Origin of the sequence: Campylobacter concisus (assembly GCA_002092835.1) — a bacterium.
GTDB lineage: Bacteria > Campylobacterota > Campylobacteria > Campylobacterales > Campylobacteraceae > Campylobacter_A > Campylobacter_A concisus_K.
Map to the genome: position 1 here is coordinate 57672 of LVWL01000017.1, position 57671 is coordinate 115342.

Sequence of the window (57671 nt, forward strand, 5' to 3'; positions counted from 1 at the left end):
TTTGGCCTCATACTCACGCACGCCGTCCCAGAAAGCCCACTGCGTATCGGTGTCAATGTTCATCTTGATAACGCCGTAGCTCACAGCATTTTTGATATCTTTTAGCTCGCTACCACTACCGCCATGAAATACAAAATTTACTGGCTTGTCGCTTTTTGTATTAAATTTCTTAGCGACATAGGCTTGTGAGTTTTTAAGAATTTCTGGTCTTAGCACGACATTACCCGGTTTATAAACGCCGTGAACGTTGCCAAAACTAGCTGCGATGCTAAATTTATCGCTTATCTTACTTAGTCTTTCATAAGCAAGCGCGACATCTTCTGGCTGAGTGTAAAGAAGCGCGTTATCAACGCTTGTGTTATCTACGCCATCTTCTTCGCCGCCGGTTACGCCTAGCTCGATCTCTAGGCTGATGCCAAGCTCGCTAAGCTCTTTTAGATACTTCTCGCACGTGCTTAAATTTTCATTGAGACTCTCTTCGCTAAGATCAAGCATGTGAGAGCTAAAAAGTGGCACGCCGTGAGTTTTTTTATACTCATGACTTGCTTTTACTAGCTCATCTATCCAAGGCAAAAGCTTTCTAGCAGCATGGTCAGTGTGTAAAATGACTGGTACACCATAAGCCTTGGCTAGCAAATGAACATGCTTTGCTCCAGCGATCGCACCAAGAACGGCTGCGTTTTCGCAGGCTTTACCAGCGTAAAAACCTGCACCGCCATTACTAAACTGAACGATAACAGGCGAGTTAGCAACCTTTGCTGCTTCTAAAACGGCATTAACAGAGTCACTTCCCACGACATTTACAGCAGGTATCGCAAAGCCTTGCTCTTTGGCGTAAGCATAAAGTTTTGTTACATCATCTCCGCTTAAAACTCCAGCATTTACAATATCTAAAACGCCCATTTTATCCTCCAAATTTTATTTGTATTCTATCTTTGCTTTTTGGCGTAGAGCTTCACTTTTTTGTCTAACAGCAGCTTGGAATTTCTCCATTTTTACAGCTTGCTCGATCTCTGGTTTTGCTTGTTCAAAGCTTACAGTGCCAGCAGCTTTGCCATCTTCTTTTAAGATAACATGGTAGCCAAACTGAGTTTTGACTGGCTTAGTTGAAACTGTGCCATTAGCCATCGAAAATGCTGCGTCTGCAAAAGGTTTTACCATTTGGCTTTGACCAAACCAGCCAAGCGCACCACCATGTGCTGCTGAGCCTTTGTCGATTGATTTTTGACTTGCTAGCTCTGCAAATTTCTTAGTTAGCGCCTCACCTTTTAAATTTTTAAGTTGAGCGATGATGTCGTTTGCTGTTTTTTCATCTTCAACTAGGATATGCCTTGCTTTTGCTTGAGCTGGCTCGTTCATACTTGCTTTGTTTTTATTGTAAAAATCTTTTAGTTCGTTATCACTTACTTTTATGCCGTCAAAAAGCTTTCTCATATAAAGCTCAACCGCGATGCCTTCTTGCGCTGCTTTTACAGCTTTGATGTACTCTACATCTTTTTCGATACCGCTTGACTTAGCATCTTTTAAAAGAAGTTTTCTATTTATTAGATCGTCAATTATACGTTTTTTCTCATTTGGTTGAAGCTTGCTAGCGTCAAATCCTGGCATGGCTGCTGATAAAAGGCTTGAAATATCGCTATCGCTTATAGCATCACCATCAACTGTTGCAACTACTGCTGCATTTAGAGTGACAGCTGCAGCTAAACTTAAAACTGCTGGAAACAAAAATTTTTTCATATAAATCCTTTAAAAAATTGATTTTATGGGCAAGATTATATCAAATAAAGCGATAACTTTTCATTTAACTTAAGAAAATAAGGTAAAATACGAAAATGAGAACAAAAAAAGATATTTTAGAGATAAAAAGAAGACTACTAGAAGAGTTTAAAGACGCCAAAAGCGAGCTTAAATTTAGAAATTTATATGAGCTACTTGTCTGTGTCATGCTTTCAGCTCAGTGCACTGATAAAAGAGTAAATTTAATAACTCCAGCTTTATTTGAAGCATATAAAGATGTCTATGAGCTAGCTAGCGCAAATTTAGCGAGTCTAAAACTCATGATAAACTCGTGTAGCTTTTTTAATAACAAGGCGGTAAATTTAATCAAAATGGCAAACAGCGTGGTTGAGCTTTATAACGGAGAAATTCCACTTGATGAAGAGAAGCTAAAAGCTCTTGCTGGAGTTGGGCAAAAGACCGCTCATGTCGTGCTTTTAGAAGCTACAAACGCAAATGTAATGGCTGTTGATACGCATGTTTTTAGAGTATCTCATAGACTTGATCTTAGCCATGCAAAAACGCCAGAAGTCACTGAAGCTGATCTTAGCCATGCCTTTAAAACAGATCTTGGTAAGCTTCATCAAGCCATGGTGCTCTTTGGACGTTATACCTGTAAAGCCAAAAAGCCACTTTGCCATGAGTGTATCTTAAATGATCTTTGTAACAGCAAGGACAAGATTATTTAATTTTTTCAAGCTTTGCTAGAAAATTTTTAGCATCTATAAAGCCGATAGTTCTAAGAAATTTTAGCTCATCGCCACCATTAAATAGCAAGAGTGCAGGTGGATCAATAAGCCCAAAATTTCTTAGCATCTCATCATTTTGTGGTCCACCATTTGTTACATCGATACGAATAAGTGCAAAATTTGCCAAAGCATTCATAACATCACCATCTTTAAAAGTGATCTTTTCTATCTCTTTGCAGCTTACACACCAATCAGCATAAAAATCTACTAGAACGGGCTTGTTTGAGTTTTTTATTATCTCATTTAGTTCATCTAAATTTTTAACGGAATTAAATTTTAACGCACTATCACTTTTTGCCAAATTTAGTCCAGAAAGCGGAGAAAAAGCCTCCTTTGAGCCTAAAAATGAACCAACTATTAGCATAACTGAATATATAAAAACTAGGATAAAAAACGCTTTTTTAAACTTAGTCCAGCTTTGCTCTGCTACTTCAAATGCCCCAAAATAAACTGCCATAAAAACGCCTATAATGCCATATCCTAATAGCTCAAAAAATTCTCCGAGCACACGTGCAAGGATCCAAATCGCCATTATGAGCATCAAAAAACCAAAGAATTTTTTCACTTCATCCATCCAACTACCAGGTTTTGGCAAGAGCTTTCCAGAGCTTAGCCCGATAATAAGTAGCGGCACGCCCATGCCAAGCCCCATGGCAAAAAGCATAATGCCACCATAAAAGACATTTCCACTTTGGGCAATATAAAGAAGCGCACCAGCTAATGGTGCTGCTACGCAAGGTGATACGATGAGAGCTGAGGCAAAACCCATAATAAAAATTCCAACATAGCCTGAACTATTTTGCGATTTTTTACTTATTAAATTTTCAAATTTTGCTGGCAATTTTATATCATAAAATCCAAACATACTAAAGCTTAAAATGATAAAAATGGCTGCAAAAGCGCCAAGCACATAGATATTTTGCAAAGCTCCTGCGATGCCAAAGCCAAGTAGGCTAGCTGCAACTCCAGCTAGTGCGTAAGCCAGGCTCATCGCGACAACATAGATAAATGATAATAAAAAGCCTTTTTTTGCATTTAAATTAGCACCCTTTGAGACGATTATGCTTGAAAGTATCGGTATCATCGGAAAGACGCAAGGTGTTAGTGAAAGCAAGAGACCATAACCAAAAAAAGTAAGAAGTGAGATAAAGAAATTTTTATCTCCAAGCCCATTTGCAATATCTTGCTCGCTAGAAAATTCTTCAGCAAAGCTGTCGGCATCGTTTTTTTGCTCTTTTTTAAAAGTGGCTATGCTAAATTTTCCAGCTTGGTCAGTTATCTCATAAATTTTACTTTGTGGACGGTAGCAAATGCCGTTTTTAGCACAGCCTTGATAGTTAATGTCAAGTATTGCTTTGCCATTTGAAAGATTTTCTTTTACTAAATTTAATGGGATAAAAATCGAAAAATCTTTTGGATAAATTTCATATTCTCCCGTATTTTCACTACTTGGCAAATTTAATAGCTCATTTATCTTTTTGCCAGCTAGCTTAATCTCAAAACTCTCTTTATAAAGATAGATATTTTCACCAAAGTTAAACTTCACTTCAACATTTTGACTATCAACGCTTGGAGTTAAAACAAAGGCTTTGCTAACATCTAAAACCTCGGCAAAAAGCGAGCCTGCAAATAAAATAATCGAAAAAAGAAATTTTAAAAACATACTAATCCTTGCTAAATTAAAAAAGATGATTTTAGTCTAAATTCTTAAATTTATTCTATTTTATTGTAAAATCGTGAAAATATGTGAAATTTTAAAGGAGCAAAGATGTCAAAAGACAAAAAATACCAAAAAAGCGAGAAACTTGGCTACGAGGAAGAGCTTAGACTGCTTCAAATTGAACTTTTAAAATTTCAAAATTACGTAAAAGAAAAAGGCCTTAGAGTACTTATGTTAATGGAAGGGCGCGACGCAGCCGGTAAAGGCGGAACGATAAAACGCTTAACCGAGCATCTAAATCCAAGAGGTTGCCGTATAGTAGCGCTTGCTAAGCCAAGTGATGTCGAAAAAACGCAGTGGTATTTTCAAAGATATGTGACTCATCTACCAAGTGCTGGAGAGATCGTGATCTTTGATAGAAGTTGGTACAATAGAGCTGGCGTTGAGCCAGTGATGGGCTTTTGCACGCAAGAAGAGCATAAAGAATTTTTACGTGAAGTGCCAAAATTTGAAGAGATGATCATAAACTCCGGCATAATTTTCTTTAAAATTTATCTTTCAATCACAAAAGATGAGCAGAAAAAACGCTTCAAAGAGAGACAAAATGATCCGCTAAAGCAGTTTAAAATTTCACCCGTTGATCAAAAAGCGCAAGAACTTTGGGATCAATACTCTATCGCTAAATATTCTATGCTTCTTGCCTCTCACAATAGCATTTCACCATGGGTCATCGTCTCAAGCGATAACAAAAAAGAAGCTAGGCTAAATGTCTTTAAATTTATCCTAAGTCACGTTGAATATCCAAAAAAGATAAATGACTACTTGGAATTTGACAAAAACGTCGTGAGAGACGGAAGCGAAGAGATAAAACGCATAGAAGAAGGGCTAAATAAAGATAAGTTAAAGAGTATCGATTAGAGAATTTTTAACTTCTAGCTGGCGATTTGCTTAGATTTGCTAGCTAAATTTTTAAGCCCACCACATTACTTTTGTCAAAACGACCATTATTAGGCAAAGCACTAGAGCTATTAAATGTGAAAATTTACCAAATGGATCAGGCTTTTTTAAAAGAACGACATTAAAAACAGATACAAAAGTTACAAGGCACATTACGAGTAAAACAAAAATTTTTACAAGCAGTAGCTTTTGAAAGTTGCTTTGCCACCAGCCAAGCTCGCCTCCAAAATAGTCTTTTGCCATATAAGCGCCACTTATTAAAAGCAATAAAAATGCCGTGCCAAAAACCTTTGCACTACCTTTTGTATAGGCTTTTTTAACTATTTCAAGGGTTTTAGCATCAACCGTTTTTTTAGCAAATGGATATATGCAAACATCGAAAAATACGTATCCTATAAATACAATGGCACAGATTAAATGAGTAATCAAAAAAAATAAATACATTTTTCGCCTTTTTGCTTGGCATTATATAAATTTTAACTATTTAAACTGCTTATTTTGAATCAATTTTAAGAATTTATGAAGATAAATTTACAAAAGAGCAAGGCAAGTGCCCTGCTCTAGGAGTTTTACTCGACTTCAGCGTCTATAACGTCGTCGTCTTTTTTATTATTTCCGCCGTTTGCTCCAGCGTTTTCATCCTTTTTATACATAGCTTCTGCTAGTTTGTGGCTAGCTTTGCTTAGGGCTTCTACTTTAGCATCGATTTGCTCTTTTGAAGAATTTTCATCTTTTAAGACCTCTTTTAGATCGTTTAGTGCAGCTTCGATGTTACTTCTATCTTCAGCTGGGACTTTCTCGCCAAGCTCACTCATGCTCTTTTCGGTTTGATGAACTAGTGCGTCAGCTTGGTTTCTAGCTTCAACTGCGTCTTTGCGTTTTTTGTCCTCTTCTTTATGAAGCTCAGCATCTTTTACCATGTTGTTTATCTCTTCTTCGCTTAAGCCGCTTGATCCAGAGATGGTGATATTTTGGGCTTTACCAGTTGCTTTATCTTTTGCTGAAACGGTTAAAATTCCGTTTGCGTCAATGTCAAACTCAACTTCTATTTGAGGAACACCTCTTGGAGCTGCTGGAATGCCTTCGAGGTTGAAATTTCCAAGTGATTTATTATCCCTTGCAAACTCACGCTCGCCTTGTAAAACCATGATGGTAACGGCACTTTGATTATCTTCAGCAGTCGAGAAGACTTGACTTTTCTTAGTTGGTATAGTTGTACCTTTTTCGATGATCTTGGTCATCACACCACCAAGTGTTTCGATACCAAGGCTAAGTGGAGTAACGTCAAGAAGTAGTACATCCTTAACGTCACCTTTTATAACCGCACCTTGTATAGCAGCACCGATAGCTACGACCTCATCTGGATTAACACTCTTATTTAGCTCTTTGCCAAAAGCTTTTTTAACCTCTTCTTGAACAAGTGGCACACGAGTTGAACCACCAACCATTACGACCTCTTTGATGTCGCTTTTATTTAAACCAGCGTCTTTTGTTACCTCGTTTATCTTAGTGATAGTCTCGCCTACAAGTGAGTCGATCATACCTTCAAATTTAGCGCGAGTTAGCTTTTTGACAAGGTGTTTTGGACCAGTCGCGTCAGCTGTGATAAATGGTAAATTTATCTCAGTCTCTTGAGCTGAGCTTAGCTCTTTTTTAGCATTTTCGGCTGCTTCTTTTAAGCGTTGAAGCGCCATGATATCGCCTTTTAGATCGATACCATTTTCGTTTTTAAACTCGCTTACTAGCCAGTCGATTATCTTGTTATCAAAGTCATCGCCGCCCAAGAATGCGTTACCGCCGGTTGCCAAAACTTCGACGATATTATCACCAGTCTCTAGCACTGTAACGTCAAATGTACCACCACCTAGGTCGTAAACTAAAATTTTCTCAGCCTCTTTTTTATCAAGACCATAAGCAAGTGCTGCAGCTGTTGGCTCGTTGATGATGCGAAGTACGTTTAGTCCTGCGATCGTTCCAGCCTCTTTTGTAGCCTTTCTTTGGCTATCGTTAAAGTAAGCTGGCACAGTGATAACCGCGTCTGTCACGCTCTCACCAAGATATGCTTCAGCGTCTTCTTTTAGTTTGATAAGAATTTTTGCTGAAATTTCTTGCGGAGTATAGACCTTACCAGCGATCTCAACCGCGCAAGCGCCGTTTCTATCTACAACGTGATATGGCAAGCGAGCCTTTGCCTCTTCAGCATTTTTTTCATTGCTCATCAAACCCATGATACGTTTGATAGAATATATCGTTTTTTCAGGGTTTGTAACTGCTTGACGTTTTGCAACGTCACCTACTAGAATTTCACCCTTGTCTGTGAAAGCAACAACTGATGGAGTTGTATTTTTACCCTCTTTGTTTGGGATAACTTTGCTCTCGCCACGCTCAAAAACACTCACACAAGAGTTTGTTGTACCTAAGTCTATACCTATAACTTTTGACATATTTTTCCTTTTTATTAGATTTTATTTTTATAAATTTAGTTTGCCACGCTGACCATAGCTGGGCGCAAAACCCTACCATTTATCATATAGCCTTTTTGCAAAGCTTGCACGATTTGACCACTCTGCTTCTCTTCGCTATCGACCCTTAAAACAGCATTATGCACGCTTGGATCAAACTCAGTATCAGTTGGTATCTCACTTACGCCATGCTTTTCAAAGCATTTTTTAAACTGATTTATAGTTATCAAAATACCCTCTTTGATCTTTTTAGCAAATTCATCATCCTCTGGATCAAAATTTGCAGCGATCTCAAGAGCATCGATGGCTGGTAACAAATCCCTAGCAAATTTCTCATTTGCATAGTTTGCAACATCCGTTTTCTCTTTTTCATAACGCTTTTTGATATTTTCAAACTCAGCATTTGCTCTATAATATTTATCAGTTATCTCCCCGAGCTCTTTTTCAAGTTTTTCAACCTTTGAAATATCGCCAAGTGCGTCCAAATTTACACTATCATTAGCTAGTTCTTGCACAGGCTCAACCTCAGGTAGGTTTTGCTCTTTTACCTCTTCGCTCACGCAGCCTCCTTTATTAGATTTATAAATTTCACATAGTCAGTATAAATACTGCCAGCACAGATCATCTGTGCTTCGTTGCCAAGATAGTTTGTACTAAATTTAAGTCCCATAAAATTTTCATCAAACATAGGAGAAAATGTAAGTTTTTCATCCATTTGTAAGCTAAAACTTGGGTCAAAAACCATCTTAAAGCGTCTATCCTTAAACATATCAAAGGCTAAAATTTCATTTTCTTGGAAGTAAATTTTAGTCCTTTTAAGCTCTCTTATTTTGCTTTTTAGTTCGCTTAAACCAACTTGAGAGCAGATAAGCTCAAGCTTGTTTAAACTAACTCCAGCAAGATTACTTAAAAATTTATACATTCTAGCATCAAATTTAATAACGATCTCATCTTCACCAAAATTTAAGATCATATATCTATTATTTAAATTTAAAATTTCTAGCAATTCATTATCGATTGTGCCAAAAATCATACAATAAAGCTCAAATTCATCACATAACTTTTTCAATCCTTCGGCATCATTTATCTCTAAATTTATATCACTTATAGCAAAAATTTCACTCCAATATCTTCTCATCGCAGCGATTGTTGGTATCCGACCGCCACTAATGTGAAGCTTTGTGATCTCACCTTCATCTGAAAGTTTTTTAAAATAAACGCGTATCGTAGAAGCCGGAATAGCCGCGCTCATACGAGAGCCAAGCTCATTTGAACCAATAGGCATATTATCCTGCAAATAAGCCTCAATGATAGAATTTAGTATCAAATCACGTTTATTTGTTTTACTCATTTTTAGCACTCTTTCTTTTTAATTGCTAAGCGGATTATACAACTTTAGTTTGTCAATGTCAAGTATTTAAGTTAAAATAATTTATTTATGTATCTTTAGTCTGTATAACTAAGCTTATTTAATATTAATTGTATAAGCCTTTCCGAAAATAAAATTACAAAAAATAATTAAACAAACTTAAAAGTCTTTTATATTACCTCTATGTTCTAATATTTTTATACGTTTTTACGTATTAATATAATATTTTATAGTATAATATATAATATATTTTAATTTATTTATACGTATTACTATTATTTATATATTATTTTATGTATATTTAATAAAATAATCCGTATAATACTTTAATGATTGAAACAAGTGATATATTTAATTTGCTTCACAATGCAGTTGAGGCGAAAAATATCGGTAAGAAAATTTCACAAGCAAAAATGGCAGAAGAGCTTGGTGTACCAATGAGAACATACCAGGACTGGAGACTTGGAAACTCAAAGCCGCAAGCTGCTGCTGCAGTTTGCAAACTTCTTTGTGAGCTTGACGACGATGAAATATTATTTGTTATCAATAAGATGAGAAAGTTGTTAGGAAAATAGATGGAAAATTTGACACAAAAAGAGAGAATCGACCTTGAGAGCGTGTTCGCAGCTATCTGCACTAAAAAAGAGCCTAAATTTTTAGGTTTCTATAAAGACTTTTACTCGAGTACAATTTTAAAATTTTACGTAGTTAAAGACAGAATTAAAAAAATAAAAATCAAGAAAAATTAGTTTTATATTATTTGAGTAGAAAAATATTTTTTTGCTGCATTTAAAGATTAATAATTTAGATAAATTCTCCTTAAATATTGACTTTATTTAAAGAGAATTTGCCGACTTATTTCTTACCAAATTTAGCTAACGCTCTTTGGTAGTCCTCTTCACTATCGATGCCGATACTTTGGCTCTCAACCTCTAGCATTGCTATCTTTTTACCATTTTCTAGGGCGCGTAGCTGCTCAAGCTTTTCGGTATTTTCAAGGCTTGAAACAGCAAGAGTGCAAAACTCTTTTAGGCTCTTTACGCTGTATCCGTAAATGCCAAGGTGAGCCTTATAACTTTTACACTCGCTTCTGTTAAATGGTATCCTTGATCTTGAAAAGTAAAGCGCATAGCCTTCAAAATCAGTCACTACCTTGACTAAATTTTTATCATCCGCAAACTCATCGTCCATCTTTTTATAGCAAGAAAACATAAAGGCTTTCCCTTTGTTTTGCTCGCAAAATGCCCTAAATTTAGCGATATTTTCAGGCTCAATAAATGGCTCATCAGCCTGAACATTTATGATGATCTCGTTCTCATTTAACCCCAAAATTTGCGCTGCTTCGTTTATCCTGTCAGTGCCACTTTGATGATCTTTGCTAGTTAGTACAGCTTTTATGCCGTGAGCCTTGGCGATCTCTAACACTCTTGGCTCATCCACAGCAACCGCCACATTATCCACACCACTTACTCTAAGAGCCGTAGCCACAAACATCGGCACGCCGTTTATCTCTTTTAAAATTTTATTACTAAACCTTGTTGAAGCAAGGCGAGCTGGGATGATTATCATCGCTCGATCCATTCTAGGACGCACTTTTCGATCTCGTCCTCTTTTATGATGTTTTTGTGTAAAATTTTCGCGCTAAATAGCGAATTTATCGAGCTTGGCACGCTATCATTTAAGATTTTAGCGGTCTTTGCCAGCGCATCTTTTTCATCTTTTGTATCTTTGATCTGGCACGCTTTGATCATGCTTGGCGTAAATTTCACCCAGTGTGCGGTCGATGTGATGACGTTTATGCGGCTAGCATCTACCATTTTAAAGCAAGTAGCCGTATGCGGATCGATTGCGTAGCCACCCTTTGCGAGCTTTGCGATGCAGCTTTCGCACTCCATATCGTCGCACCAGCTAGCCTCAAAGTCCTCTTTTAACGCTTCAAACTCCTGCTTGCTAAGCTTATAAAATTTATTTTTTGCTAGGCTTTGCATGAGCTCATTTGTTCTAACGCTGCCAAATTTATCAAACAGCAAACGCTCAACGTTTGAGCTGATCAATATATCCATCGCCGGACTTATCGTCTTAACCAGCTTTTTATCCCTAAGGTCGTAAACGCCGGTGGTAAAAAACTGCGTCAAGATGTTATTTGCGTTTGAAACGATCTTGATCTTGCCGATCTTTGCGCCCATTTTTTTAGCGTAATATGCCCCAAGTGCGTTGCCAAAATTTCCACTTGGCACGATGATGTCAAAGCTCTCGTTTGCCTTAAGCGCCTTTTGCTTTAGTAAATTTGCGTAGGCGTAGGCGTGATAGATGATCTGAAAGAGAATTCTGCCAAAATTTACCGAGTTTGCCGCACTTAGCTTAAGGCGCTTTTTCTTAAGCTCGGCCTTAAATTTATCATTTGCAAGCAGCGTTTTTAGCGCTCTTTGGGCGTCGTCAAAGTCGCCTTTTATGCCAAAAACCTTTAAATTTTCACCCTGCATGGTCTGCATCTGAAGCTTTTGCACCTCGCTCGTGCCGCCGTCTGGATAGAGGCAGACGACCTTGATATTCTCATCATTTGCAAAGGTTTGAAGTGTCGCAGGACCCGTGTCGCCGCTAGTTGCGCACATGATAAGGTATCTTTCGCCTCTTTCCTTTGCTAGCTGGCTAAGTAGTGAGCCAAAAGGCTGAAGCGCCATATCCTTAAATGCCCTTGTTGGGCCGTGATAGAGCTCATTTACGTATAAATTTTTATCTATTTTTTTAAAAATGACTGGGTGCTTTGGATCATCAAAGCTTGCATATCTCTTGAGCGCTTTTTTGAAAAACGCCTCAGATACATCAAATTTAAATAGCGAAATGATGTGAAGTGCGAGCTTCTCGTAGCTTAATTTTGAGAGCTCTTGCCACTTTACCTTTGTGATCTTTGGTAGCTTCTTTGGCGCGTAAAGTCCGCCGTGAGCGGAGCTTGGGCTAAGCATGGCTGTGCTTAAATTTACATTTTTTACCTTTTCATCTTTTACGCTTCTAGTTGGTGTTAGTCTCATTTTTTGCCTTTTTTGGTTGATTTTTTTATCCATTTTTCATATTTTTTAAAAACCTCTTTTGGCTTAAGCGCCAAAATTTCTGGAGTTTCGTAGCTGTGGTGCTTTCTTATAAATTTAGCTACTTTTTTAAATTTCGCGTCCGTTTTTATGAGTAAAATTTGCTCTTTTTCATCACAAAGCTTCTCTTGCCAAAGATAAATGCTCTTTGCACTAAAGCTACTCACGCAAGCTACAAGTCCCTTTTTCACGAGCTTTTTGCTTAGATTTTTTGCCTCTTTTTTCTTTGCGACTGAGGTGATTAAAATTCTCATTTTGATCTAAATTTTCCTTTTAAAAAGTGGCTCATTATAACAAAATGGGCTTAAATTTGCTGCGCTAAAACCTTTTTAAACTCCTCACTTAGCATAACTTCAAGTGTGATAAGCGATACTCTCAGCCCAAAATCCTTTACCTTTACATAGTCCTTTTGTGTCATCAAAAGCGAGGTCGCGCCGTAGGTTTGTAAAATTTCACTTAGCTCTTCTTTTGAAAAGTCGTAGTGATCAGGGAAAAAGACCTGCCCCACGCACTTGCTAAAAAATGGCTCAAGGCGGGCTGGATTTGCTATGGCGGTAACTAGCACCATTTTTTCGCTTTTGTTTAAAATTTCGCTCTTTCTAAAGTGAGTTTGCCCTTCAATCGCTACAAAATCAGCAAATTTATAAAAGCTAAATGGATATCTATAAGCCCCGCTTGGTAAGCAAAATTTTAGTCTTGGCTCTGGGTTTGGACGCACCAAGATGTCAAATTTGGCTATGTCGAATTTAGAAAATCCGTCATCCAGTAAGATATACTTTGCGCCTTGCTCTTTGGCATATTTTATAGCTACTTTCCTATCTTCGCTTACTATTACATTTGCGTTTTTAAGGCTTGTAGCGTATATCATCGCTTCATCGCCACTTGCTGCTACGTCAAGTAAAATTTCGCCATTTCGAGCAACAACTTGCATGCCTTTGCTTTTTCTTTTATAGCCTCTAAGAACGATAAAAGCGCCCTCGTAATTTTTAGCAATTGCCACGCAAAGTGGAGTCTTTCCACTTCCTCCAAGTGTCAAATTTCCCACGCTTATTATCTTTATGCCAAAGTCTATTTTTCTAGCAGTAAATTTCTTAAGCACAACAATAAGAAAATAGATAAAACTTAGTGGCAAAAGTAAAAATGCTAGTAGAATTTGAAAGAAATTTGGGCGAAAGAAGTAGTCATTCGCCCAAGCATGCAAGAAAATATTTAATTTCTTAAACACGAGTTTTAGAAATTTCTTTTACTTTATTGCAGATGTATTGCACCTCTTCGTCACTCAGACTATGATAAATAGGCAATGACAACACTTGCTGATAATTTTTTAAAGCATTTGGAAAATCATTTACTTTAAGTGAGTATTTATTTTTGTAATAGCTTAGTAAATGTATCGGTATGTAGTGCAATGATGTGTGAATGCCGTGTTCCAAAAGCTCTCTAGCAAAGCCATCTCGATTTTTATTTATCTTAATAATATACTGAGTATAAATGTGCTCGCGTTTCTTAACAGGGATTGTTATATTATGGCACTCGCCAATCTCTTTATCATAAATTTTTGCGATCTCTTGTCTTCTTTGTATGAGCTTATCTGTTCTTTCTAGCTGCGCAATAGAAAATGCTGCATTTATCGAGTTTATATCATACTTTAAGCCAATATCAACGACATCATAAATATAACTCAAGCTACCAAATTTATCAATGCCATTTACAAGAGCATAGTTGCGAAGTAGTTTTGCTCTTTTATAAATTTCCTCATCATTTGTCGTAAAAAATCCAACCGTTGATATAGGATTTTGCACACGCGAATGTGTTTGAAAGCATGACAAAAAGGAGTCTGAACCAACTTTTTTGCCATTGTATGTTAAGCCCATACCGCGATTTGCATCATCTAAAATTTTTACGCCGTATTTCTCACAAACCGCCGTTATCTCGTCCATCCTAGCACTTTGACCTGCGATATGAGAGATAAAAGCACATTTTAATTTTTTATGATTTTGCTCTTTTAGCACTTTCTCAAGGGCGTCTGGGCAGATGTTAAAATCTTCTTCATCAACATCCACAAAAATAGGTTCAGCATCAAAATGTCTAACAGCTTGTGCAATGCTAGGAAAAGCATTTATGGAGCAAATGACCTTATCTCCGCGTTTAGTGTCAAGCGCGCTTAGTGCCAAGTGATGTGCAGCTGCGATATTATTTGTGGTAACTACAAATTTTGCACCAAAATACTCTTTTAACTTCTCTTCAAATCTAGCAACGATATTAGTAGTATTTTCAGAGTGCAAAGCCTCCTCAATAAGCTCACTTTCACGCTCAGTGATAGTTGGTCTATAAAACGGAATCTCTCTCATCTTTAATCCTTTAAATTTTCACTATCAACGGCATTTGTCGTTTAAACCTGTTTGAAACAACTCTATTTTCTATATCCGATACTGCTTTTAATCCAAACTTTTTGATGACTTGCTCCTTGTTATTTTCTAAATTTTCTAAAATCTCATCAATAACAGCATAACTGTAACCTATGTCACCTTCGTCACTTTGACCATCCCACAAATCAGCCGAAGGTGCTTTGTTGATAAAATTTTTATCAACCCCAAGATGTTTTGCAAATTCAAAAATTTCACTTTTGTAAAGCTCTCCGATAGGATTTATCGCACATGCCAAATCCCCAAATATCGTACCGTATCCAAGCATAAGCTCACTTTTGTTGCTTGTTCCGATAACTAGAGCGTTTATACTAGATGAATAATCATAAAGCAAGCTCATTCTAACTCTAGCTGCTAAATTCCCTTTTCTTAAATTGCTTAAATTTACATCTATCGTTTCGTAAAAGGCATTTAAAATACCCTCTATGGATAAAACCTTATATTTTATGTTTAATTTTTCGCATAAATTTAAGGCATCGTCCATATTTTGTCTGCTTGATGATGCTGTTGGCATAATGAGCGCATGAGTTTCATTTGGTTTTGCTCTTGCACACAAAGTCGCTACTACAGCAGAATCAATACCTCCACTAACACCCAACAACAAATTTTTATCTTTAGTTTTATCTTTTAAGCTAAAAACTAAAGTTTCTTCGATCTTTTGATACTCCTTCATTCTTCCTTTGCCTAGATTTGCTTCCTTTTGCAAAAATTATACTAAGTGAATTTAAAATTTTTCTTTAAGTTTAAGTAAAAAGATGTAAAATTTTAAGAAATAATAAATTTAAGGTAAAAAATGAGAGTAATGCATAAAAGCTTTGGAGATTTTGGCACTAATTGTTACATCGTTACAAAAAATGATTCATCTTTAGTGATAGATCCAGGAGACGGGGCAAAAGAATGGGTTTTGCAAAATGCTAAAAATTTAAAAGCCATCCTTTGTACTCATGGGCATTTTGATCATATTTTTGATGCTGGTAAGTTAAAAGATGAGCTAGAAATTCCAGTTTATATTAATAAATTTGATGCTTTCATGTGTGAGAGTGATATTTTTGGTTATATGAAAAGTACTTTTACTCCAGATGTTTTGGTTGAAGATGATGAAAATTTTAACATTGATGATTTTTGCATTAAATTTCACCACTTTCCAGGACATACACCAGGCTGCTCGATGATAGAGATAGAAGATGTGATGTTTAGTGGAGATTTTTTATTTAAAGGAAGCATAGGACGCTGGGATTTTCCTTTTTCAGATAAAAATGAAATGTTAAAAAGTCTAGGAAAATGTAAAAATTTAAAAGGTAACTTCACGCTTTATCCAGGGCACGGAGAAAGTAGTACACTAAAGGTCGAGCAAAATAATATTGATTATTGGATAGATATAGTAAAAAATAGCTAAAAATTTCGGTGGTATTAATTTCAAATTTCAAGCTTCTAGAATACACTTAATCACTATTAAAAATTTATATTTTTTATAAAACTAAGAGTCAATCAAAAAAGATAGATAAATTTTGTATGGGGTCTATTTAAATTTTAAAAAATCCGAGCGAAAGCTCGCTCGGATAAAGGTTTTAGAAGCTATATTTTGCTTCAAATCTTATACGATTTTGTTTAAAGCTTTCGCTATCTTTTTTATCTTTAGCAGCTGCATACCAAGTTAGGAAATTAAGTTTTTTGCTATATTTGTAGCTAGCTTGTGTATACCACTCATTTCTTTTTGCTCTCTCTTTATCAAGAGCATAGCTTGTGCCTTTACCTTGAGTATAACCAGCACCAAAACCAAATTTATCTATATCATATCCAGCATTAACAAACCAGTAATCGTTGTCACCTTTGATATTATTGTAGTATTGTGATCCACCAGACATTACACCATTTAATATTTTAGCTGGGTTGATTAGCTGACCATTTGCATCGATTGATGTAAATGCGATTTTACCACTATTTCTAGCATCATTATCTTTATTTTTAGCGTCAAATTCTAAGTAGCCAGCATTAAATTTGGCACCAAATAGTTTTGTTCCAGCTTGAACAGCCCAGAAATTTGCATCGGCTACTTTTTTGTGATCTGAATCGCTATAAACATATTGACCTTTTAGGTTTAGGTTTATATCGTCGGTTACATTAAAACTAAATGCTGCCTCAGCACCATAAAGTGTAGCAATTTCTTGTAGGTTAGCAATTGCAGCCTTAAATGATACTGGGTCGTAGCTACCAACTGCACCTAAATAATAAAGATTAGCAGGAGCGTCATGGAATTTTGTACCATCCGTTAGTTCTTTTAGGAAAGGTCCATCTACTTCGTTACTATTGTTTTCTATGGCATCATAAGCAGCAGCTGTTAAAGTAAGACCAGACACATCTGTACTTACCGCTTTTAGACCAGTAGCTGCTATATCACCATCATCATAGAAAGTTTTGATAAGTTGTTTACCAGCTGTAATAGTAGTGTTAGATACTTTGTATCCTAGATACATCTCATATACACCAAAAGAATTTGTTGTATTTGTTTTATCTGTACCATCAATTATTCCTCCATTGGCGTCTCTTTTTTCATTGTTGTCACCAGAACCATCTGTAGCAGCATATCTTAGTGTTAAAACGCCAAAGAAGTTATCATCAATTGCAGCTTTAAATGATGTTTGCATTCTAAATGCATGACTAGCTGTATCGTTTGTAGCAGCTTTTGTATCAGCTTTTCTATCACGGTTATCATTTGTATAACGATATCTTGCGAATCCTGAAAGATCTACATTTTTTATAGCTTCTTCAAGTGGAGTTGCACTTGCAACGCTTGAAAATGCACCTAAAGCAACCAAAGCAGCTAAGCTAACTTTTGTAAGTTTCATCTAAATCTCCTTTTGATAAAAAGTTTTGAAAGGATATTATCATAGAAAATTAATTTTATTGCTTAATTTTCCTTAAAAATTTAAAAAATGTTACCAATTATTTACCAAAATAGGATAATGAGATAAAGATTGTCTTTTTAAAATTTCGCTTTATTTGGGAGTAATTGCAAGAAAATCAAAAATTTTTACTTACTTTTAGCTATTATCTTTAGCTTCTTCTCGTTCTTTTTTCTGCCTTATAGCAGCTTCTTTTTGGATATTTTTTTGTTGAGCCAAGAAGATATGCTCTTCAAGTGTGACAAGTTGAAATATTCCTTCAAAAATTTTTATATCTTTAACATATCCAAGTACTTTTACTTCTCTTTTTCTGCTCTCTTCAAATCTTGCTTGAGCGTCAAATTCCACCACGTCGCCAAGCTTTAGCGGTCCAAAGAAATTTATCCTAGCCCCGATACTAACGCAAAATTCTTCATTAATGGCTAAAAGGGCAGCATGATTTGCGCCCATAAAAATAAATCCACTATGAATAAGCCCCTCAGTATCGCATACCATATCATCCGTAGTAAAAAATCTAGTCTTTGCGTGATTTTTTTCAAGTAAAAATGCCGTTCCACTAAAATTTAGCTTTGTAAGTGGAGCAGTTTTGATCTCGTTTCTTAATGGGTTTTCATCTTCTGGTAAGATTATTTGCGATTCATCTTTTGTATCATAGATATTTTCTTCTGCCATTTTTATCCTTAAATTTTAACTCTAACATATGCTCTTTTTGGCGCTGGGTAGCCCTCGACTGTTTTTGTACTGTCATTTGGGTCTAAGAAATTTCCAAGACTCTCGCCATCTATCCACTGCGTTTTTCGCTGCTCATTTAGATCAGTTGCCTTTGTCTCAAGCAGGGTAAAATCCCTAAATTTAGCTCTCTCGCACCAATTTTGAAGTACTGAGAGTGTTGGCACAAAGTAGATATTTGGAATTTTCGAATACCTATCTTTTGGGCTAAGCGCAAAATCGCCATCCATATCAATATACATAGTATCTAAAAATAGCTCGCCGCCTAGATTTAGCGCAGTTTTTAGCTCTTTTAACATCTTAACAGGATCGCTTCTGTGATATATCACGCCAAGGCAAAAAATGGTGTCAAATTTCGCTCCAAACTCTGGCAAGCTCTCTACGCCAAGAAGCTCATAAGCGATATTTGAGCGAATAAATTTATTTAAAAAGCAAACTGCAAATATGTATGCACGCTAGGATCAAAGCCAGTTATGCTTTTTGGACCGTACTCAAGCATCTTAAACATATAATATCCATTGTTACAGCCCACATCAGCCACGCACTTGCCAGCTAAATTTATATGTGGGGCTAGGATGTTAAATTTAATAAAACTTTGCCACTCGCTATCTATATATATATCATCAAGTAAAAATGGCCCTTTTCGCCAAGGCTTTAGGCTAAGGGCTAGATCAAAAATTTCGTCTTTTTTTGCTTGGTCTAAATTTTTAAATTTCACATTTACGCTATCTTTTAGCTCGAGCTCGCAGTCAAAATTTGCTAAATTTTCTATCCTATTAAAAATTTGCTTTTGTTGCTCGTTAAATTTACTAAGATTCACACTATTTCCAGTCTACGATGTTATGCGGACACTCTTTTTGGTAGGTGCCAGTCGCGTCATAATACTCTTTACAGTCATTATAATATTGAGTCGAAACTCCACGCTCATTCATGTAAAGGCAACCGTTGCAAAATAACGCTATAAAGCCTAAAAATATAATCTTTTTCATGTGGCGGATTTTATCATAAATAAAATTTTTATGCTAGAATAGCAGGCAGTTTTAGAGCCAAGTTTGGCTAATATTAAACAAAAGGCATCTCATGCAAAGAAGAGATTTTTTTAAATTCGGCGGTCTTTTAGGTGCAGCTAGTCTGCTTCCAAATGTTAGTTTAGCTAGTGACGAGCAAGCCAACCCAGTGGTTAGGAATTTCGATGTAAATTTCAAACACCAACTGCTCGAAAAAGGCAAAAGCTCAAAAATTTGGTTACCACTCCCACTAAGCACCACTTATCAGCAACTAACCCAAGACTACGTCATAAACACAACCGCTAAAAACGTCTATATTTCAGATACGCTAATACCTACAATGTATGCTGATTTTGAAGAAAATGAGCCAAGACCTATCTTAAATGTGCAGTTTAAAATTCAAACAACAGAGCGTAACACTGACTTTAGCAAGGTAAATTACGATCCAAATGAGAAGGTTGATCCTGCGGTTTTAGAGTTTTTAAAACCAACTTCACACATCCCAACTGACGGCGTAGTAAGAGCAAAAGCGCTAGAGATTATCGGCGATACTAAAGGCGATTTGGAGCGTGCAAAGGCTATTTATACTTGGGTTGCAAACACTATGCAGCGCGATAACAGTATCCTTGGATGTGGTACGGGCGATGTTAGAGCGATCCTGGAAAGTGGCAAACTTGTTGGCAAATGCACCGACATAAACTCAGTTTTTGTGGGACTTTGCAGATCAGTTGGCATCCCAGCTAGAGAAATTTTTGGTATCAGAGTTGGTCAGTCTAGATTTTCAGATCAGATGGGCAGCGCAAAAGATGGCGTAGCTAAAATTTCAGGCGGACAGCACTGCAGGGCTGAGTTTTACTTAAAAGGCTATGGTTGGATACCAGTTGATCCAGCTGACGTTACGAAGGTGAGACTAGGCGAGAAATTAACAAATGATGACGCTAAGATCGTAGCTGTTAGGGATTATTGCTTTGGTAACTGGGAGATGTGCTGGATAGGCTTTAACTACGGACGCGACTTTATCTTAAAGCCAACTCCAGAGCAAACTCCGCTAAATAACTTTGGCTATCCATACGCTGAAGTTGATGGCAACACACAAAATTATTATTCGCCAAAAGAATTTAGCTACGACTATGTCTCAACAGAGCTAAAATGAGAGCCTTTTGGCTGATACTAACATCCATAGGTAGCGCCATAGGTGCTACCTTGTGCTGCTTGCCAGCGCTTCTTTTTTTGCTTTTTGGCACATCATTTTCATTTCTTTCTTGGACGCAAAATTTATACGAGTACCGCGTCCCTTTAAGCGTTATAGCCGTCATTTGCTTTGTGATTTCAGGGATTAGTCTATTTTACAAGCCAAAAAGCTGCAACTTAAGCTATAAAAAGAAAAAATGGATACTTATATATATACTTTTTGGAGTAATTTTGCTTTTACTCCTTACATATCCAGAGCTTTTAGGAGAAATTTATGCATAAAATTTTAGTTTTAGCCTTTCTTGCACTTAGCTGCTACGCTGATAAAAAGATAGAAATTTCAGTGCCTAGCATGCACTGTCCGCTTTGCACAGCAATTGTTAGAAAGGCTGCTCTTAGCGTTGAGGGCGTGAAAAAGGCAGATGTATCGCTAAAAGAGCGAAAAGCTGTCGTTATAGCAGATGATAAGGTCGATGAAAAAGAACTTCTAAAAGCAGTCGATGCGACTGGCTATAAGGGCGAGATAAAATAAATTTACGGAGACAAATATGTCAAATAGTGAAATTTTAAAGAAATTTGAGACACTTGCTGCGATACCACACTGCAGTTATGAGACCGATAAGATGCGTGATTTTCTAGCTAGCTATGCAAAAGATAAGGGCTGTGAGGTTACAGTCGATAGCTTTGGCAACATTCATGCGTTTAAGGGTAAACCAAAAATTTGCTTGCAAAGCCACTACGATATGGTCTGCATGGGCGATGCTCCAAAGATCGAGATAGTTTACAGCGATGATGGCTACATGAGAGCCAAAAACTCATCTCTTGGCGCAGATAATGGTATCGGCGTGGCTATCATGATGCAGATGATAAGCGAATTTGATGACATTGAGTGCCTCTTTACAAACAACGAAGAAGTCGGCATGATCGGAGCCACTGGCTTTAGTGGCAATCTCAAAGCCGATAAGCTTTTAAATTTAGATAGTGAAGAGGACGACCGCGTCACTATCGGCTGTGCTGGCGGTGTAAATTTATTTGCCACTATCTCGCTTAATAGCAAAAAAACAAAAGAGAGCACGCTTTATGAAGTAAAAGTAAGTGGGCTTCCTGGCGGACACTCTGGCAACGAGATACATAAAAATATCCCAAATGCGATCAAGGTTTTGGCAGCATTTGTGACTAAAAATGGCTGCAGGCTTGTTAAATTTGAAGGTGGCGAGCGAAGCAACTCTATCCCAAGCGGCGCAACTGCACTGGTTCTAAGCGATAAGGAGCTAAAGAGCGAGTGTGAAAATTTAAGCGTGAAAAAGCTTGGTATGGGAGATGAAATTTTAGAAAATGGCGAGAAAATTTTAGCTTTAATCAACTCATTTTCACAAGGCGTAAGGGCCTATAACTGCGAGCTAGGCATACCGCAAGATAGCGTCAATCTCTCACTTGCAAAGATCAAAGACGACGGCACGCTTGAGGTGGAATTTTTCGCAAGATCAATGAGTAAAGATGGGCTAAATAGAATGGAATTTGAAATTTCAGAGCTTGCAAAGGCGGTCGGTTTTAACGTCATTTCAAAAGATAGAAACCCAGCTTGGAAGCCAGTTAATGATAAATTTGCAAACGACATCTTAGAAGAGCTTAAAATTTATAAACCAGAAGCTAGGATAACAGCCGTGCATGCTGGACTTGAGTGTGGAGTGCTTTTGGAGAAAAAGGCAGGTCTTAGTGCATGTTCTATTGGGCCAAATATCTACTCACCTCACTCTACAAGAGAGCACTGCGAAGTGGCTTCTGCACTTTTTATCGAAAAAGTTGTTCGCAGTATCGTTAAAAAATATAACTCTTAAAAACAAAATTTGCTAGAAATTTCTAGCAAATTTTATATCTCAAAGCAACTAAAGCAAATTTGCCCGCAAGCACGAGCAAATTTATCATTTTCCAAACTCATAAACGATCTTGCCACTTTTTATAGTAGTAGTCGCTGCGCCTTTTAGCTTTTTGCCAAAGAGTGGAGAATTTATCGATTTTGAGCGGTTTATCTTCTCATCATAAATGTACTCGATCTCAGGATCAATCACCGCAATATCAGCTAGCATGCCCTCTGCAAGTCTGCCTTTATCTTTTAAATTTAGCATTTTAGCCGCATTTGTCGATGTTAGCTCCACCATGCGCTCTAAGCTTATAACACCCTCATTTACGAGCTTTAAAGTAAGCGGCACAAGAGTTTGAAGTCCGATAATACCAAATGGCGCCTTGTCAAATTCCACTATCTTTTCATCTGTGTGGTGTGGGGCATGATCGGTGGCGATAACGTCTATAAGACCGCTTTTTAGCGCCTCTCTTACCGCTTTTACATCGCTTATCTCACGAAGTGGCGGTGACATTTTGAAATTTGTATCGTATGCATTTTTCAAAATTTCATCGTCGCTAAAGCTAAAGTGGTGAGGTGTCGCCTCGCAAGTGATGTTTATACCCTCTTTTTTGCCCATTTCGATGATCTTTAGCGAGTACTCCGAGCTTACGTGAGCGATATGGATGTGTGCTTTAGTGAGCTTTGCAAGCAGCATATCGCGGCTAACTGCGATCTCCTCTTTCTCTCTTGCCATGCCGCGAAGTCCAAGTATGGCTGAGACCTTACCCTCGTGCATGACGCCCTGCCTGCAAAGCGAGCAGTCCTCTGAGTGGCTTATGCAAAAGCTATTAAACATGCTTGAATACTCAAGTGCCGCCCTCATCACGCTTGAGCTAGTCACTGGTAGGCCATCGTCACTAAATGCAACTGCGCCAGCATCTATAAGATCACCCATTTCAACGATCTCATTGCCGCCAAGTCCTTTGCTGATAGCTGCGATTGGCAAAAGATCGATTAGTCCACAGTTTTTAGCCTTTTCTATCATCGCTCTTGTGATCGAGGCGTTGTCATTTACTGGGTTTGTATTTGCCATGCAAAGGCAGGTTGTCACTCCTCCAGCCACCGCTGCCTGCGAGCCTGAGATGATGTCGTCTTTGTACTCTTGACCAGGATCGCGAAAGTGCACGTGCATGTCGATAAGTCCTGGCATGACGAGCTTATTTGTGGCGTCGATGACCTTATCGGCGTCAAATTTCTCACTTCCTATTTTGGCTATTTTGCCGTTTTCTATTAGGATATTTGCCTTAAATTTCTCGTCGCTATTTACGATAGTTCCGTTAATTATTGCTATTCTCATTTTTAGCCCCTATTTTTCGCAAGCGTATTTAGTATCGCCATTCTTATAGCAACGCCGTTTTCTACTTGATTTAGTATGACTGAATGTGTGCCATCAGCCACGTCTGAGTTTAGCTCTACACCCCTATTTATCGGTCCTGGATGCAGTACGATAGCATCAGGTTTGGCTAGCTTTATCCTATTTTTATTTAGTCCAAAAAATTTCGAGTACTCTCTCGAGCTTGGAAAAGCCACGTCCGCACCACCACGCTCTAGCTGGATACGAAGCATGATGATGACGTCGCTGCCCTCACAAGCTTCTTCCATATTTTTACAAATTTGAGATTCAAAGACCTCAGCATCTTTTGGCATCATCATCTTTGGTGCAAAAAGCTTTAAATTTATACCAAATTTCTTCATCGCCCAGATGTCTGACCTTGCCACGCGGCTTCTGGCGATGTCGCCGATGATCGCCACGTTTAGATTTTTATCCAAAATTTTGCCATACTCTCTTAACGTAAAAAGATCAAGCAAAGCTTGACTTGGATGCTCATTTGTACCATCTCCTGCATTTACGACGCTAGCTTCTGTCCTATCAGCTGCAAATTTCGCCGCTCCAGAGCTTGGGTGACGAAGCACAATGATGTCAGTTCTCATAGCAGCCATGTTATTCATCGTGTCATTTAGCTCTCGCCCTTTGTCACGCTCGAGCTTGATGAGCTGAAATTTATCGTATCAGCTCCAAGCCTCTTTGCTGCGATCTCAAAGGATGTTCTAGTTCTTGTCGAGTTTTCATAAAATGCGTTGATCGTGGTCTTTCCACGAAGATAGTCATTTTTTTTCACTTGGCTTAAATTTAGCTCCTTAAACTCTTTCGCCGCCTCTAAAAAATATAAAATTTCTTCCTTGCTAAGCTCTCTAGTTCCTATCAAATCTTTATGTTTGTAGCCCATTTTAAGCCTCTTAAATTTATTTTGTCACAAAGTCGCAAGCTGGTTGGTAGCCGTTATCACAAGCTTTTTTAAATAAAGCCTTTGCTTTTTCTTCGTTCTTTGCTTCGTTTGCGTTTTTATCTTTTACAAGGCCATAAGCGATCATTTCGCCTAGTTTTTCGCAAGCCATGCCCTCATTTTCATCACACATTTTTGTAAAAATTTTCTCAGCCTGAACTCTATCTTTTGCCACGCCGTCGCCGTTAAATAGCATGATCGCATTCATCGTGCAAGCTTTTTTCTCACCCTCTCCACAAGCCTTATTAAAATAAAGATAAGCTTCATTAAAATTTTTCTTTGTATAAAGCTCATTTGCCTTGTCTAAATTTTCATTTGCCATAGCATTTAACGCAAAAACCGCTGCCACTAAAACTAAAATTTTCTTCATTTTCTTTCCTTATTTAAATAATTTTGAATGATGTTTTTTCATATATTCAACTATCTCTATAACCTCGTCGCTACCGCTAGCGTCAGAATTTTCTAACGCATCATCGATGCACTCAACATAAAGATTTGCCGCCTCTTCAAGTTTGTCTTTTTTTACTCCAGCATAGTAGAACATCGCTTCAAGCACCATACTAAGCTCGTAGCTAAGCTCCTCTACGCTTACCTCTTCTTCTTTCATATCTCCTCCTGTGTTTTTTTGGTTATTAGATCGATTATCTGGGCTTTAATCGGCTCATAGCTAAAGCCGTCTTTAAAATTTGCAAAGAGCCCGCCGCTAGCGTTCACGTGTCCGCCTCCGCCAATTAGGTGCTTTGCCATGGTACTAACGTCAAGCTTGCCATTTGCACGAAACTTAACGTTTTTTTATTTGTCACATCGATAAAGAAGTCAAATTCAGGATTTGCCACTAAAAAGTCGTTACCTATAACCGAAACGTTGCCGATATTGTAGGTTAAAATTCCTTTATGATCTTTATAGTTTATGCTAAATTTCTCTTTATTTTCACTAAGTTTTTTTACTACGTAGCTTGAGATAAGATTACTTAGCGTATCGTCTTTATCCTCTTTGAAAAATGACTTTTTAATAGCATGCACCTGCATATCAAGGCCGATATAGTCGTTTTTCTCGTTAAAAAATTTGCTAGCTTCTTTTAAGAGATGATCCATATAGAGGTTATTTTCAGCTTCAAACATCACCTTGTTTATCTCTTTAGCGTTTGCAACAAGCCCCAAACAGACCTTGCCCATCTCAAAATTTTTATCATCTTTTAGCCAGATATCCACGGCATTTACGACGTCACTAAAAATTTCAAGCTCTTTATTTTTGCCAAAAATTCCTGCAAAAAAGTCGTAAGTGATCTTTGTAGCGCACCTTGAACTATCCAAAAAATACCATGGGTAGGCACTCGCACACTCAGCACCGCTTTGGTGATGATCAAGCAAAAATAGCTTTATATTTTTACCCTCTATCATCTCAGTAAAGCTCTCGCACTGGGCTAGAGTTAAATTTAGATCAGTAATCAAAATGATGTTTTTATCATCGTTTGAGGCATCTATCTCAGCTAAAATTTGAGCAAATTTATCATCTATCTCTCTGCCGTAGTTTGAGTTTAGAAATTTCACATTTTTGAAGTAAAAATTTGTTATGTATTGTGCGCCATATCCGTCAAGATCAGTGTGCGAGAGGTGATAAATTTTCATCGTTTTCCTTTATAAATTTTCTATTTCTATGACGCCAACCGTTTCAAATGGCGTATTTGCAGAGATCTCAGCAAAGCTTAGCACCACGATGTCGATGGCAAAATTTGCGCAAATATTTGCTATAAATTTTCTTAGGCTTGGCTCCACGCAAAGCACCATTTCGCCGTGCTGACTCATCGGCCGTTTCTCTTTTTCATGCCTTAGAGCCTGAACAATCGATGAAGTTTGAGCCACATTTATCATCAGGTGATACGCGCCGTCTTTATACTGCACCGCGTCCATAAGCTTTTGCTGTGCGGCACTATCTAAAATGTAAAAATTTAGCTGACCTTTCTCATCGATATAAAGCGAAGTGATGACACGTGAGAGTGCTGCACGCACGTGCTCGATGATCATGTCTAAATTTTTACTAACCTCGGCGATATCACTAATGGCCTCAAGTATGCTAAGCAGATCTTTGATCGGGATATTGTCTTTAAGCAGCGCTTTTAAAACCTTTTGGATCAAATTTATAGGTGCGATCCTTAGCGTATCCTCGACCACAACTGGGTAGTCGATCTTTAGTTTGTCTAATAAATTTTGCGTCTCTTGGCGAGTGAGAAGCTCAGCTGCATTTTGCTTGATAAGCTCGCTCATATGCGTTGAGATGACGCTTGCAGGATCAACTATCGTATATCCGCTAAGTATGGCGTCCTCTTTGACGCTAGCATCGATCCAGAGTGCATCCAGCCCAAAAGCTGGCTCTTTTGTCGGAATCCCCTCGATATCTTCGCTAACTAGGCCACTATCCATCGCTAGAAATTTATCCGCGTAAATTTCACCCTGACCGATCACGATGCCTTTTAGCTTAAAGCGGTACTCGTTTGGCGGTAGTTGAAGGTTATCGCGGATCCTTATCTTTGGCATCAAAAAGCCAAGACTTGAAGCGATATTTCGCCTCATAGCACGAATCCTCTCAATGAGATCCACATCAGCTAGCTTTAGCAGACCATATCCTAGGTCAAGCTCTAAAATTTCAAGCTTTAAGATGTCGTTTATCTTCGTCTCTTCTTCTCTTGCGATCTCTTCGTCGCTCTTCTTTGGCGCCTTAGTGGTGGCACCACTAGCAGCTGCACCTGCTCCGCTTTGCGTAGCGGCTCCAGCTTTTTTAGAAGCTGTTTTGTCTTTTGACGCAAGGCTTAAATTTAGCCCGCCATCTTTGGTCTGCTTGATGATGTAGCCAAGCCCCAAAAATAGCACTGCTATAAAGCCAAGAGAAAGAGTCGGAAGCCCTGGGACAAGAGCAAACATAAATAGTATGAAGCCCACTATCAGCAAGGTTTTATAATCCCCTAATAGCTGATTTAGCGTGCCCTCTGCAAAGTCCTCATCGTCCTTGCTAGCCCTTGTGATGATAATAGCAGTCGCTGTTGATGTGATAAGTCCTGGGATCTGGCTCACAAGGCCATCACCGATAGTTAGGATCGTATAATACTGAGCCGATGTCGCCATATCAAGGCCATGCTGAAACGAGCCGATAGCAAAGCCACCGATGATATTAATGATAGTGATGATGATGCCAGCGACGGCGTCACCTTTTATAAATTTAGACGAACCGTCCATGGCACCGTAAAAATTTGCCTCGCCGATGATAGCCTGGCGTCTTTCGCGCGCTGTTTTTTCATCGATCAAACCTGCATTTAGGTCCGCGTCTATTGCCATTTGCTTACCTGGCATCGCATCAAGTGTAAAACGTGCTTGCACTTCACTTACACGAGTTGAACCTTTGGTTACAACCATGAAATTTATGAGCACCAGGATACAAAAGACGATGGTGCCGATGACAAAGTTGCCACCAACGACAAAATTTCCAAAGCTTGAGATGATCTCACTAACCGCTTCTGGGCCATTATGACCTTCGCTTAGGATCATACGTGTAGTTGCGATATTTAGCGACAAGCGAAATAATGTAACAATGAGAATAAGTGTCGGAAACGTACTAAGATCAGTTGGCTTTGGCACATAAATAGAAATCAAAATAATAAGCACTGAAATCGAGATCGAAAGCGCCAAAAAAAAGTCAAGAACAGCACTTGGAAGTGGGACAATGATAATAGCAAGGATGGCGACTATAATACCAACAATGCTAAGACTTTTAAACCTTAAAACCGGCGCAAGAAACGGTGCAACAAGCGTTAAAATGCTATTTTTTTGCTTTGCCAAGTCTACTTCTTAACGATGTCACTTAGTTTTATCGCATCAAGCATCTCATCTATCTTGTTTTGAAGACCACTAAACATGGACCAAATTTGACAGCTTGAGGCTTTATTTGATGGGCAGCCAAGTGCTGAAGACGAGCACTCAAAAACGCTTAGCTCACGCTTTTCGGCACACTCAATTATCTTTTTTATCGTTAAATTTTCAGGTTCATCATTTAGTGCAAAGCCGCCATTTGCTCCTTTAAATGACTTTAAAATTCCATCCTTTGCGAGATTTTGTAAAATTTTAGCCAAAAAACTTTTTGAAATTTTAAGCTCATTTGAAATCGTATCGACATCAACTGGTGATGATTTTTGGGATATTAAAATAAGTGAAAGTAGAGCGTATTCGCTTGCCTTTGTAAAAAGCATTTATCTTCCTTAAATTCTTTAAATAGCCATTATTCTATAAAATTTTTACTGCATTTTTCATTAATTTTTAAAAAGCGCCGTTTTATCTAATTTTATGTTTTAAATGCTATAATCGCTCTTCCAAAATTCACCAATCAGGAGGTCATTATGGCTTTGGATTCGGCTAAAAAAGCTCAAATAGTTGCGAAATTCGCTAGAAAAGAGGGAGATACAGGCTCTCCAGAAGTTCAAATAGCTCTTTTAACAGCTAGAATAACTGAACTTACAGAACACCTTAAAATTTTCAAAAAAGACTTTTCATCACGATTAGGTCTTTTGAAACTAGTTGGTCAAAGAAAAAGACTTTTAAAGTATCTTAAAAATAAAGACTATGCTACATATTCAAAACTAATCTCTGAGCTTGGCTTAAGAGATAAATAATCCAATGGGAGAGTCTAGTGACTCTCCATTTAAATTCGTTTCCTTATATTTTATTAATTCTGTTTCTTTAACTTTCTATTTCATGACTAAATTTTTTATTTTAAGTATTAATTTATACCTCTTCAATACTACTAATCTTTTTTAATAAGGTTAAATTAAAATTAATTTTCTTATTTTAGTTTAAATATCAATTTTAAGTATTTTATTATTTATTTACTAAAGATATTAAATTTATACAAAATTTATATTTACTATAAAACCCTAAAATAAGCGATTTTTATAAATTTATTTAATTTTAACTTAAAATATAAATTTATTTTTAATAATAAAGAATTTTTATTAAAGATTAAGAATTCGGCTAGTAATATTACCCATATAGAAATATGCAAATATTGCATAGTAAAGGAGAAAATGATGAAAGAAGGCAAAGTCATCTGTCCTTATTGTGGGACGGGCTGTCAGGTTACCTTGCATGTGGAAAATAACGTCGTTCGTGCCGCAACTGGCGTCGAAGACAATCCAGTCAATCAAGGAAATTTATGTTTAAAGGGCTTTTATGGCTGGGACTACGTTGCAAGTCCAGACAGACTTACAAAGCCGCTTATTAGAAAGAAAAACGGGGTCTTTTCAAAGGACGGTGAATTTGAAGAGGCCAGCTGGGACGAGGCGCTTGATCTTGTCGTAGAAAAGATGAAAGAGGCAAAAGAGAAATACGGCCCTGACTCACTAGCAGGTAACTTCTCAGCACGCTGTACATTAGAGGACAACTACGTCGCTCAAAAGCTAATGCGCGCTGTAATTGGCACAAACAACGTCGATCACTGTGCTAGAATTTGACACGCTCCGACAGTAGCAGGACTTGCTAAAACAATCGGAAACGGAGCTGCCACAAATAGCTTTACAGAGATTGGCACTTATAGTAACTGTATATTAATGATAGGCTCAAACCCAGAAAATGGTCACCCAATCGCAGCTATGCACATCCAAAGAGCGCTAAACCGCGGTGCAAAACTGATCGTTATCGACCCCATTAAGACTGAGTTTGCAAGTAGAGCCGATATCCACTTGCAGCTAGAGCCTGAGCACAACATCCCAGTTATTAACGCACTTCTTTACACTATCATCGAAGAAGGCCTTGTAAATGAGGAGTTTGTAAGAGATCACACAATAGGCATCGAGTACGTTAAAGAAGCTGTAAAAGACTATGCCCCAGAGGTTGTAGCAAAATACACAAGGCTAAATCCAGAGGATATCAGAGCAGCTGCTAGAATGTATGCCACCACAAAACCAGCCGTCATCACTCACGGCATGGGCGTAACTCACTTCAACCACGGCGTTGGCGGAGTTTGCGATGTATCAAATTTATTCTTGATCACTGGAAACATCTGTGAGCTTGGCACAGGCGACTTGCCGCTTAGAGGTCAAGAGAACGTTCAAGGCTGCTGCGATATGGGCGTTTTACCAAATATCTTCCCAAATCTTGGTTCAGTAACTGACCCAGAGCAAAGAGCTTGGTTTGAGAAAATATGGCACCTAGAACCTGGATTTTTAAACTCAAAAATAGGCATCCATAAAACTGAAGTGCCTGATGCGATACTTGATGGCAGAGTGCATTTCTTCTGGACTATCGGTGAAAACCCGGTCATCTCTGAGCCAAATACAAACCACTTCTTAAAAGGCATTGCAAATGTCGATTTCTACGTGGTTCAAGATCTATTTTTAACTGAGACTTCACTAAAAGCTGACGTCGTTCTCCCTGGCGTTGCAAGTAGTGAAAAAGAGGGTCTTTACACAAACGCAGAGCGCCGTGTCCAGCACAACGAAGCAGTCATAACACCTCCAGGTGATGCTAGACAAGACTGGTGGATCGTTTGCGAGATCGCACGTCGTTTGGGCGCAACAGAGGGCTTTAACTTCAATTCACCAGAAGAGATTTGGGAAGAAGTTAGAAAATGTGACCCTAGACGCTACGGCGGCATGAGCTACTATAGACTTAAAAAATATCACGGACTTCACTGGCCATGCCCAACTGAAGATGATATGGGCGGTCAAAGCTTGTATCTTGATAAGAAATTCTTTACACCTGATGGTAAAGGCCGCTTCGTGCCTTGTCTATTTGTGGATAAGGCTGATGAGATCGAGAGCGCAAAACTTGAGTTTGCTAAGAAGATGAATATGTCACCAGAGTATCCTATCATGGCTGGTTCAGTCGATGAGAAGACTGACGCTGAGTATCCGATACAGCTTTTAACTACAAGAAAAGTTTATCAATACACAGTTGGTACCATGACAAGACGCTCACGTGCCATCGAAGAGGGCGGAGATAGCATCGGACCTATCGCTGAGATGAGCCCAGCGCTTGCAGAGAGATACGGACTAAAACAAGGCGACTTCATCAAAGCTTGGAGTAGATACGGCTACATCGTCGTAAAAGCTGAAGTGACTGACATCGTGCCTGATGGCATCATCCAGATGACCTTCCACTACTGGGAGAGCTCTTGCAACGAGCTAACAAGCAGCGGTTGGGACTATATCAGCAAGACTCCGACATTTAAAGCAGCTATCCAGATCAAAAAGATCGATGAAGAGGAATTTTTACGAGTTCGCGAGCTAAAACGCGAGAAATTCCAAACTTCAAAGATCATCTACGATGACTTCCACCACCACGGAAACGTAGCGATAAATGAGTAAATTTAGTGAGGCTTCGCGCCTCACTTTTCTATAAATAATAGTAGATATAAATTTAAAAGAGCGTTTTACTTAAACGCCAAAAAGCTCATAAAATTTCCCCATTTAAACGTGCTCGCAACATGCTTAAAGCCAGCATTTAGGGCTAAGCTTCTATTTTCCTCTTCAGTATATGGCACCAGCACATTTTCAAGTGCCTCCCTTTTTTGGGCGATCTCGTAGCGTGAGTAGCCTTGCGCCTGTTTGTAGTCCTCGTAAATTTCTATGACGCTTTTAGTAAGCTTCTTATCTTCAAAGATGATCTTTTCACTAAACAAAAAAACTCCATTTTCATTTAGTCCGTTATAAATTTTTTGCACTAGATCAGCCCTTTTTGGCGGTCTGATAAACTGCAAAGTATAGTTTGCCAAAACTGCGTCAAAGCCCACTAGCTCACACTTTAAAATATCATCAAGTAAAAATTTTATCTTTGCTCCATATGCCTTTGCCTTATTTTTGGCATTTGCTAGCATAGCTTCAGAGTTATCCACGCCACTTAGCACGAGGTCGTTTCTAAGGTTGTTTAGTAAAAGTAAGCTATTTGCCGTCGAGCAGCCAAGGTCGCATACACTTGCATCTTTTGGCAAAATTTTAGCAAGCAGCTTTGCGTTTAGATTTGAACTAACGTCGTAAAATGGCACTGAGCGCGAGATCATATCATCAAAAACGCTCGCCACAAAGTCATCAAATTCAAACTGCTTGCTTATAGGCTCTTTAAAAATTTCATCTCTCATATACCAGCTCCGTATCCATCAAAGTATCTCATTGTCTCGTTACCAAAAAGATCGCACACTCCAACACAAGCTCTAGCTCCGTTTATATCGCATTTGATCTGTTCTTTTAGCTCTTCAAGTGTGTCAAATTTTTTATTATCTCTTAGGCGCTTTATAAAACAAACCGCGACATGCTTCGCTACTTTTGGCGCGACCTCGTCTAATATGTGTGTCTCGACGCTAAAATTTCCATCCGTGCTAAGCCTATTGCCTATAAATGTGACCGAGCCGTAGGTATATGAGCCTATCCTTGTTCTTGTGGCGTATACGCCGTCTTTAGGCAAAAGATAATTTTTTACATCCAAATTTAGCGTTGCAACTAGCTCCTTTGCACCGATGCCCTGTCCTTTTATCACATTGCCCTCGATTGAGTACTCCCTGCCTATTAGCCTGTTTGCCTCTTCGATGTTGCCCTGACGTATCAGCTCTCTAATGGCTGAGCTATGCACGCCCATACCATCGTAGCAAACCTCGTCAACGACAACTACTTCTCCATCAAAAATTCTTTTCAGATCGTGCTTGTCCCATGCTCTATTTCTACCAAATCTAAAATCAAAGCCAACAACGATCTTTTTTAAATTTTTAAAATCCCTCTTCAAAAGTGCGATAAATTCCTCGCCGCTAAGCCCTTTTATGCTCTCAAAATCATACAAGAAGCAAGGATAGTTTGAGTACTCCGCTCGCTTTAGCTTTGGCGTAATGTTGGCTTTGTTTTTATCAATCACGACAAGTCCGCCAAACTCGCCTAGCTGCTTTAAAAGCTGCTTGTGCCCTCTGTGCACGCCGTCAAAGTGCCCTATCGCAACGGCAGTGATATTATCTTTTGTTAAAAGCGTAGAAAAATTCGGCATTTCCCTCTTTCCCTTTTACTTCACACTCTTTGCAAGTTATCATTTTAAATCCTAAGCCATTAGCCATCACTTCAAACCTCTTCATCGCTAAATTTATAGCTTTCATATCAGTGACGACTCCTTTTTTATTTCGTTTTACGCCAACACCCACTTCAAATTGTGGCTTAAAAAGCGTGATAATGAGCGAATTTACGCTTGCTAGCTCACAAATGGCAGGCAAAATTTCAGCTAAAGAGATAAAGCTAACATCGCAGGTTATTAGATCAAATTTACCTTGCTCTTGCTTAGCAAACTCTCTGACGTCAGTTTTTTCATAAATTTTCACTCGCTCATCGCTTCTTAGGCTGGCATCTAACTGATCAGTACCCACATCCACACCAGTCACGCTTTTTACGCCTTTGCTTAACAAAATTTGCATAAAGCCACCAGTCGAGCTACCTATATCAAGTGCGTTTTTGCCAGTTAGATCAAATTTCATCGTCTCCAAAAAACTCTTTAGCTTAAGCGCCCCTCGCCCAACGTAAATTTCATCAAGCAGCGAAATTTTAGCCTCGCTAACCTCGCTTGAAACCTTGGTGCAAATTTCGCCATTTGTTAGCACCTTGCCGCCCTTTATCAGCTCGCTCGCCTTGTTTCTACTTATGTTTAAAACGCTTGCGACGTAGTTATCAAACCTCAAGTTTTAGCCTCTCATATTCGCTCTCGTCGATCACCAGCACACCTAGCTCATTTGCTTTGTCAAGCTTGCTGCCAGCCTCCTCGCCAGCTAAGACGAAGTCCGTTTTTTTAGAAACTGAGCCAGAAACCTTTGCGCCAAAACTCTCAAGCTCGGCCTTTATCTCATCTCTTGGGCGACTTAGCGTGCCAGTTATAACGACCGTCTTGCCACTTAGTGCATTTGAGATGCTTTGTGCCTGCGCCACGCTTGGCTGCACGATCTGGCTTAGGGCTAAAATTTCTGCTCTATTTACCTCGCAAAGTCTATCAAGCTGTTTGCCATCTCCACGCCAAAGCCCTCAAGCGAGACAAGCTCTTCAAAGCTAGCATCAAGCCAGCCCAGCCCAAAACTACTTGCTAGCTTTTTAGCTGCCACTTCGCCAATGTGCTCGCAGCCAAGGCCCGTGATAAAGCGCGCTAGCTCCGCACCTTTACTGGCTTCAATGGCATTTAAAAGGTTATTTACCTTTTTCTCTTTAAAGCCCTCAAGCGCGATTAGATCATCAAATTTAAGGCCGTAAATGTCTTTTATGCAAGAGATCAGCCCCTTGTCAAATAGCAAATTTACGATCGCATCGCCAAGGCCGTCTATATTTAGGCATTTTTTCGATGCGTAGTGGATTATTGAGCCCACCACTCTTGCCCTGCAGCTTAAATTTTGGCACTTCACAAAGACCCCTTCATCAAGCAGGTGCGAGCCACAAACTGGGCAAAATTTAGGCCTCTCTATCGCTTGCTCGCTACCATCTCGTCTATCTTTAAAAACCTTTGTGATCTTTGGTATCACATCTCCTGAGCGGATAATGCCGATGTAATCGTTTTTCATAACACCAAGGCGCTCGATCTCGTCGAAGTTATGAAGGGTGGCGGATTTTACATTAGCACCGTCTATATTTACCTCATCAAGCACGCCAACAGGCGTTACTACGCCGCTTCTACCGACCTGAAGTGCCACGTCTCTTAGCCTTGTGACCTTTTCAATGGCTGGAAATTTAAACGCCACCATAAATTTTGGAAATTTGACCGTGTAGCCCAGCTGCTCGCAGCGTGCAAGATCATTTACACGTATCACCATGCCATCCATCATCACGCTTTTTGAGTCGCGATTTGCCAAGAGCTCGTTATATGCGGCCTCAAGCTCATCTTTTTTTAAAATTTTGAAAAATCATCCCTCTCAAAGCCAAGATCACGCACAAATTTCATCACCTCGCTGTGATCTTTTAGCCCAAGGCTCTGCTCGCCCACGCCCCAAGGTATAAAAAGTAGCTTTCTTTTTGCAGTGACTGCGCTATCAAGCTGTCTAAGACTGCCTGCGGCTGCGTTTCTAGGGTTTGAAAGTGGCGCCTCGCCATTTTTTGCGCGCTCTATATTTAGTAGCTCAAAGTCATCTTTTCTTATGACGACTTCGCCCCTGATTTCAATGAGCCCTTTGTAGCTAATGCTCTTTGGCACCGAGCTAATGGTCCTTGCATTTTGCGTCACGTCCTCGCCTGTAACGCCGTCGCCTCTGGTTATCGCCCTAACTAAAACGCCATTTTCATAGAGTAAATTTAGGCTCGCTCCGTCAAATTTTGGCTCAGCAACAAAGGTCAAATTCTCTTTATCACCGCGCTTTAGCCACGCATCAAGCTCGCCAAGACTAAAGATATCCTCCATGCTCCACATGCGCTTTATGTGGCTTGCCTTGCTAAAACCCTCTTTTACGCCTCCGCCCACTCGCTTAGTCGGCGAAAATAGCGAAATTTCACTGGGATTTGCCTGTTCATAATCAAGCACCGCATGATATAGCGCGTCATACTCCTCGTCGCTTGCAAGTGGCTCGTCCTCGTCGTAGTAGGCCTTTGCCCACGCATTTAGCGTATCTACTGCTTTTTCATACTCTTGTTTTGTCATTTTTGCTCCAAATTTACACCGCATTTTATCTTAAACATACTTTATAAATGATCCAAATTTAGCTCTCTCGCGTCACATAAATGGGCATTTTTATAGACCTTTGCTATCTCTCTCTAGCTCTCATCAGCGCAAAGCCAAGCAAATTTTGCCCTCGCCACTTCATAGGATTTTGCGCATTTTCATCGCTTGCGCCCAAACCTATGCCCCAAATTTTATCAACTGGGCTTGCCTCGACTAAAATTTTGCTCCCAGTTTGAAGTAAAAAGTCACGCAAAGGGGCATTTTGGCTAAATTTTAGATAGCTCGCATTTAGCACGACACTAAATTTGACCTCGTCCCAGACCTTAGCGTCAAAGCCACACACCTGCCTGCCAAGCGCCTTCATCTGCGCCGGATCTTTAGCAGCCAAAATTTGCTCCAAAGTCTCCTCGTCGCCAAAACACTCGGCCTTTTTCGCCATCATGTACTGCTCGGCGCAAACGTATCTCACCTCATCTTGCCAAAAGCTAGCAGCGTACCACTGGCTTAGGCAACTGGTACTTATACTTGCGCTCTTTTGATGACCCCAAAATAACAAAAACTTGCCAGCCGTACCTGCGTTGTAACGCTTTTTTAGCCACGCTAGATCATATCTTGGCTCGCAATCCCAAAGGGGGATAGCAAATTCATCGTTGATAAAAAGCGCACTTTCGTCGCTTCCAAGCCTCTCATCCCAGTACCCACGCCAGATCGCAGGCTCAGCAAAAAGGCGCCTGTACTCGGTACGCTCATCTTGACTGAGTGTTTTTAGCCAGTCATTAAATTTAAACTTATAATCCTCGCTAGCGCCCATCCTCCAGCCGATGGAAAATGGATCCATACTTGGAAATTTAATCCAAGGTGGCGGAAGTAAATTTCTCATCTAGTCTCTTTTATCAAACTTTGGCCTCGTCCTACCAAAGCGTGGCTTGACTCATCGCCTCATGCATATCAAAAAGCTGCTTATGCTCGGCCACATCGTGCGTCCTAATGATATGTGCGCCGTTTTCGAAGGCCTTTAAGTGTAGGTAAAGCGAGCCTGGCAGACGATCTTTGACCTCGCTTGGGTAGTAGTGGTTTATGACTGATTTGCGGCTGGCACCAACAAGTAGCGGGCAGTCAAATTTTAAAAAATGCTCTAAATGCTTGATAAGCAATAAATTTTGTTCAGCCGTCTTACCAAAGCCAATACCCACATCAAGCACTAGTTTTTTGGCGCCAAGCTCCTTTGCTAGTGCTATCTTTTGCTCAAAAAAGTCTGCTATCTCGCCGATTAAGTCGTTATATTTTGGTGCGACCTGCATAGTCGCAGGATCGCCTTGCATATGCATCATGCAAAACTCAGCGTCATATTGTGCCGCAAGCGTGGCAAGTGAGGCATTTGCCGTGATGTCATTTATCATTTTAAAGCCGTGGTTTAGCGCAAATTCTAAGCAATACTCATCAAAGCTGTCAAGGCTAAATTTCGCCTTTTCGTGTAAATTTAGCTTGTAAATTTCCTCCACGATATCTTTTATGCGCCTAAATTCCTCTTCACGGCCGCAATACTCGCTCCCTGGCCTTGAGCTAACGCCACCAAGGTCGATGTAGTCTGCACCTACTTCTATCATATATTCTATTTTTGAAATACCATTTTGCGTATTTATGCGGCTTTGTTCGTTAAAGCTATCTGTGTTTATATTTACAACGCCCATTATAAGAGGCTTTGTTGGCTTTATAAATTTTGTCTCTAAAAAGGCTGCTAAATTTTTAAGCCCAAAGTCTTGTAGCTTCTCTTTTTTAGCTAACTGTCTAAGCTGTGCATTTGTCGCCATTAGCAATGCTTTATTTAGACTCTGCTTACCCAAAATCGTATCTTTGTGTGTTACCAGCTCAGCACCAACACTTAATGCATCTTGCTTTAATATATTTGCCGCTGGGGTTTTTATCTCATCTATGTAAATAAAATTTATCTCGCTCTTTTCATGCATGAGCTTCGCGCCACCCGGACTTGGCGAGACGGCCTTGCAAATTTCATCAAAGTCGCTTTTATTATTTATCTTATAAAATTTCAACGTCGTCCTTTTTGAAATATAGTAAGCAGTAGCGGCGTTAGCACGGCGTGAGACTTGGCGTTTAGATCGGCAAGCTTGATGAGCGAGAAAAAATAATCCATCTCATCACCATTAAATTTATACCCGCTATCAACCGCCTTTGTCACGATAACGCCAACAAGCTCTTTTAACTCGTTTTTGCCAAATTTCTGAGCTTGCTCCTCTGCTATCTTTTGATCGATAAAGCCTGTTAGCTCTTTTAGGCTAAGCGATTTTAAATTTAGATCAAGGGTTATTTTTGGCTTTTTGGTTAGATTATTTTCTATGAGCATTCTTGATCTAATCGTTGGTAGAAGTAAATTTTTACTCTGTGTTGCTATTATAAATTTGATATTTCTTGGGGGCTCTTCAATGATCTTTAAAAGTGCATTTTGAGCCTCTGTCCTAAAAGAATTAGCATGTATTACTAAAATTTTTTCATCTTTTTCAGCAATGTAAGCTTCTGAGATGACCTCCTTTGCATTTTCTAGCAAAAAATCATCACTTACATAAAATCTTAAATTATTAATGCCAAACTCATCTTCAAGTTTGGCTTTTAAATTTTCAAAATCGCTTGTAACTACGATTTTATTAAGCATTTAGAGTATCACCTTTGCAAAGAGTGCCGCATCAATGCTTTTATCAAAAATTTTACAAAGGCTTATTAGTTTAACGTCTAAATTTTCGTCACTCGAGCTAAGAGTAAAGCTATTTTGTGCCTGCTCGTCAAATAGCCACATATAACTATCCTCATCGCTTTTGGCTAAATTCGCATATTTATCAAGGCTCTTTCCGATATAAAAAAACAAATATCCGTTTGGGAAAGCAAGACTTAGCATATCTTTTAGAAGCTGTTTTTGCTCATTTGTCTCTATCTCATCAAGTGATGGATAAAGCGATCTTAGACTAAAAAAAGGCAAAAATGGCCTAATGCTTTTTGAATGGTTCATCTTTTTTAAAAGATAAGTTTCAAACCATCTTCGCTCTTCATCACTGATAGTTATAAAAGCCCTTCCTTCAAGTAAAAATTTAAGCCTAGATGCTAGTAAAGGCGTCCATTCAACACGCCTTTCCTCCATCCAGCTCATCAAAGGACCTTCGTCCCTAATAGCCTTTAACGTCCACTGTATAAAGTCTTGCATTACTGATCTAACTTATACGCATCATGAAGTACGCGAACTGCTAGCTCGCCATATTTTTGATCAACGATCATTGAAATTTTTATCTCGCTTGTTGAGATCATTTGGATATTTATACCCTCTTTTGCAAGCGTTTCAAATGCTAGACATGCTACGCCGCTATGGCTCTTCATGCCTACGCCTATAACTGAAACTTTCACGATCGCATCATCAAATTCTATATGTTTTGCAGCTGAGAGCTTTTGCATAGTCTCTTTTGCTAGTTCAAGCTCATTTTGTGGCACTGTAAAGCCTAAATTTGTAGTACCGTCATGTCCTACGTTTTGGATTATCATATCTACGTTTATATTTTCATGAGCTAAAGCTGTAAAAATTTCTGCTGCGATGCCAGGCTTATCAACTACGCCTCTTAGAGTTACTCTTGCTTGATTTTTATCTAGTGCTATTCCGCTTACTAAAACTGCTTCCATATTGTCATCTTCCTTTGCTATTAATGTACCTTCGTTGTGATTAAAGCTACTTCTTGTAATGAGTTTTACATTTAGTTTTTTTGCTAGCTCGACTGAGCGATTTTGTAGCACCTTTGCACCAGCAGAAGCGAGCTCTAGCATCTCATCATAGCTTATCTTCTCAAGTTTTTTTGCCTTTTTTTCTATCCTTGGATCAGTCGTATAAACGCCATCAACATCGGTAAAAATTTCGCATAGATCAGCATCAAGCGCCCCTGCTAATGCAACTGCACTAAGATCACTGCCGCCTCTACCAAGGGTTGTGATATTACCTTTTTCATCTATACCTTGAAAGCCAGCCACAACTACGATTTTGCCAGCTTTTAGCTCGGCTTTAGCCTATCAGTCTCTATCCTTTCGATCCTTGCTTTTGTATGAATATCATCAGTAATTATGCCTGCCATCGCACCTGTCATACCCACACATGCATAGCCTTTTGCATTAAGTGCGATCGTTAAAAGCGCGGTCGTTACTTGCTCTCCAGAGCTTAAAAGCATATCAGTGGCGACGCCATCTGGATGTTTTGAAAAATACTCACTATATTCAACCAATTGATTTGTAACTCCGCTCATCGCAGAAACTACCACAACTACGTCTGCACCGCTATTTTTTGTCTCAATGACTCTATTTGCCACAGCTTCGATGCGTTCAAGTGTTCCTACGCTAGTTCCGCCAAATTTTTGAACGATCAACATCAAAAATATCCTTTCTCTTTAAAATAACTCAAAACCTTTTCATAAATAGGCTTTTTAAAGTGATTTATATTCTCTAAACTTCTACCAAAATCTACAAATTTATACTCGCTAAACTCAGGATGCTCTGTCTTTAAATTTACGCTGGCACCATTTTTAAGTCTAACCAAAAAATATTTTTGCGTCTGTCCGTCAAATGGATAAAATTTCTTTGCCGCGTTTGCTGGAAAGTCGTAGCTTAGCCACTGCGGATACTCATCTAAGATATCGATTTTATCAGTTCCGATCTCTTCTTTAAGCTCCCTTTTTAAGGCCTGCTTTGGACTCTCACCTTCATCTATTCCGCCTTGAGGAAACTGCCAAATATCATCCATATCCACCCTTTTTGCGACTAAAATTTCACATTTAAATGGATACAAGCTAGACAAAATAACAGCTGCCACATTTGGTCTGTATTTTTTTTGCATGATTTTTCCAAAAATTTTATTTGGGATAATAACTAAAAAGAGTTAAGAGATAGATAAATAAAACTACTTTTTACGCCGTTTGTAGTAAATCACACAGCCACTAAAAAGTAGCACGCCAACTCCACAAGAAGCCATAAAAAAGATAAATTTTCCGGCCTCTCCTAATGTATATCCAGCGTGCAGATCAAGCATAAATTTATAAATTTCAAAAGATTTTGGCATGGTATTTTTTAAAATTTCTCCGCTTGCAGTATCGACTACAAGTCTAACGCCATCACTCTCACTAGCGCCTTTTGGCAAGTAAAAGATCATAAATTTTACACCGTCTTTATTGAGAATAAAATTTAAAGTATCAAACTCATTTCCAAATTTTAAAGTAAAAATTTCATAAGCTTTTTGAAGATTTTCTACCTTTTGCTCATCATTTAGGCTAAAACCATTTTTGCTAGTAAAATTTGGCTTTTTAAAGACCTTCTCTTCGCCACAAATTTGATTTATAACCTTAGCAAATTTCTCATAAGAAAAGTATAGACCGCTAAAACAGATAATAAGCAAAATAGCCCCCAAATAAAGCCCCAAAAATCCGTGTAGCGAATATAAAAATGCAAATTTCTTTGCCTTTAGATTTAGCTCAAAGGCGCTAATAAATTTGCTTCTAAATCTCCAAAATTGTATAAACGCTCCAGTTAATAAAATCACAAGTAGTGCAAGCGTTGAAATCGCCACTATATCGCTTGCAAATTTAGATAAATTTTCATTTTTAAATAGAGCTAGTCCTAGATTTTTATGTAAATTTAAAGCTAGCCCTATAAATTTTTCCACACTATTTTCAGAGACTATCTCGCCCGTATATGGATCTACAAAGAACGACTTAAACTCGCCACTCTCGCTTGTGCCGCTTACCACATAAGCCCTATTTATCTCACCTTTTATCTTTATATAACTAAGGTTAAAATTTGGCCAAGTCTTACTAAAGACCTTTAAAATTTCATCTATTTTTAAAGCACTTTTATTAGTTGCTATGTCTATCTCATCTTTGCTAAAAGCTTCAATTATCTCATCGTGATACGAAATAATTGCTCCACTAATTGAAATTATCAAAAGCGGCAAAGCAAAGATAAGAGCTAAAATTAAGTGAAATTTCCGCCAAATTTTAAACATTTTAAAACTTTAGATTAAAGCCAAGCTCGATCTTTTGCCCATCGGCTATTAAGATATCATATCTGTTTGATCTTGTCGTAAAAAACTCGTTAAAGAGATTATAAACGCTTAGGTTTAGGCTGAAATTTTTAGTTACATTGTAGTTTATGCCAAGATCTGCGATAACGTAAGCTCTCATATCATTAGCATAGTTAAAAGAGTTTTTAGTTCTACCATAGTAATTTATCTGTGACCAGAAATTTAGCCATCTATTTAGCTCGTAGTTCGCTCCAAATTTAAATGTATGAAGCGGATAGTTGTTTAAGGTTTTACCAGCTTCTGGTCCATCTTTTTGTTTTGATTTTGTATAAACATAGCTTTGATTTAGTCTAAGAGCATTTGTCACCTGCCACTCATTTGTTAGCTCAACTCCGTAAATTTCAGCCTTGCCGATATTTATACTCTCCCAAATACCATTTGGATAAATTTTACCTTTATGCATACAAACGCTGCCTCTTGAGCAGATAGGGTTATAGCTTAACATATCTTTAAAACTTGTGTAAAAGCCAGTTAAAGACGTTTCAAAACCTTCATTATTATTATAAACGCCACCAAATTCATAACTTACGCTTGTCTCTGGCTTAAGGCTGCTTCTACCAAGCTGTGCTCCAAGTCCTCCAGCAAATGGCAACGCAAGATCTTGTGTGCGTTGCTTGATATCGGGTGTTGCATAACCTGTGCTAACTCCACCCTTTAAGGCGAAAAAGTCGTTTAAGCTATAGATGCTATAAATTCTTGGTGAAACGTGCGATCCATAGTTTTCATCGTAGTTATAACGAATACCAGTACTTAAGATAAAGTCTTTTGTAAGATGATAATCATCTTCGCCGTAAAGCGAAACATCATACCTTTTTACATTTGCCGCATCTGCTGTGGTAGCCTTTTCGTCAAGTTTTTCTTTTTTAGCGTTTAGTCCTAATGTAAAGGCATTATTATCGGTAAAATATGAGCCTTTTGTATCAAAATTTAGAGTCTTTAACGTCAAATTTTGTTGAGCTGTCTCTTTTAGCTTGCCATAAGATAAATAGCTTTGAAGCAAGATATTATCAAGCCTTGCTTCGTGGCTTAAATTTATCATATCTCCCTCTATTCTCTCGCTAGCAACCGAGTTAGTACCAGTTGATAGTGTTTTGCCTTTAGTTCTTTTATATTTCACATCGCTTCTTGCAAGCTCAAGTATAAGATCATTATTTTCATTTGGCTTAAAAAATAGTTTTGCACCAAAATTTCTATCCTTTTGCTCTCTGATTCCATAAGAAATTTTATCTTCTGATTTATTTAAATTTTTACCATAAACAGAAACACTTAAAACATCATCAATTAGTCCAGAGTGCAAATAAAGGCTATTGTAAAACTCGCCACTTATATTTTTATTTCTTGCAAATTTATAGCTTGAGCCAAGATTTGCACCAAATTCATTACTAAACTCATCTGTAATGATATTTATAACTCCACCAAGTGCATCGCTTCCATAAAGCGAGCTCATAGGTCCACGTATCACTTCAATACGGCTTATCGCACTTGCTGGTGGGACGAAACTATATGAGCCTCCAACACTTCTAAGTCCTTTATAGGCGTTATCGCCTGGTACTGGCATGCCATTTACTAGAATTTTAGTAAATCTTGGAGAGAATCCACGTATAGAAATTCCTCGTCTATTTGCCGCTGCGGGACTTGTCCCAAAAAGACTTGGGATATCTTTGGTCATACTCTCGATATCTTTGTGATTTTTCTTTTCTAATGCCTCTTTGGTTATAACACTAAGCGTTGCTGGTGCGTCTTTGATATTTTGCTCAAATCCTGTTGCACTCACTACTTTAACCTCTGGTAGAACCTTATCTTCATTTGCAAAAAGCGGTAAATTTATAAAAATTGCCGCACAAATAGAAATTTTTAATGCCCTTTTCACAAAAACTCCTTATAAAAATTTAATGTGCATTTTACTAAAATTAAATAATCGTTATCAATATCATACGTAACGCTAAAGGGATTAAATTTAACGCTTGAGGGATAAAATGATAAATTTAGACAAAAAATATGGAACAAGAGAGATATCTCAAAAGGAAAAACAAATAAGCGTAGAGTTTTTCAAACAAAGTAGCGGTATTAGCTATCTAAAAAGTGAAATTTTATGTAACGGCAGGATAAAAAGAGATCGTCACAAGTCTAAAAAATACCTATTTTTAATGTTTAATGAGGCTAAAAACGATCTTTGCTTTAAACTTGATAGAAAAGAGTATATTTTAAACAAAGATGAATTTTGCATTGGGCTTGTTAATGACGATTTTAAAGGTATCTTTGAGTATCAAAATAAATTTTATAAGACAAAAACACTACTTTTTGACGAAAGTTACGCAAATAAGCTTGAGATATTTGCTGGACTTAGATTTGATGATAAATTTGAGCTTTTAAAATACAAAAAAGATTTAGCTCAAATTTGCGTTTTAAATGAACTTGAGACGACAAATTTATATGAAGGCGCGATGAGGGAAATTTTTACCGAGTCAAAAATTTTAGAGCTTATTTACAAAAGTAAAATACGAAAAGAGAGCGAATTTTCACTTGGCAGTGATGAAGAAAAGACTCTTTTAAAGGCTAAAACGATCTTGTTAAGCCGTATGCAAAATCCTCCAAGCATCAAGGAGCTAGCTCATCTTTGTGGCACAAATGACTTTTGGCTAAAGAAAAATTTTAAGCTATTTTTCAAAGACACGATCTATCAGCTCTTAGCAAAAGAGCGCCTAAAGCTAGCTTTTACTCTTTTAGAGCAAAACGATATCAGCATAAAAGAAGCTGCAAATATCGTAGGTTACGCAAATACTGCACATTTTGCAAAAATTTTTAAGATAAATTTTGGCTTTTTGCCAAGCAAACTCTTAAAGACAAAAAGCTACTTTTAAACTGCTATAAATGCCAAATTTCTTATAATCGCCAAAATTTTAAAGAGAGAAATTTGCAAGTTTATATCCACGTACCATTTTGCGAAAGCAAATGTCCCTACTGCGCCTTTGGCTCAAGCGATGACGAATTTAACAAGGTTAGTGCCTATTTTAAGGCACTTTGCCTTGATCTAAATTTTCAGCTAAAAAGCCAAAATGTAAAAGAAATTTCTACTATCTTTTTTGGTGGCGGCACACCAAGCGCGGTAAATGTTAAATTTTATGATGAAATTTTTAGCATTTTAGCGCCTCTTTGCACACCAGAAGCCGAGATCACACTTGAAGCAAACCCAAACTCAGCAACCCTTACTTGGCTAAAACATGTTAAAAATTTAGGCGCAAATCGCATCAGCTTTGGCGCTCAAAGTTTTTTTGAAGATAAGCTAAAATTTCTAGGACGCATTCACAGTAGGGAGCAAATTTTTAAAGCAGTTGAAAATGCCAAGACCGCTGGCTTTAACAATATAAATTTAGACCTCATCTATGACACCAAATTTGACACTAAAAAGCGTCTTTTAGCTGAAGTGGCAAATTTAAAAAACCTTGCTATCACGCACCTAAGTGCTTACTCGCTCACTCTTGAAGAAAGCACCCCTTTTGCTGGTAAAAAAAGTTATAAAAAAGATAGCGACAGCCTGGCTAAATTTATGATAGAGCAAATTGGGCTTGCTGGCTTTGGGCAGTATGAAATTTCAAATTACGGGCAAATTTGTAAGCACAATCTTGGCTATTGGCAAGGCAAAAATTACCTTGGTGTGGGCGCTTTTAGCGTGGGCTTCGTGGATGGCACGAGATACTACGCCAAAAATAGCATAGATGCCTACATCTCACAACCAACTTACAGAAAAAAAGAAATTTTAAGTCAAAGCGAGCTAGTAAGAGAGCATATATTTTTAGGGCTTAGAAGCATAGTTGGCGTGGAGGCTGGACTATTAAGTGAGGCTCAGAAAAAGAGGGCGAATCTACTTGTAGAAAATGAAAAACTACTCTTTAAAAATGGCAAATTTTACAATCCAAATTTCTTACTAAGCGACGAGATCGCACTCTTTATCGAGGGCTAAATTTATAAAATTTTGAGCAAAGTCAAGATAAAATACAAAGCTTAAATAAAATTTAATAGAGGCAAAAATGTTTGGAATGAGTTTTTCTGAAATCTTAGTTATCGCTATTATTGCAGTGTTAGTTTTAGGTCCTGACAAGCTGCCAAGCGCGATGGTTCAGATTGCAAAATTTCTAAAAATGTTTAAAAAAGGCATAAACGACGCAAAATCAACATTTGATCAAGAAATGAAGATAGCTGAGCTAAAAGAAGATGCTCAAAAATATAAAGAAAGCATAACTAAAAGTACGCAAAGTGTGCGTAAAAAGCTTACTTTTGAGGAGCTTGACGAGATCAAAAAAAGCGCAAATGATATCACAAACGATATACAAAATGTCGTAAGCGATACCAAAAAAACGGTAGAAAATATACAAAATCCAACAGATTTAGTTAAAGATGCGATCTTAAACGATAAAAAAGAGGCGTAATGTTTGAAGAGCTAAGACCCCATTTAATCGAACTTAGAAAGAGACTTTTTATAAGCATAGTAAGCGTTTTTGTCTGCTTTGGCATCTGCTTTACATTTTGGAACCCACTGCTTGCATGGATGAGCGAACCGCTAAAACAGGTATTACCAGCTGGCTCAAATATCATATTCACTCAAATTCAAGAGCCATTTTTTACAGCGATGAAGGTTGCATTTTTTGCTGGTGTCGTGATCGCGCTACCTATCATTTTTTGGCAGTTTTGGCTATTTGTCGCTCCTGGACTTTATGACAATGAAAAAAAATATGTGATCCCATTTGTCATCTCAGCTTCATTTATGTTTGCGTGCGGGGCAGCATTTTGTTACTACGTGGTCATCCCACTTGGCTTTGCATTTTTGGTAAATTTTGGTGGCCAGCTCTTTACGGCACTACCAAGCATTGGCGAGTATGTCGGTTTTTTTGCAAAACTACTAATTGGCTTTGGAATTTCATTTGAGCTACCAGTCATTACATTTTTCTTAGCAAAGATCGGACTTGTCGATGACAAGATGCTAAAAGATTACTTCAGATACGCTGTTGTTATCATCTTTATCTTTGCAGCTATCGTTACACCACCTGATGTGATAAGTCAAGTCTTAATGGCGCTACCACTCATCGGACTTTATGGAATTTCAATATTCGTCGCTAAAAGAGCTAACAAGAGCGACGATGAAGACGAAAAAGAAGAACAAGACAGCGACGTAGCAAGCGATGAGTAATATAAACGACGTCTCAAGTTATGATTATTTTTTGCCAGAAGAGCTCATCGCAAAGGAGCCAGTTTTGCCAAAAGAAGAGGCAAGACTGCTTGTCTATTTTAAAAATACAAAAGAGATAAAACACTACAAATTTAAAGATCTCTCCAGCCTCATCCCAGAGGACGCAGCGGTCATTTTTAATAACACAAAAGTTATCAAAGCTCGCATTTTAGGACAAAAAGAAAGCGGCGGGGCTTGCGAAGTGATGCTAAACCAGCCCATAGGCGAAAATAAATTTAGCATCTATATAAGAGGCAAAGTAAGTGCTGGTAGTGTTTTAAATTTTCCTGATAATCTAAAAGTAAATGTGCTTGAGCTAAATGATGATGGCACAAGAGTGGTAAATTTTACGCAAAATGGCGTTTTGCTTGATAATGTTCACCTTTTTAGTGAGCTTGAAAAGTTCGGTCATGTTCCACTTCCGCCATACATTAAAAGAGCCGATACAAAGGATGATGAGAGCTGGTATCAAAGCATATTTGCCAAAAATAGTGGTGCAGTGGCAGCTCCGACAGCTAGCCTTCACATAAGTGAACAAATGCTAGAGCAGATAAAAGCAAAGCATGAAGTAGCCTACATTACGCTTCACGTTGGCGCTGGGACATTTAAAGGCGTAGAGTGCCAAAATATAAATGACCATAAAATGCACTCAGAATTTTACGAGCTAAGCGAGCAAGCTCAAGAGATTATAAATTCTAATAAACCAATCCTTGGCGTTGGTACGACGGTTACTAGATGTGTTGAAGAATTTGCAAGGAGCAAGCAAGTAAGCGGCTTTTGTAAGTTATTTTTAAACCTAAATAATAAACCAATTAGACAAAACTACCTTCTTACAAATTTTCATCTACCAAAATCAACTCTAATAATGCTAGTTACCAGCTTTATAGGGCTTGAAGAGACGATGAGAATTTATAAAACGGCAGTTGATGAAAAGTATAAATTTTACTCATACGGCGACGGAATGTTGATAATATGAAAGATAAGCCTATCGATATCATAAACAGAATGGAAATTTTCCTTAGTGCCATATACCAAGATGCGCAAGATACTAAAAATTCCATCATTTTTAGCTACGATCCAAGTTATCCAAGGTTTTTAAAATTTGATGCTACAAATCTCATAAAAACACTTGAAAATATTTGCAAATTTTTCCTTTACTCTACCGAATATACAGACATTTATATTCTCTTTCAGCTTAAAAATTATAGTCCCAAATCTGTACATTTTGACATTAAGATAAAATCTAGCCATAGCGTAATGAGACCAAGTCATTATTATCTCAGCAAGATAAATGACTATCTAAAAAAAGCAAATGAATCTATGATCTCTCATAATGATGGAGAATTTTTAATATCTTTTAGCGCGGCACTAACGGGCGATAGAGCCATCCAAAGACAAATAAATATCAAAAATCAAACAAATACAAATATCTTAGTTGCTTGCGATGACGATGCTTTGTTTGACACCATTAGTGCTCAGATAAATTTTTTAGGTCTAAAGGTTATCGGTAAAAACGACATTAGTAATCTAATGAGACATATAAAAGATTCTATTTTTACCCCATTTGTTATCTTTATCGATAGTAAAATTTTAAAAAATGAAGCGATGCTAGAAGATATACTTGAGTTTAAAAATATTAAGAATTTTCGTATCGTAGCCATTTGCAAAAACGATGAGTCGGCTAACGATCTGCCAAATCATGTCACGGTATTAAAGCAGCCTTTTAGCACAGATAGCTTTCAGCTAGCTTTTAAAAATTCACTCGAGAAATAGACCGATTTTTACTTTTTAATTTATCCCAAGATATCTTTTTAAAATAATAGTGGCTGAAATGCTATCTAGCCTACCATCTCGCTTTGTATTGGCGTAAATTTCACTAGCTTCACTGCTGCTAAAGGCTTCATCTTGATAGACAATATTTGCCTTTACATCAAGAAGTGAAACAAAATGCTCGATGCGTCTTCTCATCTCATCTTCGCTACTACCGCCGATTGGCACACCCACTACTAGCGTATCTGGGGCATATTCATTTACCTTTTGGTTCACATCTCTTGCGGCTTGATTTCTATTTTTTCTAAGCACTGGCTCAAGCGGAGTCACGATCTCGCCAAAACCAAAGGCAAGTCCTATTCGCTTTAGCCCAACATCAATAGCCATAAATTTCTCTCTCATAGCAAGCTCTTTACTCTTAGATTTGAAATTTCAACTAGCCCTTCAAGCTCGTACTCATAGATGATATCACCAAATTTTGCTAAAACTTCATCAAGACTTACACCATTTTTACAAAATTTTAAAATCTCGTCACTAGTTTTTTCTTGCTCTTTTATCTCACCAAAAAGTGAAGCAAATTTATGATAGTCATCAATAAGCTCGGCTTTTTTATTTGCAAGCAAAAAATTTGTCCCATCGCTTTCACCTATGCGTTGTGGCAGTACATAAACTGGAATTTTAAGCTCGTTTGCAAGCCTTGCACTTTGCATAGAGCCACTTTTAAGATCAGCTTGCGCGACGACTAGAGCTTCACAAAGCCCCACAACTATGCGGTTTCGCTCTAAAAATCTATAAGCAAGTGGCGGCTCACCTTCATCATACTCACTAAGAGCCAAGGCTTTTTCATAAATTTCTTTTATTGCCACTTTATTTTGGCTTGGATAGATGGTGTCAAGTCCGCTCGCAAAAATACCAATCGTTCGTGGCATAGCGGCTTTATGAGCTGTGATATCAACGCCGATTGCTCCACCACTTACCACGCAGACGTTTGCACTTTTTAGTGCTGCGCAAAGTGCCGTAACGCACTCTTTTGTATAAACACTTGCCTTTCTTGAGCCAACAACCGCGATCTTTGGTAAGGATAAAAGCGAAGTATCTCCGATAAAATTTAGCTGTTTTGGTGGATTTTTTAGTCTATTTAGTGGCTCTGGGATAAAGTCAAGTCTCATAAAATATCTTTTAAATAAACCACATCAACATCTTTTAAAAGATTATTTTTACTCTCTTTTATCACTGCGATCGTATTTTTCTTTGGATGTCCAATGGCGATCGCATAGCCTCTTTTTTTAGCCAAATTTACAGCAGCCACAAGCTCACGCCTAACAGCACTAGCCGATGGATCGTCGTCTAAAAATATATCTCTTGAAATGTATGGCTGATTATGTTTTTTTGCAGCTCTTGCTACTGCGGTTTGAGCGATAGTTTTGCTATCAACAAAGACAAAGCCCTGCTGTATCAGCGCCCTATATGCCTTATCCATAGCGTCAAAATCGCTTGTAAAGCGTGATCCTGTGTGGTTGTTTGTATATTTTGCACGCGGGAAGTCTTTGCGTATCCTTTTTATCTTTTCGTGCATGCTCTCAAAACTCTCGTTGATCGTGAGAGTGCCTATCTCTGGACTATCAAAGTGTTTCGCTTGCATCGGAAGATGTATCATATAAAACTCAAATGTTCTTGCGATATTTGGAGTGTCTGGATGAGTCTTTGTCGCTGGAAAAATAGACGGTGTGATTTTTAGGCCAAGTGATTTTATCATACTTGCATGTTCAAATGTCGCCACATCGTCTATTATGATAACGAGCTTTGCGTGCCCTTTTATGCTGGCATTTGGCGTAAAAGGTACCGCTTCAAAGCTATCTTTTTTTATATTCTTTTCTTCATATTTTGTTTTTTCTATCTTTTTGGTAGTTAAATTTTCAGCTTTTTTAGCTGACTCGACTTTTGTGTTCTCGCTTTTGAATTTTTCTTTTTTTTCTATTTCAGTGCTTTTATTTTGATCGACTTTTACTTCAAAATTTTGAGGTTTTAACTCGGTTTTTTGTTCGGTTTTTGAGCTATAAAATGGCTCTATCTTTTGTTCATTTTCTATTACACTAGGCTCTGTATTTTTATAACTTGCAAGTAAATTTTTAGTATCGTTTTGCTCTTTTTTTATCTCTTCTTTTTTGGCTTCACTCTTTACTTCAGCTATCTTTTTTTGCTCTTTTGGCTCAACTTTTGAATTTAAAGCAAGCTCACTTTTATGCTTAGGATCGGTAAAAATTTTACTTAAATTTTCATCTTCATCAAATTTTAGAGGGTATTTTCTCTTTTCGTACTCTTGCTTTTTCTCTTTACTAGCAATCTTTGGCTCAGCTTTTTTTAGAATTTGCTTCTCTATCTTTGGCTCATTTGCTTTGCTTATCTGTTCTGCACCATTATTTTTTATACTAAGAGCCACGCTAAGTGCTATTATCAAAATTGCCGCGATAATACCTATACCAAGATAGGTTTTATTGTGAGAGCGACCTGCACTCTTTTTTGTAGGTCGCTTCTTTGTAGTCTTTTTTTCGCTCAAGGCTTAGTTTTTATTCTGATCTATAAGTTTGCCGTTAGTTATCCAAGGCATCATCGCGCGAAGTTTTTTGCCAGTTTGATTTAGCAAACTTCTCTCAGCTATACCGCGTTCAGCGTTCATTCTAACATATCCTGCTTTTCTCTCTAGGATAAAGTCTTTTGCAAATTTGCCATTTTGAATCTCTTTCAAAACTTCTTTCATAGCTTTTCTGCTCTCTTCACCAACCACTCTTACGCCGCTTACGTAATCACCGTATTCAGCGGTATTTGAGATAGAATAACGCATATCGGCCATGCCACCTTGATACATCAAATCAACGATTAGTTTTAGCTCGTGTAAGCATTCAAAATAGGCCATCTCAGGCTCATATCCAGCTTCTACAAGCGTATCAAAGCCTGCATTTACTAGCGCGCACAAACCGCCGCAAAGCACAGCTTGTTCACCAAACAAATCTGTTTCAGTTTCATCTTTAAATGTAGTCTCGATGATGCCAGTTCTGCCGCCGCCTATGCCGCATGCGTAGCTTAGTGCGATCTCTTTTGCCTTTCCACTTGCATTTTGCTCAACGGCGATAAGATCAGGTATGCCACCGCCTCTTACAAATTCGCTTCTAACTGTGTGTCCTGGGGCTTTTGGAGCTATCATAATGACGTCTATGTTTGCTGGAGCTTTTATTTGACCAAAATGCACATTAAATCCATGTCCAAATGCGATAGCAGCGTGATCTTTTAAATTTGGTTCAATCTCATTTTTATAAATTTCTGCTTGAAGTTCGTCTGGAGTCAATATCATGATCACATCGGCACCCTTTGCGGCTTCGCTAACAGTTTTTACCTCAAAGCCCTTTGCTTCAGCTTTTGCCCAGCTTTTGCCGCCTTTTGCAAGACCTATAACAACACTTACCCCATTATCTCTTAAATTTTCAGCATGTGCGTGACCTTGTGAGCCAAAGCCGATGATTGCTACTTTTTTACTTTGAATAAGACTCAAATCACAGTCTTTATCGTAATAAACACTTATAGCCATTGTTACTCCTATTATTAAAATTTGGCAAAATTATAACTTTAGCCAGCAAAAATTCGGCTGAAACGTGCAGAAACTAATTTTAAGTTTTATGATAATTTATTTTGCTAAAATACGCTGAAAATTCAATAAAAAGAGATAACTCAATGAATGAATCAGTTTTTAAAAAGATCAAAGCACTTCCACCACTAGATGACACAGTTATACAAATTCAACGCCTACACGCGGATGAAAACAGCTCAATAAGCGATCTTACAAAAGTAGTCGAAAAAGATCCGATGCTAACAGCAAATATCCTACGTTCTGCAAACTCTCCACTTTATGGATTTTCTCAAGAGATTACAACTATTGCAAGAGCTATTTCTCTTTTTGGTATGGCTACTATTCGAGGTTTTGCGCTTTCAAGTACGATTAAAAAGAGTTTTTCTATAAATTTAGAGCCTTATGGCATTACTACACAAGATTTTTTAAATATCTCGATAATACAAAATGCACTGATGTACAATTGGCATTCTAAAGTTAATCCTAAAAGCTTAGAAATTCTCTCTCCAGCTTCATTTATGCTTGAGATTGGCAAAATAGTTCTTGCTCATGAATTAGCTGAAAATAAGCAAGACGTCGAATTTAGAGAAAAACTTAAAAATATATCTAGCCCAATCGATCTTGCCCTATTTGAAACAGAAATTTTAGATATGTCAAATGAAGAAGTTACAGCTAAAATTTTTGAACAATGGAACCTTGAGACAGAGCTTAGCAGCTCAATACTCTATTCAAATAATCCAGAAGAGGCACCAGATCATATAAAAGACTATGCAAAAGCCCTAAAAGTGATAAAAACAGCTGTAAATATCTTTAATCAACTTGATGATATAAGCATACAAAATACCCTACCTCTTCTTGACGAATACGGCTTTGGACATGATACGTTTTTAATGGCTGTTGCTAAAGTCAAAGATAATTTGTGAAAGAATTTCTAACATCACTACTAGTTGGCATCAAGGAAAAAGAAGTTTCAAACGAAGATAAAGAGATTTTACGAAATCTCTTAAATCTTGGTGCCGTAAGCTCTCATAAAGATAAATTTTACCTAAACAATGGCTACGTCTGTGGCAAGCTAGACATCAGCCAAAACGCAACTGGCTTTATCATGCCATTTGATAAACGCTTCAAGCAAGATATCATCGTAGAAAATAAAAATTTAAACAACTCTCACCTTGGCGATATCGTGTTAGCAAAGCTTTTGCCGCTTAAGAAAAAACGCCAAAGTGCTAAAATAGTAATGAGCCTAAAGCTTGCAAATGAGACAAGTGTGGTCTATACAAAACGCTTTGGAGCGGCCATTTTAGGTGTAAATTTAAAAACTGGACTAAGCACTACCTTAAAAGCGACGCAAAAAAGCCTAAAGATGCTTCCTCTTGGGACGCTACTTAAAATAAACAACCTAAATAACGAAATAGTCGAGGTTTTAGGAAATTTAGACGATCCATTAAGCGATGAGAAAATTTCGCTTGCTATTTATAATAAAAACGATAAATTTAGCGAGGCTTGTGAGCTTGAGGCAAAGGCTTTTGGCGACGAAGTCGATGCTAGCATGTATCCAAATAGAGTTGATCTAAGAAATTTAGAGTTTTGCACAATCGATCCAGTCGATGCCAAAGACTTTGACGATGCCATATATTTTGATGAGAAAAAGTGCGAAATTTACGTCGCAATTGCCGATGTAAGCGAATATGTGACTGCATATAGCGCTATCGATAGCGAGGCTAAAAAAAGAGGCTTTTCGATCTACTTTCCGCACATCTCAGTGCCGATGTTGCCGCGCGCACTTAGTGAAAATATCTGCTCGCTAAAGCCAGACGTGCCGCGTCTTGCATTTTGTTTTAAAATTTCACTTGATGCAAACAACGAGGTAAAAAAAGAGGAGCTTTTTGAGGCGATCATCCTTTCAAAAAGGCGCTTTAATTACGACGAGATAGATGAAATTTTAGAAGGCAAAAGAGAGTGTGAAATTTCATGGATCAAGCCACTTTTTAAACTCACCACAAAGCTTCGCAAAAAAAGGCTTTTGCATGCATTTGACTTTAGGACAAAAGAGCTGAGAATGAGTCTTGATGAAGAGGGTCAAATTTCGCAAACTAGATTTGAAAGTGACTCCGACTCGCACAGATTAGTCGAAGACTGTATGCTTTTAGCAAATAAAGCTGCCGCAAAGCTCATCACAAAGGGTGTTTTTAGAAACCACGCATCGCCTGATTTTAAAAAGATAGATACTTTGCTTGAAGACTTGCAGCTTCTGGGGCTTGACTTTACCTACGAGAGTGACCTTGCAAATTTGATAAGAAAGATCCAAATAAAAGCCGACGAGCTAGGCAACCGCGAGGAGATAGATAAACTCATCATCAAGTCTCAAAAAAAAGCTGAGTACTCAAGTGAAAATTTAGGCCACTTTGGGCTTGGATTTGATAGATACACACACTTTACAAGCCCTATTAGACGCTACTCTGATCTCATTTTACACAGGCTCTTAAAGGCTAAAATTTTAAAAGATGAGAAGCTTTACAACTTCTTGCTTTTAAATATCCAAAGCACCTGCGCAAATTTAAGCGAGCTTGAAAGAGAAGCCGACAAGGTAGCCTACGACTTTATGGATAGGAAATTTGCACGCTGGGCAGCAGCAAACATTGGCAAAGAGGTGCGTTGCTACGTGAGCGAAAACCAAAATGTCTTGGTTGCTAAGCTTGATGATTATTTTGTTGGAGCTAGAATTTTTATAACTGGATACAGCGCAAATTTACTTCAAAAGCTTGTTGTAAAGATCACAGAGGCCGACATCGCAAGTGCTAAAATTTTTGCAAAAGTGGTAAGAAAGATCGATGTATAGAAAAGATTTGGAGCTAAATTTAACAAATGCAAATTTAAGCAACTACTTCTTGCTTTTTGGAGCGGATGAGTTTCAGATTGAGCTCTTCGGCAAAGAAATTTTGAGCTTTTACTCTAGCGAAGATGCAAATCTATTAAGCCTTTATTTTGACGAGTACAACTACGCGCAAGCAAGCTCTCACCTAAGCGAACAGTCACTTTTTGGCGGCAAAAATATCCTCTATGTAAAAAGCGACAAAAAGATCCCAGCAAAAGAGCTAAAAGAGCTCATCTCGCTTTGCTCAAAGAGCCCAGACAACTACTTTTTGTTTGAGCTTTATGAGGCCGATATGAAGCTAGTTTTTGATACACAAAAGGCTTTTGGGACAAATTTTGCGAGATTTTTCAAGCCTTCAAACCCAGATGAAGCGATAAATTTACTAGCCAAAAACTCAGCCAAAATAGGACTAAACATAACCAAAAACGCACTTTATGAGCTTTACTTTACGCATAATGAAAATTTATACCTTGCAGCAAGCGAGCTAACAAAACTAAAAAGCCTAAACACACACATCGAACAAGATGATGTAAAAAGGCTGGTTTTTGGACTTGGTGGGATAAATTTTGATGATTTTTTTAACAAATTTATGGCCCTAAAAGATATAAAAAACGACTTCTTTACCTATCTAGAAGATCCAAATTTTAATGAAATTTTACTTCTAAACTCACTTTACAAAGCATTTTTTAGGCTATTTAAAATTTACTCTTATATAAAGATAAATGGTCGCTTAAATTTAGATGAGGCAATTGGTTATCAACCGCCTGTAAATGTCGCAAATTTACTAAAAACCAATAGTTTAAAACTAAATTTAAATACATATCTAGAAATATTTAAAACTCTAAATTTAGCCGAACTAGAGCTAAAAACAAACACAAAAATGGATAAAGAAATTTTTGTTCTATCTACCATTTTAAACTTACAGCATCTAATATCAACAGCAAACATTAAGTAATTTTAAGCTAAAATCCACCCCTGCTTAATGCAAAATCCTTGCTCACAAAGTGAGCTAAATATCCATAAGGAGAAAAAATGAAACATTATGAGCTTTTATTTATTCTTAAGCCGACACTAACGGAAGAGGAAGTTAAAGCTAAGGTTGATTTCGTAAAAGAAGTCATAACAAAAAACGGCGGAGAGATCACTACTGTCGTTGAGATGGGTACTAGAAAGTTAGCCTATACCATAAAAAAATATGAGCGTGGAACATACTTTGTTATCTACTACAAAGCTCCACCAGCACTTCTTGCAGAGCTTACAAGAAACGTAAGAATCACTGAAGATATCATAAGATTTTTAAGCGTTAAATATGAAAACAAACGCGAAATCGCAGCTTGGGAAAGACTTTGCAAAGGTATCAAACAAACTATAAAAAAAGAGCCTCGTGAGCCAAGAGCACCACGTGAGCCAAGAGTTGAAAAAGTAGACGAGCAAACTTTTACAGAAGAATAATCAAGGATAAAAAATGTTCAATAAAGTAGTACTAGTTGGGAATTTAACAAGAGATATTGAGCTAAGATACACTACTAGTGGATCTGCTATAGGAAATTCCGGTATTGCTGTTACTAGAAAATTTAATACTAACGGCGAAAAACGTGAAGAGACATGCTTTATTGACATATCGTTCTTTGGCAAATCAGCTGAGATAGCAAATCAATATTTAAGCAAAGGCTCCAAACTTCTGGTTGAAGGAAGATTAAAATTTGATCAATGGACCGACAATAACGGACAAAACCGCTCAAAGCACTCAATCGTAGTTGAAAATATGGAGATGCTTGGCGGAAATAGTGGAGCTAATGGACAAAGTCAAGGTGGATTTAATCAAAATAGTTCATACTCGCAACAACGAAATAATGGTTCAAATAATAGCTATGGCAATGGTGGATATCAAAATTCAGCACCACAAAGACAGCAAATGCAACCACA

Annotated in this window: 56 protein-coding genes and 5 pseudogenes (2 of these 61 cut by a window edge); 22 read left to right on the forward strand and 39 right to left on the reverse strand. The window is 38.0% G+C overall.

Annotated elements, in window-relative coordinates:
• Both A3835_01460 and A3835_01465 read right to left on the reverse strand, forming a co-directional pair.
• Nucleotides 1-903 carry the 5' portion of a class II fructose-bisphosphate aldolase gene (locus tag A3835_01460; GenBank protein ID ORI08982.1) on the reverse strand. It extends 162 nt beyond the left edge of the window, so the window shows 903 of its 1065 coding nt (coding positions 1-903); its start codon is at nt 901-903; its stop codon lies beyond the left edge, outside the window.
• A 15-nt stretch (nt 904-918) separates the two neighbouring features.
• Entirely contained in the window at nt 919-1737 is an 819-nt protein-coding gene (locus A3835_01465; protein ID ORI08983.1) for a peptidylprolyl isomerase, read from the reverse strand.
• Between the two features lie 95 nt (nt 1738-1832).
• On the opposite strand from A3835_01465, the gene A3835_01470 reads away from it, so the two are divergent.
• Nucleotides 1833-2465 (forward strand): endonuclease III, encoded by a 633-nt coding sequence (locus A3835_01470; GenBank protein ID ORI08984.1) that lies wholly within the window; start codon nt 1833-1835, stop codon nt 2463-2465.
• Here A3835_01470 and A3835_01475 read toward each other — a convergent pair.
• Nucleotides 2458-4188, reverse strand: a complete 1731-nt coding sequence (locus tag A3835_01475; GenBank protein ID ORI08985.1) for a cytochrome C biogenesis protein — start codon at nt 4186-4188, stop codon at nt 2458-2460. The genes A3835_01470 and A3835_01475 overlap by 8 nt on opposite strands.
• Nucleotides 4189-4293: 105 nt before the next feature.
• Between A3835_01475 and A3835_01480 the strand changes: the two genes are divergently transcribed.
• The gene (locus tag A3835_01480; protein ID ORI08986.1) at nt 4294-5103 is read left to right on the forward strand and encodes a polyphosphate kinase 2; all 810 of its coding nucleotides are present in this window, start codon (nt 4294-4296) and stop codon (nt 5101-5103) included.
• Between the two features lie 51 nt (nt 5104-5154).
• On the opposite strand, the gene A3835_01485 is transcribed toward A3835_01480, so the two are convergent.
• The 4 genes from A3835_01485 to A3835_01500 form a co-directional block, all read right to left on the reverse strand.
• Nucleotides 5155-5586 (reverse strand): trehalose-6-phosphate synthase, encoded by a 432-nt coding sequence (locus tag A3835_01485; GenBank protein ORI08987.1) that lies wholly within the window; start codon nt 5584-5586, stop codon nt 5155-5157.
• 125 nt (nt 5587-5711) lie between these two features.
• Nucleotides 5712-7586 (reverse strand): molecular chaperone DnaK, encoded by a 1875-nt coding sequence (gene dnaK, locus A3835_01490; protein ORI08988.1) that lies wholly within the window; start codon nt 7584-7586, stop codon nt 5712-5714.
• Nucleotides 7587-7621: 35 nt separating this feature from the next.
• On the reverse strand, nt 7622-8164 hold the full coding sequence (locus A3835_01495) for a nucleotide exchange factor GrpE (GenBank protein ORI08989.1): 543 nt from the start codon (nt 8162-8164) through the stop codon (nt 7622-7624).
• Nucleotides 8161-8955: an HrcA family transcriptional regulator gene (locus A3835_01500; protein ID ORI08990.1), complete on the reverse strand. Its 795-nt coding sequence runs from the start codon at nt 8953-8955 to the stop codon at nt 8161-8163. The genes A3835_01495 and A3835_01500 overlap by 4 nt, the downstream gene beginning before the upstream one ends.
• A gap of 347 nt (nt 8956-9302) precedes the next feature.
• Here A3835_01500 and A3835_01505 point away from each other — a divergent pair, with 347 nt between their 5' ends.
• Complete coding sequence (locus A3835_01505; GenBank protein ORI08991.1) at nt 9303-9548, forward strand: DNA-binding protein; 246 nt, start codon at nt 9303-9305, stop codon at nt 9546-9548.
• Between the two features lie 280 nt (nt 9549-9828).
• On the opposite strand, the gene A3835_01510 is transcribed toward A3835_01505, so the two are convergent.
• Genes A3835_01510 through A3835_01535 form a run of 6 tightly spaced genes read right to left on the reverse strand, consistent with a single transcriptional unit; the run spans nt 9829 to nt 15155 of the window.
• Nucleotides 9829-10542, reverse strand: a complete 714-nt coding sequence (locus A3835_01510) for a 3-deoxy-manno-octulosonate cytidylyltransferase (GenBank protein ORI08992.1) — start codon at nt 10540-10542, stop codon at nt 9829-9831.
• A complete protein-coding gene (locus A3835_01515; protein ID ORI09041.1) occupies nt 10539-12002 on the reverse strand; it encodes a threonine synthase in 1464 nt (487 codons plus the stop codon). The genes A3835_01510 and A3835_01515 overlap by 4 nt, the downstream gene beginning before the upstream one ends.
• Nucleotides 11999-12313 carry a cation tolerance protein gene (locus tag A3835_01520; GenBank protein ORI08993.1) on the reverse strand — a complete coding sequence of 105 codons (315 nt, stop codon included), beginning with the start codon at nt 12311-12313 and terminating at the stop codon, nt 11999-12001. Before A3835_01520 ends, A3835_01515 begins: the two co-directional genes overlap by 4 nt.
• A gap of 50 nt (nt 12314-12363) precedes the next feature.
• Nucleotides 12364-13284 carry a tetraacyldisaccharide 4'-kinase gene (locus A3835_01525; GenBank protein ORI08994.1) on the reverse strand — a complete coding sequence of 307 codons (921 nt, stop codon included), beginning with the start codon at nt 13282-13284 and terminating at the stop codon, nt 12364-12366.
• Nucleotides 13277-14407: an aminotransferase DegT gene (locus A3835_01530; GenBank protein ID ORI08995.1), complete on the reverse strand. Its 1131-nt coding sequence runs from the start codon at nt 14405-14407 to the stop codon at nt 13277-13279. The genes A3835_01525 and A3835_01530 overlap by 8 nt, the downstream gene beginning before the upstream one ends.
• 10 nt (nt 14408-14417) lie before the next feature.
• Nucleotides 14418-15155, reverse strand: a complete 738-nt coding sequence (locus A3835_01535) for an NAD(+) synthetase (GenBank protein ID ORI08996.1) — start codon at nt 15153-15155, stop codon at nt 14418-14420.
• Between the two features lie 120 nt (nt 15156-15275).
• Between A3835_01535 and A3835_01540 the strand changes: the two genes are divergently transcribed.
• Entirely contained in the window at nt 15276-15878 is a 603-nt protein-coding gene (locus A3835_01540) for an MBL fold metallo-hydrolase (protein ID ORI08997.1), read from the forward strand.
• A gap of 172 nt (nt 15879-16050) precedes the next feature.
• Here the strand turns inward: A3835_01540 and A3835_01545 are convergent, their stop codons facing one another.
• The 3 genes and pseudogenes from A3835_01545 to A3835_01555 form a co-directional block, all read right to left on the reverse strand.
• Nucleotides 16051-17328 (reverse strand): hypothetical protein, encoded by a 1278-nt coding sequence (locus tag A3835_01545; GenBank protein ORI08998.1) that lies wholly within the window; start codon nt 17326-17328, stop codon nt 16051-16053.
• Between the two features lie 195 nt (nt 17329-17523).
• The gene (locus A3835_01550) at nt 17524-18057 is read right to left on the reverse strand and encodes a thioesterase (GenBank protein ID ORI08999.1); all 534 of its coding nucleotides are present in this window, start codon (nt 18055-18057) and stop codon (nt 17524-17526) included.
• 8 nt (nt 18058-18065) lie between these two features.
• A pseudogene (locus A3835_01555) lies at nt 18066-18934 on the reverse strand (tRNA 5-methoxyuridine(34) synthase CmoB).
• Between the two features lie 260 nt (nt 18935-19194).
• Here A3835_01555 and A3835_01560 point away from each other — a divergent pair.
• The 4 genes from A3835_01560 to A3835_01575 are packed head-to-tail and all read left to right on the forward strand — an operon-like array spanning nt 19195 to nt 22150.
• On the forward strand, nt 19195-20274 hold the full coding sequence (locus A3835_01560; protein ORI09000.1) for a transcriptional regulator: 1080 nt from the start codon (nt 19195-19197) through the stop codon (nt 20272-20274).
• Complete coding sequence (locus tag A3835_01565) at nt 20271-20594, forward strand: aryl sulfotransferase (protein ORI09001.1); 324 nt, start codon at nt 20271-20273, stop codon at nt 20592-20594. The genes A3835_01560 and A3835_01565 overlap by 4 nt, the downstream gene beginning before the upstream one ends.
• A complete protein-coding gene (locus tag A3835_01570) occupies nt 20587-20844 on the forward strand; it encodes a mercury transporter (GenBank protein ID ORI09002.1) in 258 nt (85 codons plus the stop codon). Before A3835_01565 ends, A3835_01570 begins: the two co-directional genes overlap by 8 nt.
• A gap of 16 nt (nt 20845-20860) precedes the next feature.
• Entirely contained in the window at nt 20861-22150 is a 1290-nt protein-coding gene (locus tag A3835_01575) for an aminoacyl-histidine dipeptidase (GenBank protein ORI09003.1), read from the forward strand.
• A gap of 84 nt (nt 22151-22234) precedes the next feature.
• On the opposite strand, the gene A3835_01580 is transcribed toward A3835_01575, so the two are convergent.
• From A3835_01580 to A3835_01610, 7 genes and pseudogenes are all read right to left on the reverse strand, one after another.
• Entirely contained in the window at nt 22235-23512 is a 1278-nt protein-coding gene (locus A3835_01580; protein ID ORI09004.1) for a dihydroorotase, read from the reverse strand.
• A gap of 2 nt (nt 23513-23514) precedes the next feature.
• Nucleotides 23515-24443, reverse strand: a pseudogene (locus A3835_01585) (aspartate carbamoyltransferase).
• Nucleotides 24444-24459: 16 nt separating this feature from the next.
• Nucleotides 24460-24870, reverse strand: a complete 411-nt coding sequence (locus A3835_01590) for a serine protease (protein ORI09005.1) — start codon at nt 24868-24870, stop codon at nt 24460-24462.
• 9 nt (nt 24871-24879) lie between these two features.
• A complete protein-coding gene (locus A3835_01595) occupies nt 24880-25107 on the reverse strand; it encodes a hypothetical protein (protein ORI09006.1) in 228 nt (75 codons plus the stop codon).
• A pseudogene (locus tag A3835_01600) lies at nt 25104-26128 on the reverse strand (3'-to-5' oligoribonuclease B). The gene A3835_01595 and the pseudogene A3835_01600 overlap by 4 nt, the downstream one beginning before the upstream one ends.
• Nucleotides 26129-26137: 9 nt before the next feature.
• On the reverse strand, nt 26138-28330 hold the full coding sequence (gene flhA / locus A3835_01605; protein ID ORI09007.1) for an EscV/YscV/HrcV family type III secretion system export apparatus protein: 2193 nt from the start codon (nt 28328-28330) through the stop codon (nt 26138-26140).
• Between the two features lie 2 nt (nt 28331-28332).
• Complete coding sequence (locus A3835_01610) at nt 28333-28737, reverse strand: Rrf2 family transcriptional regulator (GenBank protein ID ORI09008.1); 405 nt, start codon at nt 28735-28737, stop codon at nt 28333-28335.
• A 147-nt stretch (nt 28738-28884) separates the two neighbouring features.
• On the opposite strand from A3835_01610, the gene A3835_01615 reads away from it, so the two are divergent.
• From A3835_01615 to A3835_01625, 3 genes are all read left to right on the forward strand, one after another.
• A complete protein-coding gene (locus A3835_01615) occupies nt 28885-29157 on the forward strand; it encodes a 30S ribosomal protein S15 (protein ID ORI09009.1) in 273 nt (90 codons plus the stop codon).
• Nucleotides 29158-29571: 414 nt separating this feature from the next.
• On the forward strand, nt 29572-29994 hold the full coding sequence (locus A3835_01620; protein ID ORI09010.1) for a spermidine/putrescine ABC transporter substrate-binding protein: 423 nt from the start codon (nt 29572-29574) through the stop codon (nt 29992-29994).
• A gap of 96 nt (nt 29995-30090) precedes the next feature.
• Nucleotides 30091-31848 (forward strand): formate dehydrogenase, encoded by a 1758-nt coding sequence (locus A3835_01625; protein ID ORI09011.1) that lies wholly within the window; start codon nt 30091-30093, stop codon nt 31846-31848.
• A 65-nt stretch (nt 31849-31913) separates the two neighbouring features.
• Here the strand turns inward: A3835_01625 and A3835_01630 are convergent, their stop codons facing one another.
• The 12 genes and pseudogenes from A3835_01630 to A3835_01685 form a co-directional block, all read right to left on the reverse strand.
• Nucleotides 31914-32618, reverse strand: a complete 705-nt coding sequence (locus A3835_01630) for a tRNA (cmo5U34)-methyltransferase (protein ID ORI09012.1) — start codon at nt 32616-32618, stop codon at nt 31914-31916.
• Nucleotides 32615-33508, reverse strand: a complete 894-nt coding sequence (locus A3835_01635) for a bifunctional riboflavin kinase/FMN adenylyltransferase (protein ID ORI09013.1) — start codon at nt 33506-33508, stop codon at nt 32615-32617. Before A3835_01635 ends, A3835_01630 begins: the two co-directional genes overlap by 4 nt.
• A complete protein-coding gene (locus tag A3835_01640; GenBank protein ID ORI09014.1) occupies nt 33474-34187 on the reverse strand; it encodes a hemolysin in 714 nt (237 codons plus the stop codon). The genes A3835_01635 and A3835_01640 overlap by 35 nt, the downstream gene beginning before the upstream one ends.
• Nucleotides 34177-36118, reverse strand: a pseudogene (locus A3835_01645) (DNA ligase (NAD(+)) LigA). Before A3835_01645 ends, A3835_01640 begins: the two are co-directional and overlap by 11 nt.
• 103 nt (nt 36119-36221) lie before the next feature.
• Complete coding sequence (locus A3835_01650) at nt 36222-37019, reverse strand: hypothetical protein (protein ID ORI09015.1); 798 nt, start codon at nt 37017-37019, stop codon at nt 36222-36224.
• Nucleotides 37020-37050: 31 nt separating this feature from the next.
• Complete coding sequence (locus tag A3835_01655; GenBank protein ID ORI09016.1) at nt 37051-38190, reverse strand: dihydropteroate synthase; 1140 nt, start codon at nt 38188-38190, stop codon at nt 37051-37053.
• Nucleotides 38187-38807 carry a DNA polymerase III subunit delta' gene (locus A3835_01660; protein ID ORI09017.1) on the reverse strand — a complete coding sequence of 207 codons (621 nt, stop codon included), beginning with the start codon at nt 38805-38807 and terminating at the stop codon, nt 38187-38189. Before A3835_01660 ends, A3835_01655 begins: the two co-directional genes overlap by 4 nt.
• Nucleotides 38808-39350, reverse strand: a complete 543-nt coding sequence (locus A3835_01665; GenBank protein ORI09018.1) for a hypothetical protein — start codon at nt 39348-39350, stop codon at nt 38808-38810. It abuts the gene before it with no gap.
• Nucleotides 39350-40551: pseudogene (locus A3835_01670) on the reverse strand (aspartate kinase). The gene A3835_01665 and the pseudogene A3835_01670 overlap by 1 nt, the downstream one beginning before the upstream one ends.
• Complete coding sequence (locus tag A3835_01675; GenBank protein ID ORI09019.1) at nt 40551-41015, reverse strand: RNA pyrophosphohydrolase; 465 nt, start codon at nt 41013-41015, stop codon at nt 40551-40553. The pseudogene A3835_01670 and the gene A3835_01675 overlap by 1 nt, the downstream one beginning before the upstream one ends.
• A gap of 63 nt (nt 41016-41078) precedes the next feature.
• Complete coding sequence (locus A3835_01680; protein ID ORI09020.1) at nt 41079-42176, reverse strand: peptidase; 1098 nt, start codon at nt 42174-42176, stop codon at nt 41079-41081.
• 1 nt (nt 42177) lies between these two features.
• A complete protein-coding gene (locus A3835_01685; GenBank protein ID ORI09021.1) occupies nt 42178-44124 on the reverse strand; it encodes a ligand-gated channel protein in 1947 nt (648 codons plus the stop codon).
• Between the two features lie 106 nt (nt 44125-44230).
• Between A3835_01685 and A3835_01690 the strand changes: the two genes are divergently transcribed.
• From A3835_01690 to A3835_01715, 6 genes are all read left to right on the forward strand, one after another.
• The gene (locus A3835_01690; protein ID ORI09022.1) at nt 44231-45115 is read left to right on the forward strand and encodes a hypothetical protein; all 885 of its coding nucleotides are present in this window, start codon (nt 44231-44233) and stop codon (nt 45113-45115) included.
• Between the two features lie 53 nt (nt 45116-45168).
• Nucleotides 45169-46215 (forward strand): coproporphyrinogen III oxidase, encoded by a 1047-nt coding sequence (locus tag A3835_01695; protein ORI09023.1) that lies wholly within the window; start codon nt 45169-45171, stop codon nt 46213-46215.
• A gap of 67 nt (nt 46216-46282) precedes the next feature.
• Nucleotides 46283-46681 (forward strand): twin arginine-targeting protein translocase TatB, encoded by a 399-nt coding sequence (locus tag A3835_01700; protein ORI09024.1) that lies wholly within the window; start codon nt 46283-46285, stop codon nt 46679-46681.
• A complete protein-coding gene (locus A3835_01705) occupies nt 46681-47439 on the forward strand; it encodes a preprotein translocase subunit TatC (protein ORI09025.1) in 759 nt (252 codons plus the stop codon). Before A3835_01700 ends, A3835_01705 begins: the two co-directional genes overlap by 1 nt.
• Nucleotides 47432-48454 carry a tRNA preQ1(34) S-adenosylmethionine ribosyltransferase-isomerase QueA gene (locus tag A3835_01710; protein ID ORI09026.1) on the forward strand — a complete coding sequence of 341 codons (1023 nt, stop codon included), beginning with the start codon at nt 47432-47434 and terminating at the stop codon, nt 48452-48454. Before A3835_01705 ends, A3835_01710 begins: the two co-directional genes overlap by 8 nt.
• Nucleotides 48451-49251, forward strand: coding sequence for a hypothetical protein (locus tag A3835_01715; GenBank protein ID ORI09027.1), 801 nt, complete (start codon nt 48451-48453; stop codon nt 49249-49251). Before A3835_01710 ends, A3835_01715 begins: the two co-directional genes overlap by 4 nt.
• 15 nt (nt 49252-49266) lie before the next feature.
• Here A3835_01715 and A3835_01720 read toward each other — a convergent pair whose 3' ends face one another.
• Genes A3835_01720 through A3835_01735 form a run of 4 tightly spaced genes read right to left on the reverse strand, consistent with a single transcriptional unit; the run spans nt 49267 to nt 52831 of the window.
• Complete coding sequence (locus tag A3835_01720; GenBank protein ORI09028.1) at nt 49267-49650, reverse strand: crossover junction endodeoxyribonuclease RuvA; 384 nt, start codon at nt 49648-49650, stop codon at nt 49267-49269.
• A complete protein-coding gene (locus A3835_01725; GenBank protein ID ORI09029.1) occupies nt 49647-50417 on the reverse strand; it encodes a DNA processing protein DprA in 771 nt (256 codons plus the stop codon). The genes A3835_01720 and A3835_01725 overlap by 4 nt, the downstream gene beginning before the upstream one ends.
• Nucleotides 50414-51805 carry a hypothetical protein gene (locus A3835_01730; GenBank protein ID ORI09030.1) on the reverse strand — a complete coding sequence of 464 codons (1392 nt, stop codon included), beginning with the start codon at nt 51803-51805 and terminating at the stop codon, nt 50414-50416. The genes A3835_01725 and A3835_01730 overlap by 4 nt, the downstream gene beginning before the upstream one ends.
• Before the next feature lie 3 nt (nt 51806-51808).
• Nucleotides 51809-52831, reverse strand: coding sequence for a ketol-acid reductoisomerase (locus tag A3835_01735; GenBank protein ORI09031.1), 1023 nt, complete (start codon nt 52829-52831; stop codon nt 51809-51811).
• A gap of 143 nt (nt 52832-52974) precedes the next feature.
• Here A3835_01735 and A3835_01740 point away from each other — a divergent pair, with 143 nt between their 5' ends.
• From A3835_01740 to A3835_01760, 5 genes are all read left to right on the forward strand, one after another.
• A complete protein-coding gene (locus tag A3835_01740) occupies nt 52975-53793 on the forward strand; it encodes a histidine kinase (GenBank protein ORI09032.1) in 819 nt (272 codons plus the stop codon).
• Complete coding sequence (locus A3835_01745) at nt 53790-55709, forward strand: ribonuclease R (GenBank protein ORI09033.1); 1920 nt, start codon at nt 53790-53792, stop codon at nt 55707-55709. Before A3835_01740 ends, A3835_01745 begins: the two co-directional genes overlap by 4 nt.
• Nucleotides 55702-56700, forward strand: a complete 999-nt coding sequence (locus A3835_01750) for a DNA polymerase III subunit delta (GenBank protein ID ORI09034.1) — start codon at nt 55702-55704, stop codon at nt 56698-56700. Before A3835_01745 ends, A3835_01750 begins: the two co-directional genes overlap by 8 nt.
• A gap of 77 nt (nt 56701-56777) precedes the next feature.
• Complete coding sequence (locus A3835_01755; protein ORI09035.1) at nt 56778-57197, forward strand: 30S ribosomal protein S6; 420 nt, start codon at nt 56778-56780, stop codon at nt 57195-57197.
• 13 nt (nt 57198-57210) lie between these two features.
• A protein-coding gene (locus A3835_01760; GenBank protein ORI09036.1) for a single-stranded DNA-binding protein crosses the window boundary here: on the forward strand, nt 57211-57671 show its 5' portion. The gene runs 97 nt beyond the window's last position; 461 of the gene's 558 nt are visible here — the first part of the coding sequence; its start codon is at nt 57211-57213; the stop codon falls past the right edge of the window.

Coding starts and splice junctions, on each gene's coding strand:
- A3835_01660 (ORI09017.1), bottom strand. CDS start 38,807: ATGCTTAATAAAATCGTAGTTACAAGCGATTTTGAAAATTTAAAAGCC.
- A3835_01675 (ORI09019.1), bottom strand. CDS start 41,015: ATGCAAAAAAAATACAGACCAAATGTGGCAGCTGTTATTTTGTCTAGC.
- A3835_01725 (ORI09029.1), bottom strand. CDS start 50,417: ATGAGACTTGACTTTATCCCAGAGCCACTAAATAGACTAAAAAATCCA.
- A3835_01625 (ORI09011.1), top strand. CDS start 30,091: ATGATAGGCTCAAACCCAGAAAATGGTCACCCAATCGCAGCTATGCAC.
- A3835_01665 (ORI09018.1), bottom strand. CDS start 39,350: ATGCAAGACTTTATACAGTGGACGTTAAAGGCTATTAGGGACGAAGGT.
- A3835_01650 (ORI09015.1), bottom strand. CDS start 37,019: ATGAGAAATTTACTTCCGCCACCTTGGATTAAATTTCCAAGTATGGAT.
- A3835_01500 (ORI08990.1), bottom strand. CDS start 8,955: ATGAGTAAAACAAATAAACGTGATTTGATACTAAATTCTATCATTGAG.
- A3835_01720 (ORI09028.1), bottom strand. CDS start 49,650: ATGAGAGAGAAATTTATGGCTATTGATGTTGGGCTAAAGCGAATAGGA.
- A3835_01465 (ORI08983.1), bottom strand. CDS start 1,737: ATGAAAAAATTTTTGTTTCCAGCAGTTTTAAGTTTAGCTGCAGCTGTC.
- A3835_01715 (ORI09027.1), top strand. CDS start 48,451: ATGAAAGATAAGCCTATCGATATCATAAACAGAATGGAAATTTTCCTT.
- A3835_01530 (ORI08995.1), bottom strand. CDS start 14,407: ATGAGAGAGATTCCGTTTTATAGACCAACTATCACTGAGCGTGAAAGT.
- A3835_01550 (ORI08999.1), bottom strand. CDS start 18,057: ATGGCAGAAGAAAATATCTATGATACAAAAGATGAATCGCAAATAATC.
- A3835_01700 (ORI09024.1), top strand. CDS start 46,283: ATGTTTGGAATGAGTTTTTCTGAAATCTTAGTTATCGCTATTATTGCA.
- A3835_01690 (ORI09022.1), top strand. CDS start 44,231: ATGATAAATTTAGACAAAAAATATGGAACAAGAGAGATATCTCAAAAG.
- A3835_01705 (ORI09025.1), top strand. CDS start 46,681: ATGTTTGAAGAGCTAAGACCCCATTTAATCGAACTTAGAAAGAGACTT.
- A3835_01515 (ORI09041.1), bottom strand. CDS start 12,002: ATGAGACTAACACCAACTAGAAGCGTAAAAGATGAAAAGGTAAAAAAT.
- A3835_01565 (ORI09001.1), top strand. CDS start 20,271: ATGAGAGCCTTTTGGCTGATACTAACATCCATAGGTAGCGCCATAGGT.
- A3835_01620 (ORI09010.1), top strand. CDS start 29,572: ATGAAAGAAGGCAAAGTCATCTGTCCTTATTGTGGGACGGGCTGTCAG.
- A3835_01505 (ORI08991.1), top strand. CDS start 9,303: ATGATTGAAACAAGTGATATATTTAATTTGCTTCACAATGCAGTTGAG.
- A3835_01480 (ORI08986.1), top strand. CDS start 4,294: ATGTCAAAAGACAAAAAATACCAAAAAAGCGAGAAACTTGGCTACGAG.
- A3835_01510 (ORI08992.1), bottom strand. CDS start 10,542: ATGATAATCATCCCAGCTCGCCTTGCTTCAACAAGGTTTAGTAATAAA.
- A3835_01735 (ORI09031.1), bottom strand. CDS start 52,831: ATGGCTATAAGTGTTTATTACGATAAAGACTGTGATTTGAGTCTTATT.
- A3835_01750 (ORI09034.1), top strand. CDS start 55,702: ATGTATAGAAAAGATTTGGAGCTAAATTTAACAAATGCAAATTTAAGC.
- A3835_01470 (ORI08984.1), top strand. CDS start 1,833: ATGAGAACAAAAAAAGATATTTTAGAGATAAAAAGAAGACTACTAGAA.
- A3835_01710 (ORI09026.1), top strand. CDS start 47,432: ATGAGTAATATAAACGACGTCTCAAGTTATGATTATTTTTTGCCAGAA.
- A3835_01580 (ORI09004.1), bottom strand. CDS start 23,512: ATGAGAATAGCAATAATTAACGGAACTATCGTAAATAGCGACGAGAAA.
- A3835_01575 (ORI09003.1), top strand. CDS start 20,861: ATGTCAAATAGTGAAATTTTAAAGAAATTTGAGACACTTGCTGCGATA.
- A3835_01570 (ORI09002.1), top strand. CDS start 20,587: ATGCATAAAATTTTAGTTTTAGCCTTTCTTGCACTTAGCTGCTACGCT.
- dnaK (ORI08988.1), bottom strand. CDS start 7,586: ATGTCAAAAGTTATAGGTATAGACTTAGGTACAACAAACTCTTGTGTG.
- A3835_01540 (ORI08997.1), top strand. CDS start 15,276: ATGAGAGTAATGCATAAAAGCTTTGGAGATTTTGGCACTAATTGTTAC.
- A3835_01485 (ORI08987.1), bottom strand. CDS start 5,586: ATGTATTTATTTTTTTTGATTACTCATTTAATCTGTGCCATTGTATTT.
- A3835_01740 (ORI09032.1), top strand. CDS start 52,975: ATGAATGAATCAGTTTTTAAAAAGATCAAAGCACTTCCACCACTAGAT.
- A3835_01545 (ORI08998.1), bottom strand. CDS start 17,328: ATGAAACTTACAAAAGTTAGCTTAGCTGCTTTGGTTGCTTTAGGTGCA.
- A3835_01560 (ORI09000.1), top strand. CDS start 19,195: ATGCAAAGAAGAGATTTTTTTAAATTCGGCGGTCTTTTAGGTGCAGCT.
- A3835_01630 (ORI09012.1), bottom strand. CDS start 32,618: ATGAGAGATGAAATTTTTAAAGAGCCTATAAGCAAGCAGTTTGAATTT.
- A3835_01475 (ORI08985.1), bottom strand. CDS start 4,188: ATGTTTTTAAAATTTCTTTTTTCGATTATTTTATTTGCAGGCTCGCTT.
- A3835_01535 (ORI08996.1), bottom strand. CDS start 15,155: ATGAAGGAGTATCAAAAGATCGAAGAAACTTTAGTTTTTAGCTTAAAA.
- A3835_01590 (ORI09005.1), bottom strand. CDS start 24,870: ATGAAGAAAATTTTAGTTTTAGTGGCAGCGGTTTTTGCGTTAAATGCT.
- A3835_01595 (ORI09006.1), bottom strand. CDS start 25,107: ATGAAAGAAGAAGAGGTAAGCGTAGAGGAGCTTAGCTACGAGCTTAGT.
- A3835_01755 (ORI09035.1), top strand. CDS start 56,778: ATGAAACATTATGAGCTTTTATTTATTCTTAAGCCGACACTAACGGAA.
- A3835_01680 (ORI09020.1), bottom strand. CDS start 42,176: ATGTTTAAAATTTGGCGGAAATTTCACTTAATTTTAGCTCTTATCTTT.
- A3835_01635 (ORI09013.1), bottom strand. CDS start 33,508: ATGCCGAATTTTTCTACGCTTTTAACAAAAGATAATATCACTGCCGTT.
- A3835_01610 (ORI09008.1), bottom strand. CDS start 28,737: ATGCTTTTTACAAAGGCAAGCGAATACGCTCTACTTTCACTTATTTTA.
- A3835_01615 (ORI09009.1), top strand. CDS start 28,885: ATGGCTTTGGATTCGGCTAAAAAAGCTCAAATAGTTGCGAAATTCGCT.
- A3835_01520 (ORI08993.1), bottom strand. CDS start 12,313: ATGAGAATTTTAATCACCTCAGTCGCAAAGAAAAAAGAGGCAAAAAAT.